The sequence below is a fragment of the Mycobacteroides franklinii genome, assembly GCF_002013895.1.
In the GTDB taxonomy this organism is placed as follows: domain Bacteria; phylum Actinomycetota; class Actinomycetes; order Mycobacteriales; family Mycobacteriaceae; genus Mycobacterium; species Mycobacterium franklinii.
This window is the reverse complement of the sequence record NZ_MAFQ01000008.1, coordinates 113,023-170,693: the sequence shown is the minus strand read 5'-3', so window position 1 is coordinate 170,693 and position 57,671 is coordinate 113,023. Positions and strand designations below refer to the sequence as shown.

The 57,671-nt window shown below is 64.9% G+C and carries 53 protein-coding genes (1 of these 53 running past the window's edge); 29 read left to right on the top strand and 24 right to left on the bottom strand.

Annotated features, from left to right (window positions below; translation table 11 throughout):
- Positions 1–629: the 3' portion of an LLM class F420-dependent oxidoreductase gene (locus B4393_RS15255; protein WP_078334913.1), read on the top strand. Its footprint begins 259 nt before the window's first position; the window shows 629 of its 888 coding nt (coding positions 260–888); the start codon falls outside the window, past its left edge; it ends in the stop codon at positions 627–629.
- On the opposite strand, the gene B4393_RS15250 is transcribed toward B4393_RS15255, so the two are convergent.
- Entirely contained in the window at positions 598–1,038 is a 441-nt protein-coding gene (locus B4393_RS15250; protein ID WP_078334799.1) for a nuclear transport factor 2 family protein, read from the bottom strand. The genes B4393_RS15255 and B4393_RS15250 overlap by 32 nt on opposite strands.
- Before the next feature lie 59 nt (positions 1,039–1,097).
- On the opposite strand from B4393_RS15250, the gene B4393_RS15245 reads away from it, so the two are divergent.
- From B4393_RS15245 to B4393_RS15215, 7 genes are all read left to right on the top strand, one after another.
- Entirely contained in the window at positions 1,098–1,877 is a 780-nt protein-coding gene (locus B4393_RS15245) for an SDR family NAD(P)-dependent oxidoreductase (RefSeq protein ID WP_005063198.1), read from the top strand.
- Positions 1,878–1,912: 35 nt separating this feature from the next.
- Entirely contained in the window at positions 1,913–3,151 is a 1,239-nt protein-coding gene (gene egtA, locus B4393_RS15240; RefSeq protein WP_078334798.1) for an ergothioneine biosynthesis glutamate--cysteine ligase EgtA, read from the top strand.
- Positions 3,148–4,443, top strand: coding sequence for an ergothioneine biosynthesis protein EgtB (gene egtB, locus B4393_RS15235; protein WP_078334797.1), 1,296 nt, complete (start codon positions 3,148–3,150; stop codon positions 4,441–4,443). The genes egtA and egtB overlap by 4 nt, the downstream gene beginning before the upstream one ends.
- Position 4,444: 1 nt before the next feature.
- Positions 4,445–5,125, top strand: coding sequence for an ergothioneine biosynthesis protein EgtC (egtC, locus tag B4393_RS15230; protein ID WP_078282942.1), 681 nt, complete (start codon positions 4,445–4,447; stop codon positions 5,123–5,125).
- Between the two features lie 2 nt (positions 5,126–5,127).
- Positions 5,128–6,078 carry an L-histidine N(alpha)-methyltransferase gene (gene egtD, locus B4393_RS15225; RefSeq protein ID WP_191988841.1) on the top strand — a complete coding sequence of 317 codons (951 nt, stop codon included), beginning with the start codon at positions 5,128–5,130 and terminating at the stop codon, positions 6,076–6,078.
- On the top strand, positions 6,075–7,154 hold the full coding sequence (egtE, locus tag B4393_RS15220) for an ergothioneine biosynthesis PLP-dependent enzyme EgtE (RefSeq protein WP_078334795.1): 1,080 nt from the start codon (positions 6,075–6,077) through the stop codon (positions 7,152–7,154). Before egtD ends, egtE begins: the two co-directional genes overlap by 4 nt.
- Positions 7,155–7,228: 74 nt before the next feature.
- Entirely contained in the window at positions 7,229–7,780 is a 552-nt protein-coding gene (locus tag B4393_RS15215; RefSeq protein ID WP_078334794.1) for a hypothetical protein, read from the top strand.
- Here the strand turns inward: B4393_RS15215 and B4393_RS15210 are convergent.
- On the bottom strand, positions 7,777–9,252 hold the full coding sequence (locus tag B4393_RS15210) for a glutamate-cysteine ligase family protein (RefSeq protein ID WP_078334793.1): 1,476 nt from the start codon (positions 9,250–9,252) through the stop codon (positions 7,777–7,779). The two genes, B4393_RS15215 and B4393_RS15210, sit on opposite strands and share 4 nt — an antisense overlap.
- Positions 9,253–9,448: 196 nt before the next feature.
- Here B4393_RS15210 and B4393_RS15205 point away from each other — a divergent pair, with 196 nt between their 5' ends.
- The 8 genes from B4393_RS15205 to glpK all read left to right on the top strand — a co-directional run bounded on the left by B4393_RS15205 (position 9,449) and on the right by glpK (position 17,179).
- Positions 9,449–9,748 carry a hypothetical protein gene (locus B4393_RS15205; RefSeq protein ID WP_070937389.1) on the top strand — a complete coding sequence of 100 codons (300 nt, stop codon included), beginning with the start codon at positions 9,449–9,451 and terminating at the stop codon, positions 9,746–9,748.
- Positions 9,745–10,899, top strand: coding sequence for a hypothetical protein (locus B4393_RS15200; protein ID WP_078334792.1), 1,155 nt, complete (start codon positions 9,745–9,747; stop codon positions 10,897–10,899). The genes B4393_RS15205 and B4393_RS15200 overlap by 4 nt, the downstream gene beginning before the upstream one ends.
- 80 nt (positions 10,900–10,979) lie before the next feature.
- On the top strand, positions 10,980–11,567 hold the full coding sequence (locus B4393_RS15195) for a TetR/AcrR family transcriptional regulator (RefSeq protein ID WP_407937656.1): 588 nt from the start codon (positions 10,980–10,982) through the stop codon (positions 11,565–11,567).
- A gap of 174 nt (positions 11,568–11,741) precedes the next feature.
- On the top strand, positions 11,742–12,959 hold the full coding sequence (locus B4393_RS15190) for a lipid-transfer protein (protein ID WP_078334791.1): 1,218 nt from the start codon (positions 11,742–11,744) through the stop codon (positions 12,957–12,959).
- Between the two features lie 16 nt (positions 12,960–12,975).
- Complete coding sequence (locus tag B4393_RS15185) at positions 12,976–13,827, top strand: MaoC/PaaZ C-terminal domain-containing protein (RefSeq protein ID WP_070937385.1); 852 nt, start codon at positions 12,976–12,978, stop codon at positions 13,825–13,827.
- Positions 13,828–13,856: 29 nt separating this feature from the next.
- On the top strand, positions 13,857–14,735 hold the full coding sequence (locus tag B4393_RS15180; protein WP_070937384.1) for an SDR family oxidoreductase: 879 nt from the start codon (positions 13,857–13,859) through the stop codon (positions 14,733–14,735).
- A gap of 130 nt (positions 14,736–14,865) precedes the next feature.
- Positions 14,866–15,669, top strand: coding sequence for an MIP/aquaporin family protein (locus B4393_RS15175; RefSeq protein WP_078334912.1), 804 nt, complete (start codon positions 14,866–14,868; stop codon positions 15,667–15,669).
- Complete coding sequence (gene glpK / locus B4393_RS15170; protein ID WP_078334790.1) at positions 15,662–17,179, top strand: glycerol kinase GlpK; 1,518 nt, start codon at positions 15,662–15,664, stop codon at positions 17,177–17,179. The genes B4393_RS15175 and glpK overlap by 8 nt, the downstream gene beginning before the upstream one ends.
- Positions 17,180–17,227: 48 nt before the next feature.
- Here glpK and B4393_RS15165 read toward each other — a convergent pair whose 3' ends face one another.
- On the bottom strand, positions 17,228–17,965 hold the full coding sequence (locus B4393_RS15165; RefSeq protein WP_070937382.1) for a PadR family transcriptional regulator: 738 nt from the start codon (positions 17,963–17,965) through the stop codon (positions 17,228–17,230).
- A gap of 150 nt (positions 17,966–18,115) precedes the next feature.
- Here B4393_RS15165 and B4393_RS15160 point away from each other — a divergent pair, with 150 nt between their 5' ends.
- Both B4393_RS15160 and B4393_RS15155 read left to right on the top strand, forming a co-directional pair.
- On the top strand, positions 18,116–18,490 hold the full coding sequence (locus B4393_RS15160; RefSeq protein ID WP_078334911.1) for a hypothetical protein: 375 nt from the start codon (positions 18,116–18,118) through the stop codon (positions 18,488–18,490).
- Between the two features lie 4 nt (positions 18,491–18,494).
- A complete protein-coding gene (locus B4393_RS15155) occupies positions 18,495–19,742 on the top strand; it encodes a cation:proton antiporter (RefSeq protein WP_078334789.1) in 1,248 nt (415 codons plus the stop codon).
- Here the strand turns inward: B4393_RS15155 and B4393_RS15150 are convergent.
- On the bottom strand, positions 19,634–20,482 hold the full coding sequence (locus B4393_RS15150; protein WP_078334788.1) for an RDD family protein: 849 nt from the start codon (positions 20,480–20,482) through the stop codon (positions 19,634–19,636). The two genes, B4393_RS15155 and B4393_RS15150, sit on opposite strands and share 109 nt — an antisense overlap.
- A 92-nt stretch (positions 20,483–20,574) precedes the next feature.
- Here B4393_RS15150 and B4393_RS15145 point away from each other — a divergent pair, with 92 nt between their 5' ends.
- Complete coding sequence (locus B4393_RS15145) at positions 20,575–21,567, top strand: stage II sporulation protein M (protein ID WP_078334787.1); 993 nt, start codon at positions 20,575–20,577, stop codon at positions 21,565–21,567.
- A 3-nt stretch (positions 21,568–21,570) separates the two neighbouring features.
- Here the strand turns inward: B4393_RS15145 and B4393_RS15140 are convergent, their stop codons facing one another.
- Genes B4393_RS15140 through B4393_RS15120 form a run of 5 tightly spaced genes read right to left on the bottom strand, consistent with a single transcriptional unit; the run spans position 21,571 to position 26,705 of the window.
- Positions 21,571–22,920: a DUF58 domain-containing protein gene (locus B4393_RS15140; protein ID WP_078334786.1), complete on the bottom strand. Its 1,350-nt coding sequence runs from the start codon at positions 22,918–22,920 to the stop codon at positions 21,571–21,573.
- Positions 22,920–23,894: an AAA family ATPase gene (locus B4393_RS15135; RefSeq protein ID WP_078334785.1), complete on the bottom strand. Its 975-nt coding sequence runs from the start codon at positions 23,892–23,894 to the stop codon at positions 22,920–22,922. The genes B4393_RS15140 and B4393_RS15135 overlap by 1 nt, the downstream gene beginning before the upstream one ends.
- Positions 23,891–25,030 carry a DUF4350 domain-containing protein gene (locus B4393_RS15130; RefSeq protein WP_078334784.1) on the bottom strand — a complete coding sequence of 380 codons (1,140 nt, stop codon included), beginning with the start codon at positions 25,028–25,030 and terminating at the stop codon, positions 23,891–23,893. The genes B4393_RS15135 and B4393_RS15130 overlap by 4 nt, the downstream gene beginning before the upstream one ends.
- Positions 25,027–25,674, bottom strand: coding sequence for a DUF4129 domain-containing protein (locus tag B4393_RS15125; protein WP_078334783.1), 648 nt, complete (start codon positions 25,672–25,674; stop codon positions 25,027–25,029). Before B4393_RS15125 ends, B4393_RS15130 begins: the two co-directional genes overlap by 4 nt.
- Positions 25,674–26,705: a hypothetical protein gene (locus B4393_RS15120; RefSeq protein WP_078334910.1), complete on the bottom strand. Its 1,032-nt coding sequence runs from the start codon at positions 26,703–26,705 to the stop codon at positions 25,674–25,676. Before B4393_RS15120 ends, B4393_RS15125 begins: the two co-directional genes overlap by 1 nt.
- Positions 26,706–26,980: 275 nt before the next feature.
- Here B4393_RS15120 and B4393_RS15115 point away from each other — a divergent pair, with 275 nt between their 5' ends.
- Positions 26,981–27,679, top strand: a complete 699-nt coding sequence (locus B4393_RS15115) for a class I SAM-dependent methyltransferase (RefSeq protein ID WP_078334782.1) — start codon at positions 26,981–26,983, stop codon at positions 27,677–27,679.
- On the opposite strand, the gene B4393_RS15110 is transcribed toward B4393_RS15115, so the two are convergent.
- From B4393_RS15110 to recC, 6 genes are all read right to left on the bottom strand, one after another.
- Positions 27,613–29,004 (bottom strand): HNH endonuclease signature motif containing protein, encoded by a 1,392-nt coding sequence (locus B4393_RS15110; protein WP_236743176.1) that lies wholly within the window; start codon positions 29,002–29,004, stop codon positions 27,613–27,615. The genes B4393_RS15115 and B4393_RS15110 overlap by 67 nt on opposite strands.
- 92 nt (positions 29,005–29,096) lie before the next feature.
- Entirely contained in the window at positions 29,097–29,921 is an 825-nt protein-coding gene (locus B4393_RS15105; RefSeq protein ID WP_078334781.1) for a DNA-3-methyladenine glycosylase family protein, read from the bottom strand.
- Positions 29,922–29,959: 38 nt separating this feature from the next.
- Positions 29,960–30,568: a hypothetical protein gene (locus tag B4393_RS15100; RefSeq protein WP_005086957.1), complete on the bottom strand. Its 609-nt coding sequence runs from the start codon at positions 30,566–30,568 to the stop codon at positions 29,960–29,962.
- A 129-nt stretch (positions 30,569–30,697) separates the two neighbouring features.
- Entirely contained in the window at positions 30,698–32,380 is a 1,683-nt protein-coding gene (gene recD, locus B4393_RS15095; protein WP_078334780.1) for an exodeoxyribonuclease V subunit alpha, read from the bottom strand.
- Positions 32,377–35,622, bottom strand: coding sequence for an exodeoxyribonuclease V subunit beta (gene recB / locus B4393_RS15090; protein ID WP_078334779.1), 3,246 nt, complete (start codon positions 35,620–35,622; stop codon positions 32,377–32,379). The genes recD and recB overlap by 4 nt, the downstream gene beginning before the upstream one ends.
- Complete coding sequence (gene recC, locus B4393_RS15085; RefSeq protein ID WP_078334778.1) at positions 35,619–38,852, bottom strand: exodeoxyribonuclease V subunit gamma; 3,234 nt, start codon at positions 38,850–38,852, stop codon at positions 35,619–35,621. Before recC ends, recB begins: the two co-directional genes overlap by 4 nt.
- Positions 38,853–39,011: 159 nt before the next feature.
- Here recC and B4393_RS15080 point away from each other — a divergent pair, with 159 nt between their 5' ends.
- Together B4393_RS15080 and B4393_RS15075 are read left to right on the top strand one after the other, a co-directional pair.
- Positions 39,012–40,256 carry an acyltransferase family protein gene (locus tag B4393_RS15080; protein ID WP_078334777.1) on the top strand — a complete coding sequence of 415 codons (1,245 nt, stop codon included), beginning with the start codon at positions 39,012–39,014 and terminating at the stop codon, positions 40,254–40,256.
- Positions 40,257–40,328: 72 nt separating this feature from the next.
- Positions 40,329–41,033, top strand: a complete 705-nt coding sequence (locus B4393_RS15075) for an Rv0518 family GDSL lipase (RefSeq protein WP_070939075.1) — start codon at positions 40,329–40,331, stop codon at positions 41,031–41,033.
- Here the strand turns inward: B4393_RS15075 and B4393_RS15070 are convergent.
- The 5 genes from B4393_RS15070 to B4393_RS27500 form a co-directional block, all read right to left on the bottom strand.
- Positions 40,976–41,746 carry a GNAT family N-acetyltransferase gene (locus B4393_RS15070; protein WP_078334776.1) on the bottom strand — a complete coding sequence of 257 codons (771 nt, stop codon included), beginning with the start codon at positions 41,744–41,746 and terminating at the stop codon, positions 40,976–40,978. The two genes, B4393_RS15075 and B4393_RS15070, sit on opposite strands and share 58 nt — an antisense overlap.
- A gap of 157 nt (positions 41,747–41,903) precedes the next feature.
- Positions 41,904–42,488, bottom strand: a complete 585-nt coding sequence (locus tag B4393_RS15065) for a hypothetical protein (protein ID WP_078334775.1) — start codon at positions 42,486–42,488, stop codon at positions 41,904–41,906.
- A 69-nt stretch (positions 42,489–42,557) separates the two neighbouring features.
- The gene (locus tag B4393_RS27830; protein WP_164909393.1) at positions 42,558–42,701 is read right to left on the bottom strand and encodes a hypothetical protein; all 144 of its coding nucleotides are present in this window, start codon (positions 42,699–42,701) and stop codon (positions 42,558–42,560) included.
- Between the two features lie 540 nt (positions 42,702–43,241).
- Positions 43,242–46,328 (bottom strand): MMPL/RND family transporter, encoded by a 3,087-nt coding sequence (locus tag B4393_RS15060; RefSeq protein WP_067992162.1) that lies wholly within the window; start codon positions 46,326–46,328, stop codon positions 43,242–43,244.
- Positions 46,329–46,438: 110 nt separating this feature from the next.
- Positions 46,439–46,603, bottom strand: a complete 165-nt coding sequence (locus B4393_RS27500) for a hypothetical protein (protein WP_157901281.1) — start codon at positions 46,601–46,603, stop codon at positions 46,439–46,441.
- A 98-nt stretch (positions 46,604–46,701) separates the two neighbouring features.
- Here B4393_RS27500 and B4393_RS15055 point away from each other — a divergent pair, with 98 nt between their 5' ends.
- On the top strand, positions 46,702–47,343 hold the full coding sequence (locus B4393_RS15055; RefSeq protein ID WP_085981140.1) for a TetR/AcrR family transcriptional regulator: 642 nt from the start codon (positions 46,702–46,704) through the stop codon (positions 47,341–47,343).
- 91 nt (positions 47,344–47,434) lie between these two features.
- Here the strand turns inward: B4393_RS15055 and B4393_RS15050 are convergent, their stop codons facing one another.
- Complete coding sequence (locus B4393_RS15050) at positions 47,435–48,103, bottom strand: TetR/AcrR family transcriptional regulator (protein WP_232783764.1); 669 nt, start codon at positions 48,101–48,103, stop codon at positions 47,435–47,437.
- Positions 48,104–48,178: 75 nt separating this feature from the next.
- On the opposite strand from B4393_RS15050, the gene B4393_RS15045 reads away from it, so the two are divergent.
- On the top strand, positions 48,179–49,048 hold the full coding sequence (locus B4393_RS15045) for a metal-dependent hydrolase (protein WP_011895469.1): 870 nt from the start codon (positions 48,179–48,181) through the stop codon (positions 49,046–49,048).
- A 759-nt stretch (positions 49,049–49,807) separates the two neighbouring features.
- Here the strand turns inward: B4393_RS15045 and B4393_RS15035 are convergent.
- The 3 genes from B4393_RS15035 to B4393_RS15025 are packed head-to-tail and all read right to left on the bottom strand — an operon-like array spanning position 49,808 to position 53,006.
- A complete protein-coding gene (locus B4393_RS15035; protein ID WP_041800308.1) occupies positions 49,808–50,383 on the bottom strand; it encodes a carboxymuconolactone decarboxylase family protein in 576 nt (191 codons plus the stop codon).
- Between the two features lie 35 nt (positions 50,384–50,418).
- Positions 50,419–51,516, bottom strand: a complete 1,098-nt coding sequence (locus tag B4393_RS15030; RefSeq protein ID WP_043985022.1) for a zinc-dependent alcohol dehydrogenase — start codon at positions 51,514–51,516, stop codon at positions 50,419–50,421.
- The gene (locus B4393_RS15025; RefSeq protein WP_067992167.1) at positions 51,513–53,006 is read right to left on the bottom strand and encodes an acetyl-CoA acetyltransferase; all 1,494 of its coding nucleotides are present in this window, start codon (positions 53,004–53,006) and stop codon (positions 51,513–51,515) included. The genes B4393_RS15030 and B4393_RS15025 overlap by 4 nt, the downstream gene beginning before the upstream one ends.
- A gap of 180 nt (positions 53,007–53,186) precedes the next feature.
- Between B4393_RS15025 and B4393_RS15020 the strand changes: the two genes are divergently transcribed.
- The 5 genes from B4393_RS15020 (at position 53,187) to B4393_RS15005 (ending at position 57,292) form a co-directional block, all read left to right on the top strand.
- Positions 53,187–53,780 (top strand): TetR/AcrR family transcriptional regulator, encoded by a 594-nt coding sequence (locus tag B4393_RS15020; protein ID WP_011895464.1) that lies wholly within the window; start codon positions 53,187–53,189, stop codon positions 53,778–53,780.
- A gap of 48 nt (positions 53,781–53,828) precedes the next feature.
- Positions 53,829–54,263, top strand: a complete 435-nt coding sequence (locus B4393_RS15015; protein WP_011895463.1) for a PaaI family thioesterase — start codon at positions 53,829–53,831, stop codon at positions 54,261–54,263.
- A 52-nt stretch (positions 54,264–54,315) separates the two neighbouring features.
- Positions 54,316–55,215, top strand: coding sequence for an alpha/beta fold hydrolase (locus B4393_RS15010; RefSeq protein ID WP_011895462.1), 900 nt, complete (start codon positions 54,316–54,318; stop codon positions 55,213–55,215).
- Between the two features lie 466 nt (positions 55,216–55,681).
- On the top strand, positions 55,682–55,981 hold the full coding sequence (locus B4393_RS27495; RefSeq protein WP_131805205.1) for a hypothetical protein: 300 nt from the start codon (positions 55,682–55,684) through the stop codon (positions 55,979–55,981).
- Between the two features lie 18 nt (positions 55,982–55,999).
- On the top strand, positions 56,000–57,292 hold the full coding sequence (locus B4393_RS15005) for a PucR family transcriptional regulator (protein ID WP_078290120.1): 1,293 nt from the start codon (positions 56,000–56,002) through the stop codon (positions 57,290–57,292).
- Positions 57,293–57,671 lie beyond the last annotated feature (379 nt).

Below are 57,671 nucleotides of genomic sequence, written 5' to 3'. Positions count from 1 at the left end.
CCACCGGTGTGCTGGTGCTACCCGACCACCATCCGGTGGTGCTGGCCAAACGCCTGGCGACCGTGGACCGACTCAGTCGTGGGAGGCTGCGGATCTGTCTGGGTGTCGGATGGATGCGCGAGGAGATCGAGGCTTGTGGCGGCGATTTCGATCGTCGTGGTCGCGCTACCGATGAGGCCATCGCGGTGATGCGAGCGTTGTGGTCCGCCGACGGTCCCGCGGCGTACGACGGTGCGTTCTATCGGTTCCAGGAAGCCTATTCCTACCCCAAGCCTGTTCAGCCACAGGGTGTTCCGCTGTATGTCGGCGGGCATAGCAAGGCCGCCGCGCGAAGGGCCGGACGGCTGGGGAGCGGATTTCAGCCACTCGGTCTGGTCGGGGAGGACCTGACGGCCGCAGTGAGCATCATGCGGACCGCGGCAGTCGATGCCGGCCGTGATCCCGCAAGCATCGACCTTGTGCTCGGGCATGGTCTGCACCGGGTAGACCACGCGGCGCTGGATCAGGCGGCTCAAGCGGGTGCGGGCCGGATGTTGCTCTCGGCCTCGCGGCGCGCCACCACCCTGGAAGCAGTGCTCGACGAGATGGCGCAGTGCGCTACCCGACTCGAACTGGCCGGTCCTCGCTGAACACCACGACGGGTTCGCGGCGGGTGAAGACCCAGCCCGCGGGTTCGCGCTCGTAGTTGTCCAGGTACCGCACCGCCATCGTGTTATCGCGGTACTCGTCGCCCCGAAGGTAGATGTGGTGTGCCATGCAGTAGACCTCCCCCGTCCCGATATCACCGTCGACTGTGGCCGTGTGCTGCCCGATGAGGTGATACGTCGCGTGCAGCGGCGTGAGCGCCGCGACAATCGAACCCGCGATGGCCTCACGACCCTGCAGGACAGCCGAATCACCCTTGCGCAGGAGGGCAGGCGGGCGCACCAGCTCGGCGTCTACGGAGAACAGCGCGACGAGCCCATCGACGTCACAGCGGTCGGCAGCACTGGCATACCGGGCGACGAGATCGTGGATGGCGAGTCGGTCATTGGTCACGGATACGAAGCCTATGGGGCCTGGATCTCCCAACCAACCGATCGGTTATGGTGCGGCTCATGGATATCAATGGTGTGTCTGCAATCGTCACGGGTGGTGCCTCGGGTCTTGGTGCCGCAACTGCTCGCCTGCTCGCTGCACAGGGTGCAAAGGTCGTCATCGCCGACGTCCAGGACGAAAAGGGTGAGGCTCTGGCCAAGGAACTCGGTGGCGCGTTCGTGCACACCGATGTCACCAGCGAGGCCGACGGTATCGCTGCCGTCGACGCCGCCAAGGAGCTCGGCCCGGTGCGCGTCCTCATCAACTGCGCGGGCGTCGGCTGGCCCGGTCGCACCATCGGCAAGGACGGCCAGTACGCCTCGGCGCACTCGCTGGACATCTTCTCCAAGGTCATTGGTATCAACCTGATCGGCTCGTTCAACCTGATCCGTCTCGCGGCCACCGCGATCAGCCAGGAAGAGCCTGTCGACGAGTTCGGCGAGCGCGGTGCCATCGTCAACACCGCATCCGTGGCGGCCTTCGACGGCCAGATCGGGCAGGCCGCCTACTCGGCCTCCAAGGGTGGCATCGTCGGCATGACTCTTCCGATCGCGCGCGATCTGTCGGTCGTCGGCATCCGGGTGAACACCATCGCACCGGGTCTGATCGACACCCCGATCTACGGCGAGGGCGAGTCCGCGCAACAGTTCAAGGACCGTCTGGCACCGAACGTGCTGTACCCGCAGCGCCTGGGTAACCCCGAAGAATTCGCCTCGCTGGCCCTGGAGCTTGTCACCAACAGCTACATGAACGCCGAGACGATTCGGATCGACGGTGGAGCCCGCCTCCAGCCGAAGTAGCGCTACTTGTCGGTGGCCTATGGAACATTGGAGAGATGGCCACCACGGCGACAGTGGGAACACTGTCGAACGCGGACGAGGCTGCCGAGCACATTGCTCGGCAGGCCTTCGCCGACGCACATGTCGGCGCGGTTGGGCTGGAGCTGGAATCTCATACCGTCGAGCTGACGGCTCCGTACCGCCGAGTCACCTGGAACCGCCTCCATGAAGTCGCTGAGTCGGTTCCTGACCTGCCCGGATCCAGCGCGATCACGTTCGAACCGGGCGGTGCCGTCGAACTCTCCGGCCCCCCGCATGCCGATGTGTGGTCCGCTATCTCCTCGATGCGGGCCGACCACGAGATCCTGACCTCGACTTATCGTGACGCCGGGATCGCGCTCGCCAGCCTGGGCACCGACCCGCTGCGCACACCCGAGCGCGTCAATCCCGGCGCCCGATACGCGGCCATGGCCGGCCATTTCGGCGCCGCCGGATACGGCGAAACCGCGCTGCAGATGATGACCTGCACGGCGTCATTGCAGGTCAATGTGCAATCCGGGACTCCGCGCCAGTGGCGGGACAGGCTTGTGTTGGCGCAACGGATCGGCCCCACGATGGCGGCGCTGTCGGCGTCCTCACCGATGCTTGCCGGTCGTCGTACCGGTCGGCAAAACACTCGACAATGGATCTGGGACAACCTGGACCCGCTGCGCTGCGCTCCCGTTGAGATCGGCGCCGATCCGGCCGAGTCCTGGGCCAAATATGCGCTGCGCGCGCCCGTCATGTTGGTGCGAAACAAGGACGGCGCCGACGCGGTTGTCACCCATGTGCCCTTCCAATCCTGGGTCGACGGGACCGTGCCGCTGGGCGGGCGGGCTCCGACGACCGAAGACCTCGACTATCACCTGACCACGCTGTTTCCTCCGGTGCGGCCGCGCCGCTGGTTGGAGCTGCGGTATCTGGACGCGGCACCGGATTGGTGGTGGCCCGCGCTGGCATTCACGGCGGTCGCCGCGCTCGATCATCCGCGGGTTTCCGACATTGCCGCGGAGGCCGTCGAACCGGTGGGTGAGGCGTGGGACGCGGCGATACGAATCGGTGTGGAGGATCCTGACTTGCTTGCGGCGGGGCATCGGCTGGTGTCCGCGGCCTGCGCGGTGGCGCCGCCGGAGTTGGCCGCGGATATGGAATTCCTGCTGGAGCGCGTAGAGCAAGGCCGATGTCCGGCAGACGATTTCACGGATAATGTCGTGGAATACGGTGTGGAGAGGGCTTTCTCTGGAGCATCGCAATGAGCCGTGACGAGTTGGCGCGCGACCTTGAGGCCGCGCGGGTACGCACGCTGACGATCACCGATCACGACGACGCCGAGCTGCACCGTCAGTACGACCCGCTGATGAGTCCACTGGTGTGGGACCTCGCGCATATCGGACAGCAGGAAGAGCTGTGGCTGCTCCGTGACGGAGATCCGCGCCGGCCAGGGATGCTGCCCGGCGAGATCGAGTCCCTCTACGACGCGTTCCGCCACACCAGGGCCAGCAGGGTGCAGCTGCCGCTGCTGTCCCCGGCGCAGGCGCGGTCCTTTTGTCACGAGGTGCGCGGACGAGTCTTGGATCGGCTGGCGGCGCTGCCCTCCGATGGTTCGGCCCGTGCGGATGAATTCGCGTACTCCATGGTGCTGAGCCATGAGCATCAGCATGACGAAACCATGTTGCAGGCCTTGTCGATTCGCCGCGGGGCCGCTCTGCTGGAGCGTGCCGACTCGCTGCCGCCGGGACGTGCAGGTGTGGCAGGAACCTCGGTGCTGGTGCCGGAGGGACCGTTCGTGATGGGCGTCGACGCGATCGACGAGCCGTATTCGCTCGATAACGAACGACCGGCACATACCGTTCATCTCAACGGATTCCGGATCGGGACTGTTCCGGTAACCAATGCCGAGTGGACGGCATTCATCGCCGAGGGTGGATACGGGCGTCGGGAATTCTGGACCGAGATCGGGTGGGCGCACCGGTGTGCAGAGGACCTGACGGCCCCCAAGTTTTGGAACGACGGCGGCACTCTCACCCGGTTCGGGCGCGTACTGGAGATCGTGCCCGAGGAGCCGGTACAGCACGTCACCTTTCACGAGGCGCAGGCCTACGCGACCTGGGCGGGTGCGCGACTGCCGACCGAGGCTGAATGGGAGAAGGCCTGCGTCTGGGATCCGGAAATCGCTGCACGGCGACGTTTTCCGTGGGGAGGGCAGGCCCCGGGCAGTGATCTGGCCAACCTCGGTGGCGGTGCCCTCGGACCGGCACCGGTAGGTGCCTACCCGGAGTCGGCATCGGCTTACGGTGCCGAGCAGATGCTCGGCGATGTCTGGGAATGGACCACATCCCCGCTCCGGCCATGGCCCGGTTTCACACCAATGATCTACCAGCAGTACAGCGAACCGTTCTTCGAAGGTTCTGGGGCCGGCGACTATCGGGTGCTGCGCGGCGGCTCATGGGCGGTGGCCCCGTCGATCATGCGACCCAGCTTCCGGAACTGGGATCACCCGATCCGGCGCCAGATCTTCAGCGGCGTTCGTCTGGCCTGGGACATCTGACATGTGTCGTCACCTGGGCTGGCTCGGTGAGCCGAGGTCGTTGTCCTCGTTGATGCTGGAGCCTCCGCATGGTCTTCTGGTGCAGTCATATTCGCCGCGTCGGCAAAAACATGGTCTGGTGAACGCTGACGGGTGGGGCGCCGGATTCTTCGCCGACGGGGCACCGCACAGGTGGCGCGGCGCGCGCCCGCTGTGGGGTGACGCATCCTTCGCCTCGGTGGCTCCGGTGCTGCGCAGCGGATGTGTGGTGGCGGCCGTTCGCTCCGCCAGTGTGGGGATGCCCATCGATGAGTCGGCGGCCGCGCCGTTCACCGACGGGACATGGTTGTTGTCGCACAACGGGATCGTCGATCGCGGTGCGGTAGGTGCGGTGTCCGGTGCCGAATCGATAGTGGACAGTGCGATTCTCGCGGCACGGGTATTCGCGTCGGGCCCGGAGAACCTGGGTGAGACGGTGCGGCAGGTGGGAGCCGCAGACCCGGGTGCTCGACTGAACGTCTTGGTGGCCAATGGAAACGAATTGATCGCCACGACGTGGGGCGACACGCTGTCAATTCTGGAGGCCGCCGACGGTGTGGTGGTGGCGAGTGAACCGTATGACGACGACCCGTCCTGGGTCGACATCCCGGACCGGCGATTGGTACGGGTACGTGATGGGAAGGTGGAGGTGGCGTCACTATGACGATGACTCTGGAGAATCACTTGGCGTCTGGTGCGGCGGCGCAGGCTCTACGGCGCGATGTGCTGCAGGGGCTGACCGCAGACGCGAAATCGCTTCCTCCCAAATGGTTTTACGACGAGGTCGGTAGCGATCTGTTCGATGAGATCACCCGGCTTCCGGAGTACTATCCAACCCGCACCGAGGCGGGGTTGCTGCGTGCGCACGCCGTCGACATCGCGGCGGCTTCCGGTGCCGACACCCTGGTGGAGCTGGGCAGTGGCACTTCCGAGAAGACGCGGATGCTGCTGGATGCGTTGAACCCGAGCACGTTCATTCCCTTCGATGTGGATTCCGGGGTGCTGCGCGCCGCGGGCGACGCGCTGGTCACCGAGTATCCGGGGATGCGCGTGCGTGCGGTGTGTGGCGACTTCGAGAAGGACCTCGTGCGCATTCCGCGCGAGGGGCGGCGTCTGGTGGCTTTCCTCGGGTCCACGATCGGGAACCTGACCACGCAGCCGCGGTCGCAGTTTCTGGCAGATGTCGCCGCGACGCTTCAATCTGGTGAAATGCTGTTACTGGGAACGGATTTAGTCAAGGACACCGAACGCCTGGTGCGCGCCTACGACGACAGCGCCGGGGTGACCGCAGCCTTCAACCGCAATGTGCTGGCGGTGATCAACCGTGAGCTCGACGCCGATTTTGAGCTAGACGCATTCGAGCACGTCGCGCAGTGGAACGGCGACGAGGAACGCATGGAGATGTGGTTGCGGTCGGTGCGTGATCAGCGAGTTGCCATCGAGGCTCTGGATCTGACGGTCGAATTCGAGGCGGGGGAGATGATGCTAACCGAGGTGTCCTGCAAGTTCCGTCGTGAGGGTGTGGCGCGTGAGCTTGCCTCTGCTGGTCTGCGTCAGACCCATTGGTGGACTGACGATTCCAACGACTTCGGGCTGTCACTTGCGGTGAAGGAGTGAGTCTGCGCGAACAGTGGCGGCAGGCCCGGCCGCCGGTACTGGGTGTGCACCTGGATTCGGCCGCCTGTTCGCGCCAGAGTGTCGAGACCATCCGGGCGGTGGCTCAGCATGCCGAGCATGAGGCGCAGATCGGCGGGTACGTGGCTCAGGAGGCGGCGGCACCGGTTCTGGATGCGGGCCGTGCCGCAGTGCGTCAGCTGACGGGCATGGCCGAGGCGCAGGTGCAGTTCACCACCGGCGCGGCAGACGCATTGCGCACGATTCTGCAGGGATGGCCCGCCCACGCCGGACGCACTATCGCCTGCCTGCCAGGCGAATTCGGGCCGAACCTGATGATCATGCACCACTTCGGATTTACTCCGGCGTGGCTGCCGGTCGACGGTGACGGCCGGGCTGATGTTGACGGGATTGAAGCCTTCCTGCGCCGCGAGAAGGTCGACCTGGTGCACTTCACCGTTGTTGGCAGCCACCGCGGCACCGTGCAACCGGCCGCCCAGGTGGTGGCGTTGGCGCGAGCAGCCGGGGTTCCGGTCGTCGTGGATGCTGCACAGGCCCTGGGGCATATCGACTGCACTCATGGCGCCGACGCGATGTACGCACCCTCACGCAAGTGGTTGGCCGGACCGCGCGGTGTGGGTGTGCTTGCCATCAATCCTGCTCTTGCGCATGTGATTCCGCAGTGGGCAGGGCACGTCGAGGCACACGTCGCGGGCTGGGTAGGTCTGTCGGTCGCGGTGGGCCAGCATCTGGCGGCTGGCCCCGCACAGGTGCAGGCCGCGCTGGCAGAACGCGGGCGATCGGCCCGAAAGATCCTGGGGGATCTCAAGGATTGGCGGGTTGTGGAATCCGTGGACGAGCCCAGCGCCATCACGACACTGGAGCCGGTTGTCGACGTCGACGTCATCGCGGTACGGGCGCGTCTCATCGAGGAACACGCGATTGTCACGACGGGAGCGGAGACGATTCGGGCACCGTTCGAGATGACCAAGCCGGTGTTGCGGATTAGTCCGCATGTCGACGGCACGGACGAGGAGCTGGAGCTGGTGGCGCAGGCGCTACGCAGCCGCAAGAGCTGAATCTCGCAACGATCCTTTGCCCTCGTATACTGCGCCGTAGTGCTGATAGCAACATCATGAATGTGGGGGTTGAAATGCGTAAACCGATCGCTTTAGCGGCTGGCGCGCTCGCAGTCGGTGGACTGCTGGGAGTACCCGTTTCGGCCAACGCTGAACCGGCCAAGAGTCCGTACCCGGATATCAGCCGCTACGCAAAGGTCGACTTCGAGAGTTACAGGCTTTCGCCCAATGACGACGATTTCTGGTTCAGTACACCCGCCGGGCTGAACTGTGGCATCTGGGCAGACGGCAGCTTCGGTTGCACCGGCTCGATACCGGGTGCTCCGGCGGGCACCAATCAGATTGGCTGGTTCAACGGGGATTCATTGCCCCACTTCGATCAAACGCAGCAGCCCAGATTCACCAACCCCGGGGGACTTGCACAACGAGTCATCGCGCGCGACAACTACATAGCGGTGGTGCAGGGGACGGGCACCGGCGATACCACTACGTGTGCGGTCACAGATTCCGACAGCGTTTACTGCTTCAAATCTGGGACCTGGAAGGGCGCCGGCGGAGCCTACGCGGCGGTTCGTTTCATTGTCGGCCCGTCGGTGACGTATATCGGTGAGGCGACCACAAGCTAGATCAGCTCCCAGGTATGCACCGGTTCATTGGAATGCATGTGCCCGCAATATATTCGGAGCATCTCGCGGAGTGCCTCCCTTCGATTCAACCCGCGCCTCTCTAGGGCGCTGACGGTTCGGGTCTGCCAGGCCGCACCGTTGATCCCGGACTTCGCCCGCGCCTCGATGACGCCGAGGTAACGGTCACGCACCTCCGGCGCAACACCCCAGCGCCGCAGTCCCTCGTGGGCCAGGGGCAGCAGGTGTCGCAGGGTCAGTTCGTCGGCGGTGATTTCGCCGACCCCGGGCCAGTAGATCCGGGCCGTCGCACCGTGCTGTGCACCCGCGAGGAAATTGTCATGTGCCGCAGCGAAAGTCATCTTCGTCCACACCGGTCGGTCATCTTCGGACAACGCCCGTAAGGCCCCGTAATAGAAGGCGGCGTTGGCCATCACATCGATGACCGTCGGCCCCGCGGGCAGCACCCGGTTCTCCACGCGTAGATGTGGGGTGCCGTCGACGACGTCGTAGATCGGCCGGTTCCAGCGGTAGACGGTCCCATTGTGCAAGCGCAGCTCCTGCAGCCTTGGCGCCCTCCCTGCCGCGAGCTCGGCGACGGGATCCTCGTCGGAGATCTCTGGCAGCAGCGACGGGAAATACAGGACGTTCTCCTCGAACAGGTCGAAGATCGAGGTGATCCAGCGCTCGCCGAACCACACTCGAGGACGCACCCCTTGCACCTTGAGCTCCTGGGGGCGGGTGTCGGTGGACTGAGTGAAGAGCTCGATCCGAGTCTCCGCCCACAACGACTTACCGAAGAAGAACGGTGAGTTGGCGGCTAGCGCCAGCTGCGGACCGGCGAGCAGCTGGGCAGCGTTCCAGTTGGCGGCAAAGTCGTCGGGGGCCACCTGTAGATGCAGCTGAATGCTGGTGCACGCCGATTCCGGGGCTATCGACGGCGACCTGATACTCAGTCGCTCGGGGCCGGTGATGTCGATCTGCATGTCCTCACCGCGGGCCGTGAACACGGCGTCGTTCAGGGCCCGGTATCGGGAGGAGGGGCTCATCCACGCGCCGTCGAGATCTTCGGGCATCACCGTCGGCAGGATGCCGATCATGACGATGTGCGCTCCCCGCTCACCGGCCCGTTGCTCGGCGGCGTTGAGACTGGCACGCACGTCGTCCTCGAGTTCGACGGCCGCCAAGCCGGCGAGTGCGCGGGGCGGCACATTCATCTCGATGTTGTAGGCACCCAGCTCGGTCTGAAAAGCGGGATCGGCGATCGAGGCGAGGACTTCGGTATTCGTCATCGCGGGTTGATAATTTCCGTCGACGAGATTGAACTCGATTTCCATCCCGGTCAGGGGCCGCTCGACGTCGAAGCGGGACTCCGCGAGCATGGTCTCGAACACGTCCAGACAGTTCTGCACCTTGGTGCGATAGGCCCGGCGGTGCTCACCGGTGAACTGGGTGCCCGCGACTTCGTCGCCCATGGGTCGTATTGTTCCTCAATCAGGGGGTTGGACCTGGCGGTTTGCCCGCACGCGGCCGCGGCGGACGGGCGCGAAAAAAGGTAGAAAAACATGGAACCAAATCGGCACCAGTGCCGTCGTATCTGATCAGAGGCACATTCCGGCGATGAACCGCGCCGTCACGTGCGCGCAGGACCGGTTCCTTGGGGAGGTATCTATGAACGACACCATGAAGGCCAACGGTGCTGAGATGGCACGGCTGGCGAGTCGTGTGGCAGGACGCGCGAAGGACGCATTCCCCGAGGTCGACTTCGAGGCGGCGGCCAACGCGGTGGCCGGCACCGAGTTCGCCGAGGTGCTGCGTGCGGTCAGTGCGGCGCTCAAGCGCGCCGGCGGCGGAGCATCCGACCGCATCGAGAACATCTCTAACTTTGTGCAGAGCAGCTCGGGCGCGTTGACGGGCCAGGACGCCGTCAACGGCAAGCGGGTGGCCAGGGCCGGGGAGGTCCGGCTGTGAGGCCGACGATTTCGCAGCTGCGCGGGTGGGATGTCGCCAACTTGGACGCGGCCGCCAAGGCCATCGAGGACGCCAGCAAGAACCTGGACCTGTCCATCGACGGGGTGGTCCGCGATCTGGACTCGGCTGAGTCGTTCTGGAAGGGCAAGGCCTTCCAATCCGCCTACGACCAGGCGTCGAGTGAACAGTCTTCGACGAACCGGCTCTCGTTCGCGATCAGTAATGTCGCCGACGCCGTCCGCGGCGGGCATTCCGCGCTCACCGCGGGGCGTGACAAGGTGATGGCGCTGGTGGACGAGGCCACCTCCAAGGGCCTGCACGTCGCCGATGACGGCACCGTGACCGCCCCTGAGGGCAATCGGGATCTGCAGGCAGAGGCCAGGCGGTTGACCGACGCGATCCGGCAGGCCCTGAAGTCGCTGGAAGAGGCCGATCGCGCCTCGTCAAACGATCTGCGGAAGGCATCGGCGAGCGTCGACGCGGAGCACAACTCAGCCAGCACCCAGCCCGCGGCATTCATGCCCGCCAGTAGTGGCGGGGGCGCGGCAGCCGCGTCTATGAAGGCCGGTAGCGGTGGATTCAGTGGCGGCAGCGGGGGCGGCGGTTTTGGTGGTGGCAGCGGAGGCGGCCACGGCGGTGGCCATGGTGGCGGGGGCCACAGCGCGCCCGACGGCAGTTACTCCAACACCGGAGCGCCGTCGCTGCGCCCGTCGGGTCCGTCGGTCTTCATGAACCTGGACGCCGGTCAGATGGAAGTCGCTCGCAAGATCATCGAGGAAGGCCTGCGCCGCGGGCTCTCTCCCGAGGCGATTCAGATCGCGCTGGCGACCGCGCTCACCGAGTCGGGTCTGCGCAGCCTCGCGAACTCCTCGGTGCCCGACTCGTTGATGCTCGCCAATGACGGTGTGGGACATGACCATGACTCGGTGGGTCCGTTCCAGCAGCGCCAAAGCTGGGGCGCCACAGCTGATTTGATGGATCCGTCGCGGTCTGCCGGCAAGTTTTACGACCAGTTGGTGAAGGTGTCCGGCTGGCAGGACATGAGCGTTGCCCAAGCCGCGCAGGCGGTTCAGCGGTCGGCTTTCCCCGACGCCTACGCCAAGTACGAGGCGCAGGCCGCGCAGATTTTCCACCAGGTCAGCGGCCGATAGCCGCGCTTGGTCTCGACTGACTGTGGTGCAATGTGGGCATGCCCACGCCGCGACGCACTCAGGAGGAGCGTTCGGCGGCGATGCGGGCCCGGTTGCTCGAGGCGACCATCGATTGCCTCGTCGAGTTCGGGTACTCGGGCACCACCACCTCGCGCATTGCAAGTCGTGCTGGTGTCACCCGCGGCGCGTTGATCCATCATTTCCAGTCCAAATCGGAATTGATGGCCGAATCGGTGCGCCACCTCGCGTTCAAGCGCACCCAGGCAGTGCTCGAAGAGCTGATGGCCATGGATCAGTCCGCGGATCCCATCGCGCGGTATCTCGATGTGCTGTGGCGGATCCATCAGGGGCCCTTGTTTATCGCGGTGGTGGAACTGCTTATCGCGGCGCGGACCGAACCTGATCTGCGGGTGCACCTCGATCAGTTCGAGAAGATGGTGCTGCACAATCTGTCGGCGCTCAACGTGCTCGACGACGATGACCCGGGCTCGCCCAAGGATCGGCGTGACTTGGGCCTGCTGGCCATGGACATCATTCGCGGTCTCCTCGTCAGCAGCCTGACCGCCTCCCAGGAAACCCGTGACCGTCGCTGGTTGCGGGCCAAGCAGATGCTGGAACTGCGGCTACGCGCTCCGCTGCCCGATACGCAGAAACAAACCACCCTGTAGGTAAACGACCTGGGTGTTCCGGGCACGTTTGACGGGTGTTCACCGAGCGCATTGTCCGTTATGCCCGCCTTTTCGCTCGTTGGCGATACATCTGTATCGCACCCTTACATTCAGGATGGAACGTATGTTACGTTGGCGGAGCCCCCATTGAAGTGCGCAAAAGGAGCTTGGAAGATGCCGCGTAAGGCCCCCGAGAAGGTATTTGTCATCGGCGTCGGGATGACGAAATTCGAGAAACCCGGACGACGTGAGGGCTGGGACTACCCGGCCATGGCCAAGGAGTCGGGCACCAATGCACTGACCGACGCCGGCATCGATTACGACAAGGTGGAAGCCGCGTATGTCGGGTATTGCGCGGGGGAGTCGACCTCCGGCCAGCGCGCGGTGTACGAGCTGGGCATGACCGGCATCCCGGTCACCAACGTCAACAACAACTGTTCGACGGGCTCGACGGCCTTGTTCAACGCGGCGCAGGCCATCCGCGGCGGGCTCGCCGATGTCACGCTGGCGCTGGGATTCGAAAAGATGCAGCCCGGTTCGTTGGGTGCCACCTTCACCGACCGCGAGCAGCCGATGCAGCGGCACATCGAAGCGCTCGCCGGGTTGTTCGATTTCGCTTTCCCGCCGGCGCCCTGGATGTTCGGTGCCGCAGGCCGTGAGCACATGCAGAAGTACGGCACCACCGCCGAGCACTTCGCCAAGATCGGCTACAAGAACCACAAGCATTCGGTGAACAATCCCTATGCACAGTTCCAAGAGGAATACAGTCTGCAGGACATCTTGGACGCCAAGATGATCTACGAGCCGCTGACCAAGTTGCAGTGCTCACCGACCTCCGATGGATCGGGCGCGGCCATCCTGGCCTCCGAACGGTTCGTCGAGGGGAACGGGCTCGGCGATCGCGCCGTGGAGATCGTGGGCCAGGCGATGACCACAGACACCCCCGGGACCCTGGAGTCCAAGTCGGCGATCACGCTTGTCGGCTTCGACATGGCCAAGCTCGCCGCGCAGAAAGTGTATGAGCAGGCGCAGATTTCGGCCGATGACGTGGACGTCATCGAGTTGCACGACTGTTTCTCGGCCAACGAGCTGATCACCTACGAGGCGCTGGGTCTGTGCGCCGAGGGTGAGGGCGGAAAGCTCATCGACAACGGCGACACCACCTACGGTGGCCGTTGGGTGGTGAACCCGTCGGGCGGCCTGATCTCCAAGGGGCATCCACTCGGTGCCACCGGTCTGGCGCAGTGCGCCGAGCTCACCTGGCAGCTGCGCGGCGACGCCGACAAGCGTCAGGTGGCGAGTGCGTCCGAGAAGACCGGAGTCGCGCTGCAGCACAACCTTGGCCTCGGCGGTGCCTGCGTGATCACCGCCTACAAGCCGGCCAATCGCTGAAAGGGGCTGGCAGATAATGGCTGACACCAAATACCCCTTCAACAACGACGGCCTGGATCAGTGGGGCGCCGAGGAGACCATCGAGGTCGACAAGGACCGTTTGATCGCCTACGCCGAGGCCACTAATGATCCGATCGAGGAGCACCGCAAGGGCGAGGTGGCAGCTCCGGTCTTCGCGATCGTGCCCATCTTTCAGTCGCTCGTCGGCACCACGATGAGCGTCGTTCCCTACCAGCTGATTCCGCGTGTGGTGCACGGTGAGCAGTTCTTCAAGTTCCACCGACCCATCAAGCCCGGTGACACGCTGGTGGCCAGGTCGAAGATGACCGGCTATGAGGGCATGGAGAACGGAACCCGCGGCACTGTGTACGCCGAAACACGGGATGCTGCGGGCGATCTGGTGAATGAGCAGTACGTCACGTTCTTCTTCCGCAAGTACGACGTGGGTGAGACACGTGGCGAGCTGGGTCCGAACTTCGTGCTGGACGAGACGGTCAAGGCCAACTCGCCCACCGCGACGCTGACGCAGCACGTCGACGACGACCAGACGTTCCGCTACGGCCCGGCCGCCGGCGACCCCATGCCGATCCACCTGGACAACGATGCCGCGGTCGCGGCCGGACTGCCCGGCATCATCGCGCATGGGCTGTGCACCATGGCATTTACTTCGTGGGCGGCCCTGACCGAGCTGGCCGACTCGCGCACCGAGCGTCTCAAGGAGCTTGCCGTCCGGTTCGCGAAGCCGGTGCTGCCCGGACAGGACATCACCACCAATTTCTGGGGCAACGGTGCCGCAGGCGCCTTCTCGTACGAGACCAACGTCGGCGAGGACCTCGTCATCAAAAACGGCCACGCCGTAATCGCTTAAGTCATCGCATCAGGAGAGGGAAAGACATCATGGGACAACTTGACGGACGGGTCGCGGTCATCACCGGTGCCGGACGTGGCATCGGTCGTGAGCATGCGCTGCTCTTCGCCAGGGAAGGTGCGTCGGTGGTCGTCAACGACCTCGGCGGCGCCAACGATGGCTCAGGTTCGGACGCCGGGCCCGCGCAGGAAGTGGTCGACGAGATCACCGCTCTGGGCGGAAAAGCCGTTGCGAATACGGACAACATCTCGACCTGGGCCGGCGCCTCGAACCTGGTGAATCAGGCCGTCGAGACCTTCGGTCAGCTGGATGCCGTCGTGAACAACGCGGGCATCCTCCGCGACGGCTTCATCGCCGGTCTCGAAGAGGACCAGTGGGATGCGGTCATTCAGGTGCACCTCAAGGGGCACTTCTCGGTGCTGCACCACGCGGCGGTCTACTGGAAGAACCAGGCCAAGGCCGGCGCCGATGTCAAGGCCACCGTGGTGAATACAGCGTCGGATTCCGGTGTGACACTGCCTAACCCGGGCCAAGGCAACTATGGTGCCGCCAAGGCGGGTATCGCGGCGCTGTCCTGCGTCGCGGCCGCCGAACTGGAGCGTTACGGGGTCAAGGTGAATGCGATCGCGCCGGTCGCGCGTACCCGCCTGACGCTGGCCACACCCGGTATGGGGGCGATCTTCGCGGCTCCGGTCGACGAGGGCCAGTTCGATATGTTCAGCCCCGCCAACATCTCTCCGTTGGTGGCGTACCTGAGCACCGAGAAGAACCCGTGGACGGGCCAGGTGTTCAAGGTGACGGGCGGATCCATCCAGCGGCTCAAGGGCTGGTCGGTCACCGACACCGCCGAGACCGACGGGCCGTGGAGCATCGACCTGGTGCGTGACAGCGTCGAGCCGTGGAAGTAACGCACCGCTAGTTTCCGCGAACAGACGCTGACTGCACGAAAACGCCAGAAGGCACGTGCAGTAAGCGTCTGTTCGGCGTTTCCGGGTGTGCCTGGCGCGGCCCGCCCCTAGATTCGGTGATATGCGGAACATGGGCCAGCTCGCCGCGGAGTTCGTCGGCACGCTGATCTTGATCCTGTTCGGGGTGGGCGTCGTCGCCCAGGTGGTCACCGCGGGGGATGAGGACTACGGCAATCACAACTCCATCGCCTGGGCCTGGGGCATGGGCGTCACCTTCGGCATTTTCGCCGCCGGACGGATATCCGGCGCGCACCTCAACCCGGCGGTCACGGTGGCACTGGCGGCCTTTCGTGGATTCCCATGGAAACAGGTGGTTCCGTTCATCCTCGCCCAGACCGCCGGAGCATTCGTGGCGGCACTGCTGGTCCGGTGGAATTACGGAAGCGTACTGTCGGCCGTTGATCCCGGGCACACCCTCGCGACGCAGGGCGTCTTCTCGACACTGCCGGGTAACGGCGCGCTCGACGTCAGTCTGTGGGGCGGCCTGCGCGACCAGATCATCGGCACGGCCATCCTGGTGTTCCTGATCTTCGCCATCTCGGATCGGCGAAACGTGCGCATGCCCGAGAGCCTCACACCGCTCGCGATCGGCGGGGTGGTCGTCGGTTTAGGTATGGCGTGGGGGTCCATCGCCGGATATGCGATCAACCCCGCGCGCGACTTCGGTCCCCGGCTCGCCTCCTATCTCACCGGTTTCGATACGGCCTTCCTGGACCAGCACGGGGCACAGTATTGGTGGGTGCCCATCATCGGGCCGCTCATCGGTGGCTTGTTGGGGGCCGCGTTGTACCGGTCTTTGGTGGAACCGTTCTTGCCCGCAGATGATCTTGTAAACCAATCACCGTCGCATACCGAGGAGTTCGCCAATGGCTGATTTCGTGGCGTCGATCGACCAGGGCACAACCAGCACGCGTGCCATGATCTTCAACCACCGGGGCGAGGAGGTGGGTCGGCACCAGCTGGAGCATCAGCAGCTGCTGCCGCGGGCAGGCTGGGTGGAACACAACCCGGTGGAGATCTGGGAGCGCACCTGGTCGGTGCTGGCCACGTCTCTGAATGTGACCGGACTGTCGGCCGGGGATCTGGCCGCCGTTGGGGTGACCAATCAACGTGAGACCACGCTGGTGTGGAACCGCCACACCGGCAGGCCGTACTGCAATGCCATCGTGTGGCAGGACACCCGCACCGACAAGATCGCGTCGGCGCTGGACCGGGACGGGCGAGGTGACGTCATACGGCAGAAGGCTGGATTGCCGCCCGCCACTTACTTTTCCGGCGGCAAGCTGCAGTGGATTCTGGAGAACATCGAGGGTGTGCGCCGCGACGCGGAGAACGGCGATGCGCTCTTCGGCACCCCTGACAGCTGGGTGATCTGGAACCTCACCGGCGGCATCCGGGGCGGGGTGCATGTCACCGACGTGACCAATGCCAGCCGCACCATGTTGATGAACCTGGAGACCTTGGACTGGGATGACGAGCTGCTGTCGTTCTTTTCCATTCCGCGTCAAATGCTTCCGCCGATCAAGGCGTCGTCACCCGTTGAGCCGTTTGGATTCACGACGCATATGGGGCCGCTCGGTGGCGAAGTACCCATCGCCGGGGACCTCGGTGATCAGCAGGCGGCGATGGTGGGGCAGGTATGCCTGAGTCCCGGCGAGGCCAAGAACACCTATGGCACCGGAAACTTCTTGCTACTCAACACCGGTGAAGAACTGGTTCACTCGCGCAACGGGCTGTTGACCACCGTCTGCTACCAATTCGGCGACAACAAGCCGGTCTACGCGCTCGAGGGTTCCATCGCGGTGACCGGCTCGGCGGTGCAGTGGCTGCGCGATCAGCTGGGCATCATCAGCGGGGCCGCGCAAAGCGAGGACCTGGCTCGCCAGGTTGAGGACAACGGCGGAGTTTATTTTGTGCCGGCCTTTTCGGGTCTGTTCGCGCCGTACTGGCGCTCGGATGCGCGCGGCGCGATAGTGGGCCTTTCCCGGTTCAACACCAACGCACATTTGGCGCGGGCAACGCTCGAGGCGATCTGCTACCAGAGCCGCGAAGTGGTGGAGGCCATGGAGGCCGACTCGGGTGTGCACCTGGAGGTGCTCAAGGTCGATGGCGGTATCACCGCCAACAAGCTCTGCATGCAGATCCAGGCCGACATCTTGGGTGTAGACGTCGTCAAACCCGTTGTCGCTGAGACGACTGCGTTGGGTGCGGCGTATGCGGCGGGACTGGCCGTCGGGTTCTGGAAGGACGCCGACGACCTGCGGCGGAACTGGCTGGAGGACCAGCGCTGGAGCTCGTCGATCACCGAACAGCAGCGCGCCGAAGGCTTCGCGGGCTGGAAGAAGGCCGTACAACGCACGCTGGACTGGGTCGACGTGCACTAGACCCCCGCCAGTGCGGCGGGGGCCTAGTGGTGGAACCTATGGACGGTCTCAGTCGGTTTCGCCCAGGATGCCGTAGACCTGCTTGCGGGCCGCGTTAACGATCTCGATGATTCGTTGCTGCTGCTCCGGTGAGGCGGCGTGCGCCGACTGCGCAACAGCGCCCATCAGCTGGCCGAGCGCCGAGCGAAGATCGAGCACCGACGGGTCGGCGTCTTCGTTGATCTTGTCCCAGGGCGGGGTGTCCAGCTTGTCCGCGGCTTCACGGCCCTCGGCCGTGAGCTCGAACTGCTTGCGGCTGCCGCCGTCCCCGGACTGCGCTTGCTCGGCGATGAGTCCCTCATCGACGAGCAGTTGCAGTGTCGGGTAGACCGAGCCGGGGCTGGGCCGCCAGATGTTGTTACTGCGTTCGGCGATCTCGCGGATCATCTCGTAGCCGTGCATCGAGCGTTCGGCGAGCAGTGCCAGGATGGCGGCCCGGACGTCGCCGCGCTGGCCACGTCCCCGTCCGCGTCCGCGCGGCTGGTCACCGAAGCCGAACCCGAATCCGGGGCCGCCGAATCCACGTCCGAACCCGGGCCCGAAGCCGCGATCCATGAAGGCGCCGGGGCCGCGACGGCCCGCCCATGCCTGCTCGTGGAATTCACCGCGGGGATCGCATTCCTGCTGACGGCCGCCGTGGCGGCGTCCGCGAAAGCCTGGTCCGCGACGGGTGGGGTCGAAACCGAAGCCGAAACCAAATGGTGTGTCGGGCCGAAACTGGTCGGCCCTTTCTTCGTGGGAAGTCATGTGTCTCTCCTTGAGTATTTGGGGAGAGGCTGTATCGCCTCTCGATAGATAACGATATATCGGAATCGATCGAGATGCAACGAAAACTTTCGGCGGCGATTCGCGGGCATTCCGGGGCTCCTCCCAGCCAGCCGCCGTATGGTGACCGCCATGACGGTGAACTGGCTGGATGAGCCCGAGGATCACGACTACGAAGCGGCCGCGGACTACCTGACGTTGGTCGGTGAAGCGGACACAGTGACCCGCACGGTGGAGGCGCTGCGCGGCGCGGCGGTCGAACACCGCAAAGCCAAGGACATCCTGCGGGCCGCGCACCTGGACATGCTGCCCAAGACCAACGCCCATGTGGCCCGCGACCTGGCGAAGATCGCCAAGGACAAGGCGCTGTCGCCCATCCTGTTGGTGCGCGGCGATGCGCGTAACGGGGCCCGCCTGGAAATCGCGGACGGTTACCACCGGGTGTGCGCGAGCTATTTGACCGACGAGAACACCGATATCCCATGCCATCTGGTCTCCTGGGCCTAGCTTCATGAGCGGATTTGGATTCCCGACCCTGGCGATCATCGTCGTCGTCGGACTCATCGGACCGCTGCTGGCGCTCAACACCCGACTGCGGATTCCCGTCGTCATCGGTGAATTGCTTGCCGGAATCGTGATCGGGCGCACCGGATTCGGATGGATCGACGCATTCGACCCGACATTCAAGATGTTCGCCGACGTGGGATTCGCGCTGGTCATGTTCGTGGCGGGCACCCATGTTCCGGTGCGTGACAAGACCATGAGGGCGTCGCTCCCCAAGGCGGTGTTGCGCGCCATCGTGGTGGGCGCGGTGGCCGCCGCGTTGGGCGTGCTGCTGGCCAACGTGTTCCACACCGGACACGCACCGCTGTACGCGGTGCTCATCGCCTCCTCGTCGGCGGCGCTGGTGCTGCCGGTCATCGACGCGCTGGGCCTCGCCGGCCCCAAGGTGCTCATCACCACCGCGCAGGTGGCCATCGCCGACACCGCGTCGATTGTCTTGTTGCCCTTGGTTATCGACCTCAAGCATGCACCCCGCGCGGCCGTCGGTGCGGTCGCCGTGGCCGCGTGCGCGGGCATCGTCTTCGTGATCCTGCGTGCACTCGATCAGTCCGGACAGCTGGATCGTTTCCATCACTACTCGAAGCAACACCGAGTGGCGATGGAACTGCGGATCAGCCTGTCCATCGTCTTCGGGCTCGCCGCGCTGGCGGTGGGAACCCATGTATCGATCATGCTGGCGGGGTTCGCGCTGGGCCTCGTCGTCGCAGGCATCGGCGAGCCGCGGCGTCTTGCCAAGCAGCTCTTCGGATTCACCGAAGGCTTCTTCTCGCCACTGTTCTTCGTGTGGCTGGGGGCCTCTCTGCACGTGCGCGAGCTCGGCGAGAATCCCAAGCTCATCCTGCTGGGACTGGGCCTGGGTGCCGCGGCCGTGCTGGCCCATCTGGTTATCCGGATCTTCGGTCAACCGCTGCCACTGGGTGCGTTGGCTGCTGCGCAGCTGGGGGTGCCCATCGCGGCGGCGGCGATCGGCGAACAGCAGCAGTCGCTGATTCACGGTGAGGCTTCCGCGCTCATCCTCGGGGCATTGGTCACGATCGCCGCGGCGACAATCGGGGGCTCGCTGTATGCGCGGACGTCCCCCGGGAATCAGCCAGGCGTGGCGAAACCCGAAGTTCCGCTGGGTGACTCAGAAGGCTCCGGCGGCACGGGTGGACCGGCAGGTGGACCGGCCGAGGCCACCGGCGCTACCGGGTAGGCCGGCCGCATCTGTTCCAACGCGCGGCGGTGACGTTCGGCCAACACCGCGGCAAGCATGAACTGTGGCGGAGTGCCCGGCGGCGGCGGTGGCGCGATGCTGGCGAGCACATCGGTGGAAATCTGGTAGAGCATCTGGTCCCGGGTGTGCGGCGCCAACTGCCCTGCGCGGTTGAGGAACTGGCGCGCCAGGTTGGCCTGATCGGTGGTGAGCCCGGACAGCTGCAGGGACTGTGCCCACACCGCCAGCTGCGGTGGCATCACCGGTGGCGGCGGGAGCTTGGGTCCGCGCTCGCTGATCACCATGGTGCCCGCGAAGATATCGCCGAGGCGTTTGCCTTTCGACGACGCCATGCTGGTGATCACGGCAGGCGCGCCCATGAACATGAAGATCTCCACCACGGCCGCCAACGCACGGATGATGGCCTGCCGCAGCCGTTCCGGGCCGCCATCGTCGGATACCACGCGCAGCCCCATGGCCATCTTGCCCAGGGAACGTCCGCGGGTAGACATCTCCCAGAGGACCGGATAGCCCACCAGGGCCAGCACGGAGTAGATGATGCTGAGCGCTCCCACCAGTGCCTCGTCGAACTGCGAGAGCGAGAACGCGACGACGAAGATGCCGGCGTACAGCACGATCACCTGGACGAAGATGTCGATGAACGCGGACACCACCCGCACCGGAAGCTGGGCCACCTTGACGTCCAAGACAACCGCGTCACCCGTCACCAACTCGGACATCACACGAACCTTACTCCCGGTCTTCGCGCAAGCGGCTCATCCGAGGATGGTGGTCTTCGCGCAAGCGGCTCATCCTTACTAGTATTTGCCAGATGGACGTGGACGCATTCGTCGCCACCCATCGGGGGACATGGGACCGGCTCGAAGAGCTGCTCAAGCGCAGGCAGCGGCTGAACGGGCCCGAGATCGATGAGCTGGTCGAGCTGTACCAGAAGGTGTCGACGCATTTGTCTACCGTGCGCTCGGCCTCGGGCGATCCCGCGTTGGTGGGGCGGCTGTCGACGCTGGTTGCCCGCGCGCGTTCGGCAGTCACCGGGGAACACGCCCCGCTGTGGCGGCACTTCATCCGGTTCTGGACGGTGTCCTTTCCGGTGGTCGCCTACCGCAGCTGGCGTTGGTGGCTGGGCGCGACGGTCGCATCGATGGTGATAGCGGTCGCCGTCGGCGTTTGGGTGGTGCATTCACCCGAGCTGCAATCGGTGATCGGAACGCCCGATGAGATCGCGCACCTGGTCAACGAGGACTTCGAGAACTATTACAGCGAGCACCCGGCCGCAGCCTTCGCGCTACATGTGTGGATCAACAACTCCTGGGTGGCGGCGCAATGCATCATCTTCGCCGTGCTGCTAGGCCTTCCGATCCCGTACGTGTTGTTCATGAACGCGGCGAACGTGGGTGTGGCAGGCGGCTTGATGTTCGCGGCGGGCCGCGGTGATGTGTTCTTCGGACTGATCCTTCCGCACGGACTGCTGGAGCTGACGGCGGTTTTCCTGGCCGCGGGCGCCGGAATGCGCTTGGGATGGAAGGTGATTGACCCGGGTGATCGACCGCGTGCGCAGGTGCTCGCCGAGCAGGGCCGCGCCGTCATGGCGGTGGCAGGCGGGTTGGTGGCGGTGCTGCTGGTGAGCGGTCTCATCGAGGCGCTGGTCACCCCGTCGCCGCTCCCGACATGGGCCCGCATCGGCATCGGGGTAATCGCAGAGGCGCTGTTCCTGGCGTATGTGGTGATCCTGGGCCGGCGCGGGGTGGCTGCCAATGAATCCGGTGATATCGAGAACGCTCCCGACTACGCGCCGGCTGCCTGAGCGTCAGAGGCGACCGGACGCCTTCAGCGACAAGTATCGGTCGGCGAGCGCCGGGGCGATCTCGTCGGGCGGCGCGTCGACCACCTCGACACCCTGGCGCCGCAGCAGCGTGACGATGCGCCGGCGCCCACCGCGGGTCCGTTCGGCTGCGGCGGCGTCGTACACCTGCTCGACATCCAGAGACCTGATATTTCCTGGCCCCGTGGAGTTCGGGGGCATCGCCATGTCCTCGACGCGTGGATCGCTGACCGCTGCCACCAGCAGGTGGTGATGGCTGGTCAGCTGAGGAAGCAACGGCAGTAGACCTTCCTCCAACGCCGCCGGGTTCAGGTCGGTGAGCAGCACGATAAATGAGCGATGCCGGGATCTGCGACGGATGGTGGCCACGAGATCGCGGGCATCGGACTCGACGAGAGACGGTTCCAAGGGGGCCATCGCGTTGACGACCAAGGACAGGAGTTCGTTGCGCGATGCTCCGGATACCTGGGCGCGCACCGCGCGATCGTGAGCCAAGAAGTCCACCCGGTCACCCGCGCGAGATGCCAATGCCACCAACAACAATGTGGCATCCATCGCCCAATCAAGCCGGGGCCATCCCGACGGATCGCCCGACGTCGGGTCGACGCCGATCCGCCCGGCAGAGGTACGGCCGGTGTCCAGCACGACAAGAATGCGACGGTCGCGTTCTGGGCGCCAGGTGCGCACCACCACGTCGTTGCGCCGCGCGGTGGCCCGCCAGTCGATGGACCGGACATCGTCTCCAACCACATACTCACGCAGAGAGTCGAATTCGGTGCCCTGGCCGCGAATCAGGACCGGGATGGCGCCCTCGAGTTCGCGCAGTCTGGCCAGCCGGGACGGCAGATGCTTGCGACTCAGGAACGGCGGCAGTACGCGCAGCTGCCACGGCACATCGTGGCGCCCCTGCCGTCCGGCGAACCCGAGCGGCCCGACCGTGCGCACCGTGACGGTCGCGGGTTTGTGGTCGCCACGGCGCAAGGGCCGCACGGAGGTAACGACCTGGGTGCGTTCGCCGGAGCGCAGACTCACGCGGTGCGCGCGCGGCGTGGCACGCATGCTCGGTGCCCAACTGTCGCGTACCCAACCGTGCACCCGGCGGCCGGGATTCTGGATCAGCAATGCGATATCCGCGGATTCGCCGAGCCGGATGGAGTCGGGGCCCGACCGGGTGAAGGTGAGCCGGCGCGGGCTGGCAGCGGCCACGATGTCGACGACGATCGCGAGCGTAAGAGCCAGGAGCAGCAGCCAGAACAACTTAACCGGCCACGGCGACACCAGGATCAGCAGCGCGGCGAGCAGCGCCGCCAATCCCGCGCGTCCGGTCAGAATCACTAGCGCGGCACCGGGACGGTGACGAGTATGCCGTCCAGAACCCGATCGGAGGTCGCCCCCTCCAACTCGGCCTCGGGACGCAGGCCGATGCGATGGCGCAAGGTGGGGCGGGCCATGGCCTTGACATCGTCCGGGGTGACGTAGTTGCGGCCGGAAAGCCAGGCCCAGGCGCGCGATGTCGCCAGCAGCGCGGTGGCCGCACGTGGGGACGCGCCGAGTTGCAGGGAGGGTGACTGGCGGGTCGCACGGATCACGTCGACCACATAAGCCAGTACCTCCGGAGCCACCAGCACCCGGCCCACCGCGGCCCGGCCCGCCTCCAGATCTGCGGCGGTGGCCACCGGAGTCACATGGGAGAGGTTCCGGGGGTCGAAGCCATGGGCGTGCCGCTCCAGGATGGCGATCTCCTGATCACGTTCGGGCAGAGAGACGTTGAGCTTCATCAGGAAGCGGTCCAGCTGAGCCTCGGGCAGCTGATAGGTGCCCTCGTATTCGATGGGGTTCTGGGTGGCGGCGACGATGAACGGATCCGGGAGCGGGCGCGCGGTGCCGTCGACGGTGACCTGACGCTCCTCCATGGCTTCGAGCAGTGCCGCCTGTGTTTTCGGTGGCGTGCGGTTGATCTCGTCGGCAAGCAGCAGATTGGTGAAGACCGGACCGGCGCGGAATTCGAAGGCCGCGGTGCGCGCGTCGTAGACCAGGGACCCGGTGACATCACCGGGCATCAGGTCCGGGGTGAACTGCACACGCTTGAATTCCAGGGACAATGCCGCCGAGAGTGTGCGCACCAAAAGGGTTTTCGCGACGCCCGGCACGCCTTCTAGCAGCACGTGTCCGCGGCACAGCAGCGCGACAACCAGGCCGCTGACCACCGAGTCTTGCCCGACGACCACGGTGGCGATTTGTTCACGGAGCGCGGCGAGCGCGTTGCGTGCGGCGTCCTCGGAATTCCCGGTGGTGGTTGCCTGTGTCACGATTCGCGGACCTGCCTTTCGATGATGTCCAGCTGTTGCGTCAGATTGGTGAGCTGCTGATCGTCCGAGGGAACGGGACCGAAGAGCACATGGTGTATATCCGTGGGGTTGCGGCCAGTTCGGTGCGACACGGCGGTGGTGATGACCTGTGGCGTCTCGTCGACCGGGAGGCCGAGCCGGCGCACGATTCGGTAGCGGGCGGCCTCCCGCAGCGATTCGGAGGCGAGGTCGCGAGCGCGGCGGGATCGGTAGAGCCGACCGCGTCCCTCGGTGGTTTCCGAGGCACGCACGACGACCGGAAGCTTCTCGGCGACAACGGGGCCCAGTCGGCGGCCGCGCCACATGGCCAGCAGCAGCACCACGAGGCAGAGCTGCCAGATGGCCATGCTCACCTGATCGGGGATCAGGTCGCTCATCGATTTCGGTTTGGCGCTGGTGCCGACCTTCGGTCGCTCGGGGACGTACCAGACCAGCTGGGAGCTTCGTCCGGCCAGGTTCATGGCGAGCGCCGCATTGCCCTGCTTGGCCAGTTGTTTGTTGGAGAGCAGGGTGTCGTCGCCGAGCACGGTGATGGTGCGGTTGCCGTCCTGGTAGCGCAACAGTGTTCCGCCGTAGCAGCTGATCTGTCCGGGGCCCGGGTGGGTGAAGGTGTAGGTGGGGCCTATATACGTCTGAATCGCACCGGCCTGCTGGGCTTCCCGCAGATCGCAGTCGGGCTCGACAAGCTCGTCGCTTTCATACGAGCTGACGCGCACCTGCGAGGCCAGCCGCTCACGGGTGTCGGAGTAGGGAGCCAGCATCAGGCGATCACCCGGCAGTGTTCCCAGGGCATCCAGGATGGCGTCGGAGAGATTCCCGTTGTCCAGCACCATGAGCTGGCTGTCGGCGTGCATGGCGTCACGTACTTCGTCGATGGTGGTGGCGCGTGTGACGGTGACTCCGCGGTCGCGCAGCAGTTGGGCCAATGCATGCCCGCCGCGCAGGTTGACGGCTTCCGGGTCTAAATACCCCTCGGGCCGAGGCGATTTGGTCATGATCAGCCCGGTGACGACGATGGCGACCACCGCGGCCAGGACCCACGCCCAGGTACGCCAACGGTCCCGCAGGCGCGGTGATGTTGCGGTGTTGGTCGTCACCGCACCGCCTCCCAACCCGTCGTTGTACCGGGTTCTATGGATGACACGAGGACCGGAGCATCGCGGATGTGGTCATCCAGATCGGCGATTTTGCGGTACGACTGCTCGGTGCCGGGTCTGTCGCCGTAGCTGACGTCGTTGAAGATCTCCGCACTCGATCGGAATTCCGTTGTCAGTGAGGGCAGTTCACGCGCCGCATCGGTGGACAACTCGTTGGCGGTACGGCCCGGCACGGGGGTGAGGATCATGCGTTCTTCGAGCTGGCGTGCCACGGCACGCAGTCGATGCCGGATCGCCGATGCCCAATCACCCTGGGATGCGGCGAGTTCGGCGGCTGCCCGATGTTCCGCCGCGGTGAGCTCGCCGGACTCGAAGAGCCCGAAGTCGGTGCCGCCCTTGGTCCGGACCGCGCGGCGCGCGATGCGAACCAGCAGCACCACGGCGGCGATCACGATGAGCGTGGTCACGAGGATGGTGAACCAGCCTCCGGGCAGCTCACTGGCCCGGAACTCCAGGTAACGCAGATGCTCGAGAAGCCAATTGATCAGACGGTCGGGCGGCGAGGGATGTTCGTAGATCGGTTTGGCAAGTTCGCGCTGGGCGGCCTCGGCCGCCGAGTCGCGGTCGATGTCGACGGTCGGCATTACACCTGGACCGGGGGACGCGCGGGCAGCCACAGGGAATCGGGGTCGATACCCGGCTGGCCGAGGCGTTCTCGCGTTCTGGTCTCCGTCTGTAGCACCAGGTCCAGTGCCTCGGTGCGCATCCGCTGATCGGTGTACAGCAGCACGTTCACCGCTGCCTTGAACGGCAGGGAGATGATCTGGGCGATAACGGCACCGACAGCGGCCAGCGCGAAGATGATCAGCATCTTGGGGCCAAGGTTGCTTGGGTCGCCGCCCGCGAAGGCCGCGACCTCCCCGACGAGGATGAACGGCATGCCGATGATCATCGACACAAACCCCACGATGACGCCGGTGAGCAGCAGGATGCCCAGTAGCCGCCAAAAGCCCGTGCGTACCAGGGAAACCGAGCGGCCGATCGCGCCGAACACGCTCTGGTGTTCCAGGATCAGAACGGACGGAACGAGACTGAACACGGGTATCAAATAGAGGTAGAACGCAAAATAGCCGAGGGCCAACAGGAATCCGGCGGGGATGGCGCCCGCGGGGCCGATAGTCAGTGCGAGGCCGACCACCACGGCCACCCCGAATCCGAGAACGACCGCGAAAAGCAGCAGCTCGACAAGGGCCACACCCAGCAACGCCCAGATACGAGGTTTCGCGCGCTGCCAGGCTTCCTTGATGGTGGTGCGTTCACCGAAGACAGAGCGGCCGATGGTGACGGTCAACATTCCGCTCAGGATGATGGTGACCAGTGAGGTGACCACCGCACCGATCAACTGGCCGCCCACGTAGCCGAGACCGAAGGCCGCGCCGAATGAGTCCTGGGTGTTCTTGTCGAAGGACGCGGCACCCGTCAGGATGGCCGTCGTCGGTGCCGCCTGGATTCCGAAGATCAACAACTGGCTGACGATGACGACGATGGCGGTGAGGCCGATGGTGGTCTTGGGGTTGGCGCGGATTGCCGCGATGGCGCCGTTGTAGAGCGATGAGAGGTCGAGCGGCCGTAGCGGGATGACACCCGGCTTCAGGGCCGGTGGCTCCGGTGTCACCCAGTGGGGAACCGCCGGCGGATTTTGGTATCCGGGCGGCGGGGGCTGGTATCCGAACCCGGGCGGCGGATACCCGGTCGCGCCCACCGGGGGATAGCCAGGGGCGGCAGGAGGGTAGGCGGGCGGGGCTACCGGGGGTAGCGGAGTCGGCGTGACGTCCCCCTCGTCGTTGCTCATTTCTCCATTTTGGCGGTTGAGGACGTTTCTGGCAATTGCCTCCCGATTTTAATGTCAACACCCTTGACATATGTCAGGCGAATTGACATTCTGGAGTCATGACTGAGAAGAGCGCTACCGAGGAATTCGATCTTGCGTTTGAGGCCGCGTACCGCGGCGAGAGCCCCGAAGGTCTGGGTGTGCGGCCGCCGTGGAGCATTGGTGAACCGCAGCCCGAGATCGCGACACTGATCGCCGAGGGCAAGGTGCACGGTGAAGTGCTCGACGCCGGCTGTGGCGAGGCGGCGACCTCGCTGCATCTGGCCGAGACGGGGCACACCACCGTCGGGCTGGACTCGGCGCCCAAGGCCATCGAGTTGGCGAAAGGTTATGCGGCCGAGCGTGGTTTGACCAATGCCAGTTTCGCGGTAGCCGACATCTCGGCGTTCACCGGGTACGACGGACGCTTCGACACCATCATCGATTCGACGCTGTTCCATTCGATGCCCGTCGAACTGCGTGAGGGCTACCAGCGTTCGATTGTCCGGGCCGCCGCGCCTGGGGCGCGTTACTACGTGCTGGTTTTCGATCGTGCGGCGTTCCCGGCGGAGTCTCCCGTCAACGCCGTCACCGAAAACGAACTGCGGGATGTGGTGTCGAAGTACTGGTCCATTGACGAGATCCGCCCGGCAAAGATCTACGCGAACTTCAACGGATTCGAACGCGGTGTTGCGCAGGGCTTCGCGCGGCATCAGATCGAGCCGGATGGGCGGGCATCTATTGCCGCGTGGCTGCTGTCGGCGCACCTGGCCGGGTAGAGGCCGCGGATGAACCGCTCAGGATGGTGGTAGTCATTCGTGCGGGACTGGCCGGTGTCGAGGTGCGGCGGCGGAATCCATTCGGTAATCCCGTCACTGCGGCGTTTTCGGGCGGTCCAGCCCCGTTGGAGCATCCGATGGTGTGGGCCGCAGGCGAAGGTGAGATTGTCGATATCGGTGGGCCCGTCGTCGCGCCAATCGTCGACGTGATGAACCTGGCAGAGGTAACCGGGCACAGTACATCCGGGTGCTGAACAGCCACGATCCTTGGCGTGTAGCACAATTCGTTGATCGGGGGTGGCGATCCTTTTGGACCGCCCGAGGTGGAGCGGGCGACCGTCGTCGCCGAATATTGTGAGGTAGTGGAAGGCGTGGGCAGCCATCCGGATCAGATCGGGGATAGGCACCAGGTTGCCGCTGCCCGATATCGCCCGCCCGGCCGCGCTTTGCAGCTCACTCAGCGTCGTCGAGACCACCACGGTGACGGGTAGTCCATGGTGTGCGCCCAGCTTGCCCGAGGCCAAGGTGCTGCGCAGGCACGCTCGTAGCCCATCGTGGTTTCGTTGGGCGGAAGTTCGTGTATCTCGCTCGGCGGCGGCCGATTCGGGTACACCTTCGGTCGTGGGGGATTCATCGCGAGGATCACACATGCCTGGCGCGGCGAGCTTGCTCAGCACCGCGTCGAGGTAGGCTCGGGTCTCTGGATCCAGTATGCCGCTGACAGCGCTCATCCCGTCTGCTCCCTGGCGTCCGATCGATATGCCCCGCCTGCGGGCGCGGTCGATGTCAGAGAACCGCCCATCGGGATTGACCAGAGCCGCGATCCGATCGGCGCCTGCGCGGAGTTGTTCCGGGCCGAATTCGGTTCCCATGGATGCCAGCTGCTTCTCGGCGGCCTCGCGGGTGTCGGCGTCGACCGCGTCGGGCAATACATCGAAGAACCTGCGGATGATCCGCACGTGCTCGTCGCCGAGGCGGCCCTCTCGCAATGCGTGGGCGACATACGGAAGTACAGGTTGCAGGGGCTCGCCGGTGAATGCACGCCGCGGGCCGAGATGTGCGGCGTCGGCGAGGCGGCGCCGGGCGGTCGCGGTAGTTATCGAGAGGTGCCGTGCCAGCACTTCCGCGAACGACGTACCGCCCAACGCGGCCGGTGAACCGCGTTGCACTAGCCGGGCGGTGAGTGTGTGTGAGGCCGCAGTGATTTTGCGCTGTGCGATCTCCAGTTGCCTTAGTGCCGACAGCAACTCGGGATTGTTGAGCTCATCAAACGACGACTCGACGACAGCCGTTGCAGCCGTCAGCAGATCGTCGATTGGACTCACACCTGCAGGCTATGCACGACGACCGACAGCTGGCCGGGGTTATCCACAACGACGATGGCTATCCACAAACTCACCGAACCGCTTGTCGGATCTTAGAAGTTGCGGTAGTCGCGCACCGGCATCCGTGATCCGCGCCGGGCGGGTTTCGGAGCGACGAGCTCGATAAGCCTGATAATTCGATAGCGTTGCCCGGCATAGGGTTCCAAGAGATCCAACATGCCGGCGTCATCGGTTTTGTGGCCGGTGAGTGCGAAACCCACCTGTGCTGGGATGTGGTAGTCGCCGACGGGAACAGCGTCGGGGTCGCCGAGCGCGCGGATCCGTATCTCGGCCTCGGTCCATGGTCCGATGCCGTGGATCGAGGTCAGGTGTTCGGGTTTCGTTTCCACGTCAACGGTGGCGGCGGCCCGGATGGTGCGCATGCGGACCGGTTCGGCGCCGGACTTGTGCCACTCCCACGACGGGATGTCGAGCCATTCTTGTTGCGACGGCGGCACCTTGGCGCCGCCGAGATCGACGCCGACGTGATTGAGCAGATACCGCCAGGCACGCCAGGCCTCCGCGCCGGGCACCTTCTGTTCGAGCACTGCGGGTACGAGGGCCTCCCAGACGCGATCAGTGGCACCGAGTCGGACGCCCGTGGCGCCCTGGATCAATCGGGTCACGGCATCGTGTTTGGGTGTGAGCGCTTCGGGCTCGTCGTCGGCGCCGAGGAGGCGTGGTAGGCGGTCGAGTAGCCATTCGGCACCGTCACCGTATGCGCGGCCGATGACGGTCTTGTCTTTGCGTGAGATCGTCAGCACCCCGGGGCCGTCGGGGGTGTTGGAGCCCCGGGTAATGGATCCGCCCGGAGACACGCGGTACGTCGGGTCGCCCGCGCCACGGCGGTGGATGCCGAGCGTTCGGGCAATATCCAACGGCCACGGTGGAATCCACTCACGGACGAGTGGAGCTGTTAGGCCCTGGGGCAGAACTTCCAGCCGCCGGTCTCCTTCTTGAACTCGATATCGTGCTTGCCTTTGGCGTCGGTGATGTGAATGACCGCCGTGTCGCCGTTGATGTCCAGGCCGGTAATTTTCGACGGGCCGTTGTCGGACTTGGTCAGGGCGTTGAGATCGGGTGCCTGACCGCTGCCGGCGATGTCCTTGAACGCCTCGCGATACTTGGCGCAAAAGAAGGTGAGCATCTTCTTGAAGTCGTTCGCCTTGGCGGCCTCGGCCATCCCGGAGATGGTCTGCTTGATCGCCTTGATGTCCTGCTCGTCATTGGAGCCGGAGGAGCGGGGCAAATCGATGATCTGGTCGCTGGCATGCGTCCGGACACTCTCGGTGCTGGAATTGTCGGTGGTGAGGCCCAGGACGAGCAGGGCGATCAGGAAGACGCCGAGCGAGCCGCCGACGATGGCCAGAGCCTTCTGCTGCGGGGTCAGCGGCGGCCGGGGCGGCTTGGGGGCAGGCGCGTAGCCGCCCGGAGGCATCCCGTACGGGCTGGGCTGCTGATATGTGGGGAACTGCTGGGGCTGAGTCTGCTGGAACTGGCCTTGTGGGTACTGCGGTTGCGTCATCTGTGTATCTGTCCTAGCACGGCTGCGGTCATGGCTTCTATGCCAGTGTGCCGGATGGAGGAGGTGGAGGTGGCCGCATGCGGCTTCTCTGCCGTTCTGTTGGCATGTTTCCGACGGCATATGTAGTGGTCATGGTGTCGTGGTTACGCCTGCTAATGGTTGATCGGCCCTAAGTCGTTTCCCCAACCCCGACGCCCGGACCGCCTGTCGCTGGATCGCAGTCCGCACCTCGGCCTCGGACCCGACTACCCGCACGCGCTGCTTGGCCCGCGTCACTGCGGTGTAGAACAGCTCGCGCGTCAGCAGCCGGGAATCCTCAGAGGGCAGCAGCACAGTCACTTCATTCGCCTGGCTGCCTTGTGACTTGTGAATCGTCATGGCGTGCATGGTCTCCACCTCGACCAGGCGGCTGGTCGCGAAGGACGCCCCGCCGAATACGGCGCGCAAACCGTCAGCCCCGGCCACCGTGACGCCGGTGTCGCCGTTGTACAGCCGCAGCCCATAGTCGTTGGATGTCACCAGAATCGGCCGCCCCGCATACCAGGCCGCCCAGTGCGGCTCGCCTGTCTCCTCGGTGATCCAGCGCTCCACTTGACGGTTCCAGTGCGTCACCCCGAACGGCCCGTGCCGGTGTGCGCACAGCAGCCGGTGCTCGTCGAGCACCCCCAGCGCCGCCGGTACGTCACCCGCCAGACTCGTCGAACGCAACGCAAGTGCATGGGGGACAAGCACATCGCGCAGTCCATCCGAATCCGTCGACCATTCGACATGCGGATCTCCAGAAGCCAGCACCTCCAGCGCACGGTCGGCGTCCCCGTCGCGTACCGCTGCTGCCAACGCGCCTATCGCCGCACCGAACCGGTGCGATGTGCGCAGCGCCGCCACTCGCGCGGACCCCAGGCCCTGCACCAGATCGGCCAGCACCGCTCCGGCCTCCACCGATGCCAGCTGATCCGGGTCGCCCACCAGCAATAGCCGGGCCTGCGGGCGCACCGCCTCCAAGAGTCGCGCCATCATGGTCAGCGACACCATCGACGTCTCGTCCACCACAATCACGTCGTGCGGCAACCGATTTCCGCGATGATGCCGAAACCGGGACGACGTATCGGGCCGTGATCCGAGCAGCCGATGCAGCGTGGTCGCCTGCAGCCCAGCAAGCCGCGATTGGTCGACGGGATCCAGCTTGCCGACCTCCAGCTGCACCGCTTCCTGCAGCCGGGCCGCCGCCTTGCCTGTCGGCGCCGCCAGTGCGATACGCAGCGGCGACGCGGTCGCTGATGATGCCTGTTCGGCCAGCAGCGCCAACAGCCGCGCCACCGTGGTGGTCTTGCCGGTTCCCGGTCCGCCCGTCAGCACCGTCAGGCCCTGTGACAGCGCTATATCGGCAGCCGCACGCTGCTCCTCGAACCCGGGTGGGAAAAGTCGCTCGTAGGTGGGCACTTCGGAGTGTGGTTGTGCGGCGGCCATCAAAGCCTGAACATCCGTGCATACCTGCTGTTCCTCGCGCCAGTACCGATCGAGATACAGCAGCTCGCCGAAAAGCCGTAGCACGGAAGGCTGACCGGCCAGCGGACTTGCCCGTACCGCCGCCAACCACGCATCTGTGGCAGGCCAGGGCAGCGACGGTGCGTCCACCTGTGCCGCCACCGCAGCCAGGTCCACACACACCGAGCCGCCGCGTAGCGCCCGCACCGCGAGTGCGACGGCCAGTTCCACCGACTCGTCAGTCTCGGCGGCCAATGTTGTCAGCCGCTGCGCCACAAGCACATCCGCCGATTCGAGAATGTCGCCGAACTCCTCTATCAACCTCATGACAGCAGCTCCGACAGTGCGACCACCAAGGTCGCCGATGGCTGCCAGCTGAATACCCCGGCCGGATGTCCTTCTACCACCGGTGTATCCGCCCCGCACATGCCGCGCACGAACAGATACACCGTGCCGCCCAGATGCTCCTCCGGTCGATACTCCGGCAGTCGCCAGGACAGGAACCTATGTAACACAACGCTGTACAGCAGCGCCTGCAGCGGATAGTCCGAATGCAGCATGGCCTCCACCATGCGCGGCCTCGAGTAGTCGGCCGCCGTCAACGGTGTGTCGCCGGTGCCCAGCCAGTTGGTCTTGTAGTCCACCACCACGTACCGCGAGTCGACCCGCAGCACCGCATCGACGGACCCCGAGAGATACCCGCGCAGGCTCTGCCCGCCCAACCCGGGACCCGTCAGCCGTGACGCGTACACCGCCAGTGGGTCATCGGCCGCAAGGTGCTCTCCTAACAGCGCGCCCACATCGGCCAGCCGCGGGAACGATCCTCCGGCCGCATCACCACCCGCCAGCGGAAACTCGAAATCGAGCTCGCATAAGCGATCCCGCAATCCGATCTCGCGCAGTGTCGCACCCGGGAGCAACGGGCCCAACGGGGTGTCATGCATGGGCTCCAGGGCCGCGGCCAGCTCCGGAGCCGGAACCTCGACGGGCCAACGCTCTGCGTGTTTGACCACCTGCGCATGAAGTTCCCCAACCAGGTCCGGTGAGAACGGATCCGTGGTTTCCAGCACGGCGTGCACCAACGAACCGAAGGCCGCCCCGGCTGGCAGCTGCGCCATCGGGGAGGGCACATCGGTGCCCGTCGGTGTCGACCGCAACGGAATGTCGTCCACCTCGTCGTCCAGCTCGACGGCCTCTGGCTCGCTCGACACCCCCGACTCCTCGACGGCACGCAGCAGACCCGAATACGAGGTGCGTCGCCACGCGGTATCGATCGGCCGATCAAACACCCGCACCGCCAGATCCCCGGAAATCGACGGCGCCGCCGCCGGAGCAAATCCGGCGACCAGTGCCTCCTCGATCACGGGGCCGCCCTCGGCTTCCCATGCGCGCAGCCGTTTGAGCGCATCCACATCGGAAATCTTGGCGGGAGCACACTTATCGGGCACCGAGGGATTTCCGGGAGCACGCCCGCGCAACAGCCGAGACAGGCCACCATTGGGCTCGTCGAAGGACGGTGCCCACCACGCCACCACTTGGGACTGCGCCCGCGTCAGGGCCACGTATGTGAGCCGACTGGCATCACGGGCCGCCTCGGTGCGGCCCGCCAGATCGGCCATCGAGTAGTCAGGATCGTCTCTGCCGCCGATGTGCAGACAACGCACTCCATCCTCGTGATACAGCACGTAATCGCGTTCCGGGGCATGTCGATTGAATGAGAACGGCAGATACACGATGGGGAACTGCAGCCCCTTGCTTACCCACACCGTCATGATCTGCACGGCCGCGGCATCACTGTCCAGCCGCCGGTTGCGTTCGGCCTCGGCCCCGCCCTCCGAGCACTGCGTACGCAACCAATCGCGCAGCGCGGCCAACCCGAAGCCATTGCGGTGCGCCGTGTCCTGCAGCAGCTCCGTCAGGTGGGAAAGATCGGTCATCATCCGCTCGCCGCCCCGCCAGGACAGCACCCGGCTCCCCATGCCGGCCAGTTGCGCGGCCTCGAGTACCGCCGCGACTCCGCGCTCGCGCGCTCGTCCCGCCCACGCCCGTAGGGTGGCCGCGATCTCATCGGTCAACGATTCGCCGCCCGCGGCAAGAGTTTCCGCCGTCTCACCAAAGAACACCGTCGCCGCGGCCGCGTGCACCAGACCGGGTCGGTGCGGCTGATCGAACGCCTCCAACAGGTACAACCAGTCCTGTGCCGCATCGGAACTGAACACGTCGGTGTCGCCGGTATAGACAGCGGGAATCCCGGCCTCGGCCAATGCCGTGTGACATGCGCGTGCATCCTTGTGCGCCTCCACTATCACCGCGATGTCCCGGGCCCGGACCGGTCGGCCGTCGAAGGTGGCCCCGCTGGACAACAGCGCGCCGATATCGGCGGCGAGATCCTTGCCGATGCTGCGCCGCAGCTCGGCGATGGGAATGACCTTGATGCCGTCCCGATTTCGCGACACCACCCGCAGCCGAAAAGGGTCGTTGTGCGGGGCACCTACCAGCCGATGCCCCTGGTGGTACGCCTCGACGTCATGGACCACGATGTCCGGGCCGCCCAGCTGCGCACCCCGCAGCACCGCCTGCAGCCGGTCCACCAACGCGGCATCGCTGCGCCAGTTGGTGCCCAACGTCTGCTTGTCGCCGGCAGTGGCCGCCGCACGCAGATAGGTGTCGATATCCCCGCCCCGAAACGCGTAGATGGCCTGCTTGGGGTCACCGATCAGGATCAGCGTCGAGCGCCCGGAGAAGGCCCGCTCCAGGACCTGCCATTGCACCGGGTCGGTGTCCTGGAACTCGTCCACCATGACGATGGGCCAGCGCTGGTGCATCCGTGCCCGCGCCGGGGAATCCGGGGCGTCCAGCGCATCAGCCAGGCGGGTCAGCAGATCATCGAACCCGAGAATGCTGCGGCGGCGCTTACGAATCTCCAACTGCTCCAGTACATCCCGGGCGAAGGTCAGCGCGGCCCGTGCGTACGAGTCGGCATCCGGCTCCAGCGGACGCAGCTGGGTTGCCGGATTGCGTACCACCTCCCTGGCCAGGCGCAACGCTGCCGGGTGGCTCAGCGGAGGGTTGTCACGTTCCTTGCCGAAATGCGTCAGATACCGGTCGTTGACGATCTCGCAGACCAGGTCGTCAAGGTTCTCGACCAGCGTCACGCCGGAATCGCTATCCCCAGCCACACCCAGGGATTTGAGCACGATATGGCAGAACTGATGCGTGGTGGCAATGGTCGCCGCGTCGAAACCTGCCAGCGCGTCCCGCAGCCGCCGCTGGCGCACCTCATGGTCGGCTGAGATCAGATACCGCGTCAGATCCGTGCGCGCCGTCGATGGATCCTCGAAGGCCCGCAACGCATCCACGATCTGGCCGCGAACCCGGTCGCGGAGTTCCTGGCTGGCGGCGCGGCCGAACGTGATCAGCAGCATCTGATCCAGCGTCGCGACACCCTCGGCGACGTACCGGGTAACCAAACCCGCCAATGCGAATGTTTTTCCGGTTCCGGCGCTGGCCTCCAGCACGGTGGTGGAGCGCTCAACGGGCAGCGGCCCCAACAGGTCAAAGCGTTTCATGAGCCCCGCTCCGCGCGCAGCAGCGGTAACCACAACCGCGCGGAATACGCACCGAGACGGTTTGTTTCGCCCTCGGTCTCTTCGCCGGGCCGCAATGGCTGCATCAGATGGCGCAGCCAGACACCCTTACCGAACGCTCGCTCGACGGCCGGGTCCGCGTCCTCGCCGGGAAAATTGCCGGAGCGCCAACGATATCCGGCCTGCAGTTCGGGGTCATCGCGTGTTTGACGGGCGTCTGCCCATGCGTAGGAGGTCTTGAGTGGCAACGGCAGCGGCTCGCGGCGCCCTGCGTCGTAGATGGCCACCAAGTCACGTAGTACGCCTACCGGATCGGTGGGCCGCCCGAGCGTCCGCGCCAGTGGTTTCGGGCCACGTCGGGCGCGGCCGATGCACACCGCCGACCAGTCCTGCTGGGGATCGTGTGCCGTCAATGCCGCCAACGGAATCCACGACTGCAGCAGATGTTTGGCATCGAGCCGCGAATAGGTGACCGACACCAGTCGCTCGCCGAACACGGGGGAGACGGTGCCGGTGAGCCGGCGGCTATCGCCGAGATCGATATCGATATCGAAGGCTCGAGTGTCATCGGTTCGGTAGCCCCTGGTCTCCTCGGCGAGAGCGGCGCAACGGTCCCGCAGTTCGGAGACCCGCCGCCAGCCCAGCTGGCCGGGGGGCAACGTGCCGCGCCGCCATTCGGCCTGCTGGGCGTCGGCTGGCGACATACCGCGCAGCATGTCGGCCAGCATGCGGTCACCCACCGTCCACTCCTCGAGCGCGTCGATCTCGACGGGCATGTCATCGGACACGCCGTCCACATCCCACGGCAGGGTGTAGTCCAGGGCGCGGAAGAATCCCTTGATGGGGTGGTTGAAGAATGCGACGAGGTCCGCCAACGCCACGTCGGTGACGGACGGTGCTGGTAGCGGACCCGAGATGAACGAGGGCCGTTCGGCGCGCGCACCCGCGGCGGCGCGGGCGGCGATCAGGGCGGTGGTGTCGAAGGTGAAGGGGTGCCCGGGGATCACGCCGTCCGGTGTCACGTTGCGAATATCGAACGGCTGCAATGGGTGCACCACGTGCACCCGCGAACGCACCGGCCGCGCCGTGGTGATGTCCAACGCGTCCAGCAGCTCGGCGAGCGGCACCGCCGGGGGCCGGGCCTGCCCCGAGTATTCGTTGGCGCCGGTGTAGGTGAGCACCAGGGTTTCGGTGGCGGCACCGATGGCGTCGAGCAGCAATTGCCGGTCCTCGGAGCGGATATCGCGTTCACCCGTCATCGGATCGCGGGCCAGCGCGTCGTCCCCGTCGACGGCGCCGAGCCGCGGGAAGACGCCGTCATCGAGCCCGACGAGGCAGACCACCCGATGCGGAACCGAACGCATCGGCACCATGGTGCAGACAGTCAAAGTGCCGGTGCGGAAGTTGGCGCGCGTAGGTCGACCGGCCAGATGGCGATCCAGAAGTGCGCGGATATCACTGAGTCGCAATAAGACCGGATCGGCGTGCGCCTGGATCTCCGCGAACTCACGCAGCATCTGGGCGCGGGGCCAGTCCTCCGCATCCTCGGACAGGGCATCGATACCCGTCGACAGGGCGGATAGCCACTCATCCAGGGGCCGGGTGCCGGTCAGTGAAGTCACGGTGGTGTGGAGTTGGGCAATGAACTCGGCAAAGCGGCCGGCCAGCTCGACGCGGTTACTGCTCACATCGTCGAGCGGCAGCGTGGCACCCAGCCAGGCGTGTGAATCCTCGGACATCGCCACCCCGGCCAGTACCCGATCGATACCGAAACGCCAGGTGTTGTGCAGGAAATCGACTCCATAGGGTGCGCGATGCTCGGGGTCGAATCCCCAACGGATGTTCGCCTCCCGCACCCACGCGGTGATCGCGTCCAGATCGTCGTCGGTGAAGCCGAATCGCATGCGCACCGGCGCCGACTCCGCGAGATTCAGGACCTCGCTGGCGGTGGCCCGCCCACTGGCCAGGCCCAGCACCTGTGCGGCCACCGTCAACAGCGGATTGGTTTGCACCAGAGCACGATCGGCAAGTCGTACCCGCAGTTGATGAGCCGGATGGGCACCGGGCACCGACTCGCCGAGACCGAACCTGGCCGATATCAACGGTGCGTACGTCTCGATGTCCGGGCACATGACGAGGATGTCGCGCGGCTCCAGCGTCGGATCGTCGGCGAGTAGTCCCAGCAGGACCTCGCGGAGCACATCAATCTGCCGGGCGGGGCCGTGGCAGGAATGCACCTGCACCGAGCGGTCACCTACCGCGAGTTCCCGCCCGTGCGGACGTGTCTCATCGGCCGCGAGATCGGATTGCAGCCAGCCCAGTAACGTATCGGAAAATGTTGTCCCACTGAGATATTCGTCGGACGCGGGGTCGGGTAACACGTGTTGCAGCTCACGCACATCCCGGCCCAGCGTGGCCAGCAGGGGGTGGCGCACGGCGCGATGCCCGGTGTCCGCGCGCCGCGGAGCCGGGCCACGCTCGTTGCGCAGCGTGTGCCAGAGCGTGTCACTGGGGTGCGGCAGCCACAGGTACAGATCGTGGTGCGTTGACAGCGCCTCGAGCAGCTCGACATCGGTGACCGGAAGCCGGGTATGCCCGAACAGGGATATCCGTTCCGGCAGATCCGACGGCGCCTCCCGCAGGCGTGCCAGAACCTGACGGTGCCGAACATGCGGGGGGACTGCCTTGACCCGCGAAACCAGCGCCCGCCACAGCGGCGGCTGCCACGCTAGATCCGGCTCGACCGCGTCACCGTCGAGCCAGGAGATCAACAGCTGCGGGCGCTGCCGTGCGTAGGACGCGAACAATCCCGCAAGCCGCCGCGCCACGGCATAACGCCTGCCTTGGCGCAGCTCACGTTCTTCACCGGCTTCGAAGAGCCCGAGATGTGTGGCCAGTGGTGCGGCCCAGGGCCGGTCCAGGTTTTCGTCGATCGCCGAGAGCAGCGGCCAGACCAGCGCATCGGGTGACCAGGGATCGTCGTCGAGCGTGCCGGTGAGCTCGGCGACGAGCGAGCGCGGGCTCCGGAACTGCACCGCCGCGCACACCCCGAGCCGGTCCGATAGCCGTTGGCTCAGCCACCGTTCGACACCCTTGGCCGGCACCAGCACCAGCTCTTGGGCAAAGGGATCCAGGACGGGTTCAGCCAGCAGCCGGGCGAGCCCGTCGGCGAGCGTGTCGGTCCGCTCGGCCCGGCGCAGGTGAAATGCCATCGCCGCAACGATAGAACCCAGGGGTTCGAGATTCAGGCTTTGGCAGGTTGCGCTGTTAGTCTCCGAAGAACGCCGGAATTGGGTCGCGGGGAGGCGTGCTCAACCGGTTGATCGCAAGGAAGCGCGAAAGAGCTGGTAGCGAGCTTGACGGAGAGAGTTGTGCGCGGCGGAGAGATCAAGGCCCTCACGGGACTTAGGATCGTTGCCGCCTTCTGGGTGGTGCTCTTCCACTTCCGGCCACTGCTGGAACAGGCCGCCCCCGAATTCCGGTCCGCGCTGAACCCCATCCTCAACTGCGGCGCCCAGGGCGTCGATCTGTTTTTCATCCTCAGCGGATTCGTGCTGACGTGGAATTACCTGGACAGGATGGGCCACCGCTGGTCAACCCGGGAGACGCTGCACTTCCTGTGGCTGCGCCTGGCCCGCGTCTGGCCCGTCTACCTGGTCACCATGCACCTGGCTGCGCTGTGGGTCATCTTCACCATGCACGTCGGGCACGTGCCCGAACGTATCGACACCTTCGACGCCACCAACTATGTGCGCCAGCTCTTCATGGTGCAGCTGTGGTTCCGTCCGTACTTCGACCTGTCCAGCTGGAACGGCCCGGCCTGGTCGATCAGCGCCGAATGGCTGGCCTACCTGCTCTTCGGCGGCCTGGTTCTCGTCATCTCCCGGATGGCGCACGCGACGCGTGCCCGCAGCCTCGTGGTACTGGCCGTGCTGGCCTCGCTGCCGCCGGTGATGCTCCTGCTGCTGACCGGGCAGTTCTACACCCCATGGAGCTGGCTGCCGCGCATCGTCATGCAGTTCACCGCCGGCGCGCTCGCCTGCGCGGCCGTGAGTCGGCTCAAGTTGTCGCACCGTTCCCGGCATATCGCCGGCTACGTCGCACTGCTCATCGTCGCGACCATCGTCGGCGCGCTGTACTTCCTGGACGCACACCCGATCTCCGGCGTGGTCGACAGCAGCGGGGTAGTGGACGTGCTGTTTGTGCCGTTGGTGATGGCGCTGGCCGTGGGTATCGGCCCGCTACCGACAGTGCTCTCGACACGTGTCATGGTCTACGGCGGCCAGATCTCCTTCGGGTTGTACATGATCCACGAGCTCGTGCACGTGTCGTGGACATGGGCAACCAAGCAGTTCGAACTTTCGCTGCTCGATCCCGGCGGCGGCTGGATTGTGATCGGGTTGCTGGTGCTGGCCGTGGCGTTGTCCATGGCGCTGTACCACTGGGTGGAAGAACCGGGACGACGGTGGATGCGCCGCATGATCGGCGTCACCAAGCCCACCATCACCGACCATCACGCCACACACAACGGCCACAAACATCGGGTGCCCGAGAACTTGGCCGAGCCCGAACGGGAGCCGGTCGCTGTTAGTTCCCTGGGAGTAACGACTCGTTAGTTTCAAACGAATAACGCTGTGCCGCAGCCGGGTTTGAGTGCCCCTAAAATGCTGGGGACAGTGGAGGTAGCAGTGGTTCGTCTGGCCGCGTTCATCATCGCATTCGGGTTTCTGATTGGTTTTCCGATCGGTAGGGCTGCGGAGCACCCGCAGCCGGTGCGGCCGTACCGGCTGGCCTACTCCGGATCAGGCTTGAACCATGTCGCGGTGGTCAGCGATTCCTACACCACCGGCACCAGAGAAGGCGGCCTGGGAGCCAAGTCGTGGACGTCGCTGGCCTGGCGGATTCTGGGCCGAGAAGGGGTCTCCGTGAGCGCCGACGTCGCCGCCGAAGGCCGCGCCGGATACGGCGTGCGCGGAGATCACGGCAGCGTGTTCGCCGACCTCACCGGCCGGGTGGTGCATCCCGACGACGAGCTGGTGGTGTTCTTCGGCTCGCGCAACGACCAGGGCGTCGACCCCGATGCGTACGCCGAGGCAACGCGCAGCACGTTGGAGTCGGCGCGGCGCATGGCGCCCGCGGCCAAGCTGCTCGTGATCGGTCCGCCGTGGCCGACGGCCGACGTCCCCGATGTGGTGACGCAGCTGCGGGACATCCTGTACGGCCAGGCCCGCGCGGTCGGGGCAGCCTGGGTGGATCCGCTGGCCGAACGCTGGTTCGTCGGGCGCCCGGAGCTGATCGGCTCGGACGGGGTGCATCCCAACGACGCCGGGCACGCCTATCTGGCCGACAAGATCGCTCCGCTCATCGGTACCCGGCTTACCCGCCGGCTCTGACCGGCGATCACGTCGAAGGTGCCGAACAGGGTGAGCCCTGCGGCGGGAGCCAGCGCGCTGGACGCGGTGTTGGTCACCTGGCAGCGGTACTGCGGCTCGTAGCCCTGCGCGCAGGCGTATCGAAACACCGCACGCACCAACCGTTGGGCATGTCCCTTGCCCCGGAAGATGGGCAGCGTCAGCACCCCCAGATCCATGATCGCCGCGTCCTCCCACTGGTAGATGCTGGAGACGGCGACCAGGCGGCCATTGTCAAAGGAGCCGAACACGGCCCAGTGGTCCAGTTCCACCTGGGCATCGTCCAAATCCTGTTCTGAGGCAGCCGATTCGAAGGCTTGGAAGATGGCTTCATCGTCATCCGTCAGCTGACGGATGTCCCCGGTTGGGGCCGTGGCGACGAGTGCTTCGCGGGCGTCGTCGGTGAAGTAGAACAGGTTGTCCGCGCCGTGCATCGAAATCCCGGCCTTATCCAGGCAGGCCCAGAAATCTTCTTCCGAGATGGATTGGGCACCATCGAATCCCGCACGCTCGGCGAGTTCGGGCACAAGGGAGACACCGGCCTTACCGTCGACCGTGCGGAGCACCATCAGCTGTCCGTCGTCGTCGAGGTCAGGGTAGGCGGCGAGCTGGAAGTCCGCGCCGTCGTGAAGCACGGTGCCGCGACGGAAGTAGGTGCGCCAGAAGTCGGTGACGATCGGGGAAAAGTCGGGCATCGGCTCTATCTGCTCAAGGTAATCGGTTATGGCACAAACGGATCCAGAGTAGAAGCCGGGTCGAAAGGACGCCACCAAATAATCGGGGTGCGCCGTCATGAATCAGGCCGCCTGCATCCCGAAGGACACAGGCGGCCTGATCTACGTTCTAGAAGCGTCAGTTCATCAGCGACGTGAGCAACGGGTTGCCCGAGGTCTGGGGACGCTTCTCCGGGTCGGTGCAGTCCTTCCACTTCCCGTTTTCCTGCACGAACTCGCGCTCCTGGTTGGCGGTGACATCGTGGCCCTGCGCGGTGACAGCCGCAGTGGCCGTCGGCGGGGTGACATTGATGTCGGAGACGTTGTAGGTCACGCTGGCCAGCACCTCACGGGCCGCGTTGTGGAACGAGGACCGGTAGGCCTTGTCGTCGTTGTTCTGGATCGCGGTGGTCAGTGCCTGTGTGGTCGGAGCGGAGACACCGGCCGCCGACGCCACGGCGTTGATCATCCCGGGCCCGTAGCCGGAAATCTGGCTCAACGGGGGGATCTGGTCATCAGCAGTCTTGGATGCCACCACGCCGCGGAACTTGTCGCAGAAGAACGTCGAGAGCTTGGCGTTGTCGAGCGACTTGATAGCCGTCGCCTCTCCGGCGACGATGTCCCTGATCTGCTGCTCGTCGGCAGGGGCCGCGGCGGCCAGGGCGGGCCCGCTGAGTGCGGCGGCCAGCGCGATCACGCCAGCGCTCACGAGGCGTTTCTTCATGTAGAGCTCCCATTCGTCGGGTTTTGACAAACCTTACCGAAAGAAATGTCGCGTGCCCCCGCTTAGCTGTTACCGATATAGAGCAACCAGCAGCACCAGCGCCGCCAACACACCGATCAGCATCACGGCCTTGCGCAGCTTCCAGGCGAGAAGCAAACCGATGGCGATGGCCGCAAGGGCGACGGGATGCGACGCGAGCGCAGAGACGTCCATGCCTCCACCATGTCACGGTGCCGGGGCCACGTGCCGATCCGCCATACGGATGAAAAAGGCCCCGACCGAGTCATCTCCGGTCAGGGCCTTACTTCTAGCGGCGGGGTACTCGGCGCTATGCGCCTCCTACCCTCTCCCTCGCCTCGGGTGAACGAGCACGCTCGCTCACCTCTCAGCTCAGTCGGGGTGGCGGGATTCGAACCCACGACCTCTTCGTCCCGAACCACGCCACCTGGGGTTTTGATGACGTTGGGTACGTTGGCCCGCGTAAGTTTTCCCAGCTCAGCTGCATTGGGTGGGTTGGCGCGCGCAGGAGTCGCGAAAATCTACTGCGGACTGCCTGCGGACTGAGACACCTTGGTGGTCAAGGCCGCCTTTGATTTACCGAGAGCGGGAACCTTGAAATCAGGATGTCAGTTTGGACGCTTACTCGACGGGCTTGCAACACCAGATCACGACGGATCCGCAACCAAAGATCACGTCTGCGAATGGACCTCGCGTTCCTCGCATTCCTCGCTTCCACTAGTAGTGCGTTGCTCCTTATTTCTGCGTGGCGGTGTCAGCTACTGGGGTCCGCGTTGCTTTGGAAGGCCACCAGCTGGCTTCGCGTAGAAGTGTGGCGATGGCGGGCACGGTGAGGGTGCGCACGAGGAAGGTATCGAGCAGCAATCCGAAGCCGATGATGAGGCCGGCTTGGATCATGATTGCGACTGAGCCGACCATGAGGCCGAACATGCTGGCGGCGAATATCAGACCAGCTGAGGTGATGACGGCTCCGGTGTTTGCCACGGTGCGCAGGACGCCGACGCGGATGTTGGTCCCGGATTCTTCGCGGAGCCGTGAGACGAGCAGCATGTTGTAGTCGGCGCCGACGGCGACGAGGATGATGAATGCCAGTAATGGTACGGGCCAAGCGATTTCGTAGCCCAGTCCCCATTGGAATACCACAACGCCGATGCCGAGCGAGGCGAGGTAGTTGAGCACGACGGTGCCTAAGAGGTAGAGCGGTGCCAGGAGTGCGCGCAGCAGTAGGACCAGGATGACGCCGACGATGATTATGGTGGCGACGGCCAGTTGTGCGAAGTCGGCCCATAGGAATCGTTGGATATCGGAGTTGACGGCGGGGAAGCCGGCGACGGATACGGTGGCGTCGGCGAGCGACGTGTTGGGTCGTGCGGTGTTGGCGGTGTCGGTGATGCGGCTGGCGAGCTCCATGGCTTCGACGCTGTAAGGGTCGTGGCTGCTTTCGATCATGAACCGCGCGGTCTTGCCGTCCGGTGAGAGGAATTGCTTGGCAACATCGGTGAATTGCCGGTTCTCGAATGCATTAGCGGGCAAGTAGAAACCGCTCGAGGAGTCGGAGTCCGCCGCTGCGCGTGAGGAATTCTGTAGTTGGGTGGCGATCTGGCTCATACCGGACAGCATTTCGATGTTGCTGTCGGCGAGGGTGCGGACACCGGTCGCGAGTGCTTGAGCGCCGGAGGCGAGCTGTCCGATTCCCTCCTGCAATCGGCGGAGATTGGTGGCTAGGTCGGCGGGGTCACCGAGGGCTCCGAATGCCTTGTCCAGCGAGGCGACTGCGTTCTGGACGTTGGAGAGGGTGCCACCAACGGTGGCATTGGTCGCGGGATCGTAGCGGTCCCCGAGGTCGGCGATCTGGTCGAAGAATCCGCTGTCGCGCAGGCTGACCAAAATCTTCACCTGGTCACGAATTTGGGCGCACTGCGGGGTGGCGGCACACCACGGTGAGGTGTTGAGCGCGCCCACGAGTGGATCGAGCTGGGTGATCGCGTTCTGCGCCTGGTTGGCCAGCGGTCGCAGTCCTGGGCCGGATTGGATGGCTTGGTCGACGGCGGGGGCGGTGGCGGAAAGTTGTTGCAGCAGTGGGCGGAACTGGTTGACCTGAGTTCCCGCGGATTGAGCTTGGGTGAGGATTCCGGCCAGTGGCGCGAGGGCGGTGCGCACCGTGCCATCGAGTTGGGCGAGGCCGTCGGCGAGCTGGTCGGCGCCGCCGGTGAGTTTGGCGAGGTCGTCCTTGCGTGAGTTGCCCTCGGCGACCGCGCCGGCCATTTTCTCGCCGATCTGGCCGTTCTGCCAGGCCAGTTCTGCTTGGTCGAGGCGCTCCCCGGTGGGGCGGGTGACTCCGGACACCCTGGTGACGCCGGGGATCTGGGAGACGCGAGAGGCCATCTCGTCGAGATCGGCCAGCCCCCTCCCGGTCCGCATGTCGGTCGGGTTCTCTACGACGAGGAACTCGCTGATGACGACGTCCTTGCGGAAGTGGCGGTCCAGAAGTTGGTAGCCCTGGTTGCTGGCCGTGGTGTCTGGTTGTCCCTTGCGGTCGTCGTAGCTGATTTTGATGGTCGCAGCGGCTGCCGACAGGGCGAGCAGGATGGCCAGGCTGACGATCAGCAGTGGCACCGGACGGCGGACCACGGCGACGGCGACGCTGTTCCAGTAGCGGCGGGTGCGATCGGATTTGGGTTCACCGATGCCGCGTTTGGCGGCTAGCGACAGCACGGGTGGCAGCAGGGTGACGGTCGCCAGAAATCCGAACAGCACGGCGATGGCACACGCGGGGCCCAGGGCGGCGAAGACGCTGAGCCGCGCGAAGACCATGGCCAAGAACGCGAGTGCCACGGTGGCGGCGGACGCCAGGATGACGCGCCCGATGCTGGCGGTGGCGTGGATGATCGCCTGATCGGCGGGTACTTGGGCGCGGCGCTGCTCGTGGTACCGGCTGATCAGAAAAACTGTGTAATCAGTTCCGGCGCCGAGCAGGATCGCCGTCATGAATGCGACGGTGAACTGGGAGACCGGCATGCCCATCTCGCCGAGGGCGGATAGCACGCCGCGCCCAACCGCCAGGCTCAACCCGATTACCAGCAGTGGCAACAGCGCGGTGAACACTGACCGGTAGACGATCAGCAAGATCAGGGCGATCACGCCGGCGGTAGCGATCGAGATCAACAGCAGGTCGTGCTCGGCGGAGGCGATCATGTCGCTGAAGGTCGCCGGTGGTCCCGTCACTTGGACGGTCGTGGTCGATCCGGTGAACACCTCCGCGGCGATGTCGCGCACCGCGTTCAAGGATTCGGCTGCCGTGGGGTCTCCGAGGGTGCCGGTGACACCGACGGGCAGATACCAGGCTTTGCGGTCGGCGCTGACTGCCTGAGCTTCGGTAATCGGATCGGCCAGCAGGTCCTGCACCAGCAGGACGTGGTCGCCCTCGGCCTGCAACCGGCGCACGAGTTCGCCGTAGCGCTGCCGTGCAGTTGGAGTCAAGCCAGTGGGGTCTTCCATGGCGACGAACACCATGGTTTTCGAGCCTTCTTCGCCGAACGCGGCGCTCATGCGGTCAACCGTCTGCAAGGACGGGGCGTCGCGAGGAATGAGGTCCACCGACTGTTGGCGCACCACGGTTTCCAGCTGTGGGAACAGCAGCGCGAGAACCACCGCGGCGCCTAGCCATACCCCGATGACGAGCGCTTTGTGTCGGAGGGTGAACCGGGCCAGGGTCGCCAACCGTTCGCTGTACTCGCGAGTGTCGGCCGGGTCGGTGGATCCGTTGGCGCGCCGACCAGGCCGCTTGGCCTGGCTTGGGGCATCTGCACTGCCGTCGGTCACTTGGCCTCCACTGGTAGCGATACTGCCGGTATCGGTACCCTACCGCACGTAGTGCAAGTGGTGACGGCGACCGGTGGGGGCCTCGCTCAAGAGCGTCATGAGTCGACTCCCTACGGGATTGCGGCGGGCCAGTCGGCCGCGAATACCTGCACGGCGTGCAGGGCGCCTCCTACCGCCACCGTCGCCAGTGCCGCACGATCACTGCTGGGGGCGGGAATGACGACAGCCGCTGCCACGTCTCTGAGAACTCGAAGTTTGAGCGTTCTGATCGTCAATCGCTGCCCTCCGCGGAGTCCTATGGTGGCACGCGCCCCCATTGGGGGCGGATGCTACCAAAGTGTTGCGACCTACTGTGGCTTGCCAAGATGGACATGTGCGGACGCGGTCGAAGAGATGGGGCGGGCGTACCGGTGCTGAACGCCGGGCGGAGCGCCGTCAGCGCCTCATTGATGCCGCGACGGAAATCTGGAGTGAAAGCGGTTGGGCAGCAGTCACGATGAGAGGAGTGTGCGCCAAAACCGGCCTGAACGACCGTTACTTCTACGAAGACTTCAAGACCCGCGACGAGTTACTTGTCGCTGCATGGGACGGCGTGCGCAACGAGATGCTCGGTGAGGTTTCTGCGACGCTCGCAGAACGCATCGGGCAGCCGCCGATGGAGACCATCCGCGTGACCATCGCCGCGGTGGTCGACCGGATTGCAGAGGATCCGGGCAGGGCGAAGATTCTACTGGCTCAACACGTGGGCAGTTCCCCGCTTCAGGATCGGCGCGCTGTCGCACTGCAGGAGGCGACACACCTGGTGATCGCAGCCAGTGAGCCACACCTGAGGCCGGAAGCCGATGAAACCGCCCTTCGGATGGACACACTGGTGGCCGTTGGTGGCTTCGTCGAATTGATCACCGCATGGCATGCAGGTTTGCTTGACGTCATCCAGGGGGAGATCGTGGAGCACACGAGTCGGCTTGCCGAGACGCTCGCCGAACGTTATTTGGTCGACGACGCTGGCCTCTAATGTTGTACAGCGGCGTTCATGTGTTCAGTCCGGAATGAAGCAAGCGGAGGCACCTCGACATTCGCGAAGCGCGGCCGGGAGGCGCCAGAAGCTAACTCTGAGGTTTGGCTTTGGTCGTGGCCGACTCGACTGCGTTCTGCAGCAGCACATAGCTGCCGAGGCTGCCCAGGAAACCTGCGCAGTGCTGAACGAGTTCATCGGTGGTGAACTCGAGTTCTCCGTCGAGCCAGCGGCGCAAGACTTCGAATAACCCACCCACACCCAATGTCGAGGCCAAATGGGCAACGCCCACTGCGGAGTCGGCGATGTCAAGGTGAAGTCTGGCCTCACGCAATACGAGGTCGGTGAAACCGGTCATCATGTCGCTGCGTAACTCCCGAAGCAGCGGCTCCGTTGCAGATTCCACGAACAAGATCCGACCCAGTCGAGGATCATTGTTGATCATGCTGACCAGCCCGCGGATCGGCGCGTACGCGAGCACCTCGGGTGGGGCGCCGGCATCGGGGATCGCGTCAACTATCACCTCCTGGAAGGTTGCGTAGAGCTGCTGGTAGACAGCTCGCAAGAGGGCGTCTCTGTCAGGGAAATGCTGATAGAAGTAGCGTGACGTCACGCCGGACTCAGCGCATACGGCAGTCACCGTGGCGGCGGCAACGCCGTGCGTGCCGATCAACTCCATCGCGGCCTCGATGAGACGCGTGCGCCTGTTCCGGTGACGCTCCTCGGCGGACATCCCGCTGTACACCCGCACCGATCGCACAACGCATAGCTTGCCATCTAATTCTGACTAGGCGTAAAGTCAGATCATCAGTGCCCATGACAACAGGAGAACAACATGAGCGACGATTCGTCCACACGGCCCACCACGCGGGTCGTCCCGAAGCCCCGCCGTGTCCGATTCGACATGCCTGCTGAGACCAGTCGGCAGCACTTCGTCGATGGCGACTTGGTGATGAGCCACTTTGTGTCCACCTTGTCGGCCACGTTCCCCGAAGGCGAAGACTTCTTCATCCGGTCAGTCCGCGAGTACCGGGACCACATCAGCGACGCTGACCTGAAGGAGGCGGTCAAGGGATTCATCGCTCAAGAGGCCACCCACCGGCACCAGCATCGGCTGCTCAACGATCGCCTTCAAGCGATGGGCTATCCCACCGAGGGGATCGATCGGCATATCAAGAAGTTGGTTGGCCGACTCGAGAAGCGTTTTTCTCCCAAGATGCGCCTGGCTGTGACGGCAGCCCTCGAGCACTACACGGCGACATTCGCCGAGATCATTCTCACCAGCGACGAAGCTCAAGAACTGATCGGCTACACCGAGGTGCGGCCGATTCTGCTTTGGCACGCACTGGAGGAATGCGAGCACAAGGCCGTCGCTTTCGATGTCTACGAGACGGTCGGTGGAAGCGAACGCACCAGGGTCTGGGGAATGCGGATCGCCAGTCTCCTATTGTTCACCGAGTTGGTCATCCAGACCACCCGCTCTCTGGCCGGCGATCGTGCCGCCTACAACCCGGTGCGGTTGCTGCGCAGCCTTCGAGCCTTCCGTCATAACCCGCTGTTCAGCCGAGCAGCGATTGAGCGCTTCCGTTCCTACACCCACGCCGGGTTCCATCCCGACGACTGGGATAGCGCAGAAATCCTCGAACGTTGGACCAAGGAACTCTTCGACGCCGATGGCGGCCAACAGCTACGGAGTAACGTGTAGGTCGACAAGTACTTTTGTGGTGAAAGCCGCCATATGGAACGACCTCTTCACGAAGAAGTGCGTTGCGCCGTGGCCGCATCGCGCGTTCAGGCATTCCGCTGATGCGGGCGGAAGGGCCATTACCGCCGTCCCGTCAGCGTCCGAAGACGTCCCGGCAAATCTGCACACAAGTTGGCGCCGTGTCAGCGAGCGCGCATGTCTTCTACGAATTGCTGTCCGGAGTTGCGATGCCGTTCGCGTCGGTGATTGGTCCGGTGCCGGCAGCGACGGGTTGGGGCATGAGCACCGCAGTAGTACTTCGCATGGCGGAACGTGCCGATAAGCGTCACGAGGCTGTCCTCGGTGTTGTGAACGGCCTGTTCCTGACGACCGTGTTGGCTCACTTCATACACTGGCCGAAGCGCTGGAGATTTGGTGTGCCAAGCCTGTCCGAGTGCGAAGGACTATGCGGCCCAATCCTGGTGCCTTACAACGGTATTCTTTACATTTCGGGGCTCAGTGCTGTAGCCGGATTGCTGGAGAATGGTCGCCGAGGTGCGGTCCGTGGTGCGATCGTCCCGCTGCTGGGTGTTCCAGTTCTCCTTCGACTGCAGCGGATGGAATTCCGTCGGCTCAGTCTTCAGGCCCGGCGCAATCCTCGGTGGTGGAATCGCCGTCTGCAGATGCAACCGCCCGACCGTTCGACATCGTCAGATCCCGACCAACAGGTGCTAGGGGCAGAGTCATAGCACGGAGTCGACATGGCGAGCCGATCACCCTTCAGTCAACGGAGGGTCGAACTCCGTCAGGGGGCCATCCTTCGAGGCCGTCTTCTAGCGGCACGTGCAAGGACCGCAGCAGCGCTGAGAACAATCTCCAATTCCCGATCGCGGCGACGAGTTCGACGAGGACGGCCGGGTCCCCGTGCAACGCGCGCTGACACTCAGCCCAGGTTTCATCCGAGATGGTGCCGTCACGCAACGTCTCGTCTGTCGCCGCCAGTACCGCCCGCTCGGCTTCGCCGAAGTGGCCGGCGTTCTGCCAGTCGCGCACCCCGAGCAGGTCGCGTTCGGGCACATCGAGCAAGCGGGCAACCCTCCAGTGTTGCGTCCACTCATAGACCGAATCAGTGACCCAGCCGATTCGCATGATGATCAGCTCCCGTAGCCGCGCATCCAGCGCGCCTTTCCACAGCAACGCCTCCAGCATTCCATGCAATGCGACGGCTACAGGGGGCTGATGAAGCGCGATCCTGAAAACAGACAGTTCAGCCATGGCGTCCGGAATCCCGCATTGAGCGGCGCGCTCGCGGGCATCTGTCAGGGCAAGCATGTCAACCCGGCTTTGGCTGCTCACGGTGGATCCTTCCGGTTGGGCGCTAGTTGGCGCTGTCAGGCGATCGGCACAAAGACGTTGTGCAGAGCGGGGACCCGGTCCGGCTCGTTGCCGGCCAGAAGGTCGAGCAGCCCGGGCAGGCCGGCGAAACCGGTGATCTCGCGGTGCAATTCTTCGAAGGGCCAACGCCTAGAGACCAGCAGCTCGATGGCGCTCTGGTAGGCGGGGTAGTCGACCCCCAACGAACCGAAGATGCGTAGTTCCTTGAATACGAGCAGGTCTGGCTCGAAGCCCGGCGCTCCGCCGCCGCCGCGTGTGCCCGCGACCACCACGCGTCCGCCGGGCTGCGCGAGTGCGACGGCGTCCGCGAATGCGGCTGGCGCCTTCGCGGTGACGTCGACGACGACATCTGCGAGCCGGCCGGTCGCCATTTGCAGGGCCTGCGCCGGGTCGTCTTCGGTGACGTCGATGGTCAGGTCCACGCCGAACTGGTGGGCTGCGGCTAGCCGAGTTCGGTCGCGAGGGCCGACCCCGGTCATCGCGACGAATGCCGCTCCGGCCTCCTTGGCGGCTACGGCAGCACAAATCCCGCGGATCCCTGGTCCGAGGACCGCGACGACGTCGCCCGGGCTTGTCTCGGGCAACATGGCAGCCCATTTGATCCCTGCCCCAAGCGGATTGAACAACGTCGCGACGATCGGGTCGAGTCCGTCCGGGACCGGCAACGGCATGGAATCGAACGGCAGATGCAGGTGGGTTGCATAGCCTCCCCACAGGCCGGGCGGGATGTTCACGTCGACGAAGCCGAACATGGTGGCGAGGCCGTTGCTCGAGCACCTGCGATACTCGCCGCGGCCGCACGAGTCGCACTCCCGACACGATCGGAACACCTCGACGGCGACTCGCTGACCCACCGAGACGCCCCAACGCTCGCGCGCGGCGTCACCGATTCCCTCGATGACGCCGATGATCTCGTGTCCGGGGATGAAGGCGAACCCCGTCGGCAGGTGTCCGCTGAACTGCTCGTGGTCGGTTCCGCAGAGCCCGCACGCCTCGATCCGCAGGAGACCGGACTCGTCGTCGATGCGCGGCACCGGAAGATGCCGCCGTTCAAGGGTGCGCGGCTTGGTCAGCACGAGCGCGTCGGCGTTCACGACAGTTCGAATTCGACGTGTCCGTCCGCCTGCCGCACGGCGACTTGGTGTCCGACGCACATGTCTCGTGACATTGCCACCGCCACCTCGGCATCGTCACTGCGCGCCGCGACGCGGCGGCCGTCGGTCATGCGCGCGAAAATCGGCACCCAGGAGGGGCCTTGGTCACGGTCGTGCACGACCGTGTATCCATCTATGGTCGCCTCTCCGGATGCGTCGGCGGGAGAAGCGACCGGGAGGGAGGTGCCGTCGATCGCAGACTGCGCATCGGCCATGTCCGGAGTCTGCCATCCCGTTGGCGGTGGAGTCGCCGACCACAGACCCAGCGAGTGCTTTGTGATGTACCAGCCCAGTCCGGACACGAGCCCGACGGCGTCCGGGTCGCTCCTGCAGCGTCGCACCATCTCGACGATCGAATGGCTGACATAGTTGTTACCCGGCCCTCCGTGGTAGGGCAGTCCGCCGGTCACCGTGAACCCGCGGTCATCCGCCGGGTCGAGATCCAAGGCGTCGATCGCCGCCTCGACCGCGGAAGGAAAGCAAGAGTAGAAATCAAACCATCTAATGTCGTCGATGTGAAGTCCACTGGCCGCCAATACCGCCTTGCCGGCGGCCCTTATTCCGGCGGAACGACCCAGATCAGGCCGCTGAACCGGGAAATACACGTCGTTGCATGTGGCCGACGACCACGGGAAGACCCAACGATCACTGGGCACTCCGAGTTCCTCGGCGACTTCGGCGGCCATGATCACGAAAGCGGCAGCCATATCCACGGCGATGATGCTGTTGAGCAGCTTCGGATACGGCTCGCACACCATCCGGTTAGCCGGGGAGACCGTGCTGAGCTCGTCTGCGCTACGGGCACGCGGAAACCAGGCCTGCTCGAGATGTCGGGACGCCTCAACCGTGAACGGAGCCATCAAGTCACCCAGCCAGCGGCGCTGTTCGTCGAATGTGCGGCCTGATCGGGCCGCGATCGCGGATTCGAAGATCGGGTACACCTCGTGCGGCCAATGTAACCCGGCGCCCACCTCGGCTTCGCTCAGTCCCGGGCGGGTGTCACCGAGTGACTCGTCCTGTGCTGCGATGGGTTTGGGCTCCAAAAGTGCGCTACCGGATGCGACTTTGCGTGCTGACGCGCCGCTTTCCGCTCCGACGATCAGAGCCCCGTCGCTGACGCCGCGCCAAATGCGGCGGCCGAGGACCTCGACCAGATACTGGGGGGTGTTGCCGCCGACCGGACAACTGATGCGATGATCCGGCGTCAGCCCAGTCGCTTCGGCAATCCTCGACGCGGGGTTGTCGCGTGGGATCATCAAGATTCCGGGCGTCGCCACGGTATCGATGCGATGCCCGATCGCGGCCGAAGCATCATGCAGCGCTCGACGCGCGGCCTCGGCGGCCAAATCGATGGGATCGACGGTGCCTTCACCGCGATGTGTCAGTTCACCGACGCCGACGACAACCGGAGTGCGTGGTGGGATGGCCAACGGTCAGATCACGCTCATCGTCGAGGTCTTCTATGCGACACGACTGCGATATTGTCACATCCGTTTCCATGCGACAACCGCGGGTGTTCGACAGAGCGGGTCCCTTGACAGGGCATACTCGTACCCGTGACGAAGAGATCGTTGCGGCGGGGCGACGCGACTCCTGGGCGAAACCGCGATATGGCGCGCGATCGCCTACTCGACGCCGCCGAAACGTGCCTGCAAGGCAAGGGGCTGTCGGGCACCACGATGGAGGATATCGCCAGGCATGCGGGCGTATCGCGCGCCACGGTCTATCGCTACTTCGCTAGTCGCGAATCCGTCGTATCCGGTGTCATCGTCCGCGCAGCGGAACGCTACCTGCACCGCACCAGCGGACGGATCTTGGCGCACACCGACTTGGGCTCTGCCATATTGGACTTCGTTGCAGTCACGGTGCGCGCGGCACGCCGCGAACCGATAATCGGCATGCTCTTCGCCAGCGACGATGAACTCGCCGGCGTGGGACTGGCCGAGGGAACGTCGGTGGCGCTGTTCGAACTCGTCGCCGAGTTTCTGCGACCCGTGTTCGCCGCACACTGGCATCAACTCGAAGCCGGCGTTTCGGTCGATGACGCCGCCGAATGGATTTTGCGCATCATCCTCAGCTTGCTCGCGGTTCGCGGCCCCCGGCACCGCAGCCCCGAAGGAATCGATGCTTTCTTGCGCCGATTCCTGCTTCCCGCGCTACTGGCCGACACTCACAGTTGCATTGCTGCGACAACTGCGGAGTAGTGTCTCAGCGATGGCATCGGTATCGCTGAACGAAACGAGGCGCTGACCATGGACTTCCCCCAGTTCAACAAGCAAATAGCCGAGGAGCTCCAGCACGCGGGGGGAACCTCGGGAGGGCTCGCCAAGTACTTGGACTTCCGCCACATCGAGTTCTCCGCCGGGAGACTGGTAGTGGAAATGGACGCCCGAGCCGATTTGTTGACTCCTTTCGGCACTCTGCATGGCGGATGCCTGTCAGCGATGGTCGACCACTGCTTGGGCGTGGTGTTCTATCCGGTGATCCCACCTGGGTCATGGGTGGCCACAACCGAATTCAAACTGAACCTCCTACGTCCGGTGTCCAGTGGAGTCTGCGTTGCGGTCGCCGACATCATCGCGCTGGGGAAGCGTAGCGGCGTCGCCAGGATCGACATCACCAATACGGGACGCCCGGTATGCGCCGCACAGGGAACAGTGACCGTCGTCGCCCAGAGCGCCTCGTGATCCGGTCGCGGAACGAGAACGCTGCCCAAGGCGACCATCGAGGACACAGCAAATGACCTCAACGTTCGAGCGCGTCCGCAACGAAGACGGAACCGCCCTTGCAGCCGATGTCTACCGACACGAATCCGCCCGCGCGGTCGTCATACTGCTGCACGGCGGTGGACAGAACCGCCATGCCTGGGCGACTACCGCGCGCCGCTTACACGCGCGCGGGTATACCGTCGTCGCTTACGACGCCCGCGGTCACGGCGACAGCGAGTGGGACCCCGATGGTCGATACGATCTCGACCGACTTGCATCCGACCTGCTGTCGATTCGCCGATATGCCAGCGATGGCCGCCCGCCAGCTGTCGTTGGCGCATCCTTGGGCGGCATGACGGTGTTGGGAACGCATTTGGTGGCGCCTGCCGATCTGTGGGGAGCCGTCGTACTGGTCGACATAACTCCGCGAATGGAGTTTCACGGAGCACGCCGCGTCGTGTCTTTCATGGGCGCCCATCCCGACGGATTCGATACGCTCGACGCGGCCGCGGACGTCATTGCCCAGTACAACCGGCATCGCGCTCGGCCCAAGAACTTGGACGGTCTCCGAAAGGTCTTGCAGCAGCGCGACGACGGTCGGTGGATCTGGCGATGGGATCCGGCGTTCATAGCTTCCAACTTCGAGTTCCTGCAGGGCGACCCAGCAACTGGTGCCAAAGAATTCGGCGCCATAAGCGACCTTCTCATCGAAGGGGCCCGCCGCGTGCGAGCACCAACGCTTCTCATTCGCGGCGTTCACTCCGACGTGACGTCGCAGCAGTCGGTCGAGGAGTTCCTCGAAGTCGTACCGCACGCCGAGGCTGTCGACGTTTCGGGCACGGGCCACATGGTTGCGGGCGACGACAACGACGCCTTCACTTCGGCAGTCGCAGATTTTCTCGACCGCACGCTGAACGACTCGTCGGACTGAGCGTCTTTCAGGGCCCTGCGATGGCCGCGGCCCGGCCACTCTGGTTCGTTGTCGAGGTGTCAGAACTACCTCCATGAACGGAACCCCGGCGGCGCAGTATCGGCGCATCCGAAGGCAGCGATGCCAAACCGTATGGTTCGACCATCGCCTGGGCCGAATTATCATTCGAACCGAAGCATTTTGCTGGTGGGCGCTGTCCAGGTCGGATCGAGCGGTCGGAGTTCTCCGAACCAGTGCCCGCACACCTTGACGAACACACCCGCCGCCGGGGCGACCCGGATCAGATCGGCGCTGCTGTTGGGATCTTGGAGTCAGTCGACGGCCGGGGGCGAGTCCAGAGGACAGCCTACTGCTATCCAGGCTTCAGCTTCGGTATGCGGGAGGCGGGCGGGCATATCCGGCGCCCGATTCGACCACCTCGTCAGAGCGGCGGGCGTTCCTTCGCATGAGCAGTTCCGGAAACTTCGTGGCCGAAACGATCGAGAAAGTCGTCTATTGCGGCCAGGGCGGTGCTGATCGTTCCTCGCAATGGGGCTGCTCCGGCCGCGAAGGCCGCAAACAAGGTTATTGCGAGCAGACAACTCATGCCTCCGCCTTCCTCTTCACGCGCATCCGTTCGCCGTGGCCCACAGCAATGCCTCGTTCGGCTGCTGAAATGGTAAAACGTGGCTCACCGCTCCTTAACAGCGTAGATACCCGGATCCGCGATCGGTATGTCTCGAAGGGTCGAACCTGCGGGCGTCTGTTGTCTCGCAAAGACAAGTAATCGAGTACGGTCGCAGCTGTGCTTGATTCATCCGAAGTTCAAGACACCCCCGGTCACGCGGTTCATCACCTATTCCGAGACCTCGGCGACCTCGTCAGAGAATTGCCCGAGTCCATACATGGCCTTCTGATTGAGCAAGTTGCCGAACTCGCTGCCGATCAACAGCTCAAAGAGCTACTGAGTGACACCGTCGCCGCGAACGTAGACACTTGGTTCTCCGTCGTCCGTCACTCGATCCCGTTCGACCGCATGGAGTCACCGACGGCCGCCCTTGAACACGCCCGGAGGATGGCGCAACGCGAGGTACCCGTCAACGCGCTGCTGCGGGCATACAGGCTCGGGCACCAGTATGGATTGAACCTCATCATCGCTGGCCTTCGGAGCGCGGACCTACCGCCCGAGGAGAAATTGGCGCTCATTGAACACATCACCCGTGTGTCTTTCCGCTACATCGACTGGATGTCTGAGCAGGTCTTGGAGACATATCAGACTGAACGCGCGGAGTGGGACGAGCGCCGACGAAGTTTGCGTGCACAAGCCATTCGAGACATCCTCAACGGACGCGACGTAGACCTGACCGAAGCGTCGTCGGCTATGAGGTACTTCTTGGGCGCAACGCATGTGGCTCTCATGGTATGGCTCGACCGAGATGCGGGCGCCGACACCGACGAGTTCATCGCCATGGAGCGCTTCATGCAACACGCGGTCTCCGCCACTGGAGCGAAGCAATCGGTCTACTTCTCCATCGACCGCCTCGTCGGATGCGCATGGATGACGGTTCACCGCCCGTCGGACTATTTATCGCAGCTGCGCGACTTCGTCCGGGCTCAACCTGACGGCCCAAGACTTTCCGTCGGTGAACCACTTCCGGGGATTGAAGGCTTCCGCCGCACCTACCGACAGGCTGAGCAGGCCCGTGTGGTCGCGGTGGCAGCCGACGGCTCCTCACGGCACCGGATCGTCGCTGCACGAGATCCCGGTGTGGCCCTGGCCTCGATGCTGATGACCGATGACGCGACTCTGAAGGAATGGATTTACGATGTGCTGGGCCCGTTGGCTCAGAACACTGCATCGGACCAGCGTCTACGAGACACGTTGAGGGTGTTCTTGCGTGCCGGTTCCAGCTTCAAAGCCGCCGCCAACGAATTGCAGATACACGCCAATACCGTCAAGTATCGCGTAAATCGAGCACTCGAGCGCCGCGGTCGCCCGATCGCCGCGGAACGATTAGACGTCGAGGTCGCCCTACTGATGTGCTATTGGCTCGGCGAAGTAGCACTGAACCCAACACAAGCCTTGGGGCGGTCCTAGTCGTTCGTGTCCCGCGAACGCCCTTGCTGCGTAACTGTGCCGTCTACTGACGAACACGCCGAATCTGAGGATGGTCAGCGCGACGATCCGGCGCCGCCCGGCCTGATAATCCGAGTTCGATTCATGTTTCGACGCTGCCGCGGGGCTCTGCTGCGGGCAGGCTGATCGAGTGGAGTCGTCGATCGCCGCCGTACGGAGCTGAAGCAACCCATTCACCGAAGCTCATCGACGTCAGACACGCTCAAGCACCCATCGCGCAAGGCGACAGGCGAGTCGTGGCGCAGGTTGCGACTTGTCGGCCCAGACAACCAGGAGGCATAAGCCTTGATCCACCGATGAGCTGTCGTGGCTGAGGCTGGAATGGTTTGGTGGTCGCTTG

What these genes read in the sequence shown, in the direction of transcription:
- B4393_RS15210 (WP_078334793.1), bottom strand. Translation starts at nt 9,252, where the DNA reads ATGGGCGACGAAGTCGCGGGCACCCAGTTCACCGGTGAGCACCGCCGG.
- B4393_RS15150 (WP_078334788.1), bottom strand. Translation starts at nt 20,482, where the DNA reads ATGTCCGAGTTGGTGACGGGTGACGCGGTTGTCTTGGACGTCAAGGTG.
- egtD (WP_191988841.1), top strand. Translation starts at nt 5,128, where the DNA reads ATGACTCTGGAGAATCACTTGGCGTCTGGTGCGGCGGCGCAGGCTCTA.
- B4393_RS15175 (WP_078334912.1), top strand. Translation starts at nt 14,866, where the DNA reads ATGGGCCAGCTCGCCGCGGAGTTCGTCGGCACGCTGATCTTGATCCTG.
- egtA (WP_078334798.1), top strand. Translation starts at nt 1,913, where the DNA reads ATGGCCACCACGGCGACAGTGGGAACACTGTCGAACGCGGACGAGGCT.
- B4393_RS15070 (WP_078334776.1), bottom strand. Translation starts at nt 41,746, where the DNA reads ATGCCCGACTTTTCCCCGATCGTCACCGACTTCTGGCGCACCTACTTC.
- B4393_RS27830 (WP_164909393.1), bottom strand. Translation starts at nt 42,701, where the DNA reads ATGGACGTCTCTGCGCTCGCGTCGCATCCCGTCGCCCTTGCGGCCATC.
- B4393_RS15195 (WP_407937656.1), top strand. Translation starts at nt 10,980, where the DNA reads ATGCGGGCCCGGTTGCTCGAGGCGACCATCGATTGCCTCGTCGAGTTC.
- B4393_RS15020 (WP_011895464.1), top strand. Translation starts at nt 53,187, where the DNA reads ATGGCGCGCGATCGCCTACTCGACGCCGCCGAAACGTGCCTGCAAGGC.
- B4393_RS15125 (WP_078334783.1), bottom strand. Translation starts at nt 25,674, where the DNA reads ATGCCGACCGTCGACATCGACCGCGACTCGGCGGCCGAGGCCGCCCAG.
- egtC (WP_078282942.1), top strand. Translation starts at nt 4,445, where the DNA reads ATGTGTCGTCACCTGGGCTGGCTCGGTGAGCCGAGGTCGTTGTCCTCG.
- B4393_RS15165 (WP_070937382.1), bottom strand. Translation starts at nt 17,965, where the DNA reads ATGACTTCCCACGAAGAAAGGGCCGACCAGTTTCGGCCCGACACACCA.
- B4393_RS15100 (WP_005086957.1), bottom strand. Translation starts at nt 30,568, where the DNA reads ATGACGCAACCGCAGTACCCACAAGGCCAGTTCCAGCAGACTCAGCCC.
- B4393_RS15185 (WP_070937385.1), top strand. Translation starts at nt 12,976, where the DNA reads ATGGCTGACACCAAATACCCCTTCAACAACGACGGCCTGGATCAGTGG.
- B4393_RS15180 (WP_070937384.1), top strand. Translation starts at nt 13,857, where the DNA reads ATGGGACAACTTGACGGACGGGTCGCGGTCATCACCGGTGCCGGACGT.
- B4393_RS15015 (WP_011895463.1), top strand. Translation starts at nt 53,829, where the DNA reads ATGGACTTCCCCCAGTTCAACAAGCAAATAGCCGAGGAGCTCCAGCAC.
- B4393_RS15205 (WP_070937389.1), top strand. Translation starts at nt 9,449, where the DNA reads ATGAACGACACCATGAAGGCCAACGGTGCTGAGATGGCACGGCTGGCG.
- B4393_RS15010 (WP_011895462.1), top strand. Translation starts at nt 54,316, where the DNA reads ATGACCTCAACGTTCGAGCGCGTCCGCAACGAAGACGGAACCGCCCTT.
- B4393_RS15160 (WP_078334911.1), top strand. Translation starts at nt 18,116, where the DNA reads ATGACGGTGAACTGGCTGGATGAGCCCGAGGATCACGACTACGAAGCG.
- recD (WP_078334780.1), bottom strand. Translation starts at nt 32,380, where the DNA reads ATGAGGTTGATAGAGGAGTTCGGCGACATTCTCGAATCGGCGGATGTG.
- recB (WP_078334779.1), bottom strand. Translation starts at nt 35,622, where the DNA reads ATGAAACGCTTTGACCTGTTGGGGCCGCTGCCCGTTGAGCGCTCCACC.
- B4393_RS15215 (WP_078334794.1), top strand. Translation starts at nt 7,229, where the DNA reads ATGCGTAAACCGATCGCTTTAGCGGCTGGCGCGCTCGCAGTCGGTGGA.
- B4393_RS15155 (WP_078334789.1), top strand. Translation starts at nt 18,495, where the DNA reads ATGAGCGGATTTGGATTCCCGACCCTGGCGATCATCGTCGTCGTCGGA.
- recC (WP_078334778.1), bottom strand. Translation starts at nt 38,852, where the DNA reads ATGGCATTTCACCTGCGCCGGGCCGAGCGGACCGACACGCTCGCCGAC.
- B4393_RS15045 (WP_011895469.1), top strand. Translation starts at nt 48,179, where the DNA reads ATGAGCGACGATTCGTCCACACGGCCCACCACGCGGGTCGTCCCGAAG.
- egtB (WP_078334797.1), top strand. Translation starts at nt 3,148, where the DNA reads ATGAGCCGTGACGAGTTGGCGCGCGACCTTGAGGCCGCGCGGGTACGC.
- glpK (WP_078334790.1), top strand. Translation starts at nt 15,662, where the DNA reads ATGGCTGATTTCGTGGCGTCGATCGACCAGGGCACAACCAGCACGCGT.
- B4393_RS15065 (WP_078334775.1), bottom strand. Translation starts at nt 42,488, where the DNA reads ATGAAGAAACGCCTCGTGAGCGCTGGCGTGATCGCGCTGGCCGCCGCA.
- B4393_RS15145 (WP_078334787.1), top strand. Translation starts at nt 20,575, where the DNA reads ATGGACGTGGACGCATTCGTCGCCACCCATCGGGGGACATGGGACCGG.
- B4393_RS15115 (WP_078334782.1), top strand. Translation starts at nt 26,981, where the DNA reads ATGACTGAGAAGAGCGCTACCGAGGAATTCGATCTTGCGTTTGAGGCC.
- B4393_RS15190 (WP_078334791.1), top strand. Translation starts at nt 11,742, where the DNA reads ATGCCGCGTAAGGCCCCCGAGAAGGTATTTGTCATCGGCGTCGGGATG.
- B4393_RS15245 (WP_005063198.1), top strand. Translation starts at nt 1,098, where the DNA reads ATGGATATCAATGGTGTGTCTGCAATCGTCACGGGTGGTGCCTCGGGT.